General features: G+C 64.8%; 32 protein-coding genes. 13 read left to right on the forward strand and 19 right to left on the reverse strand.

Annotated features, from left to right (window positions below):
• The coding region (locus F6X61_RS27140; RefSeq protein WP_218575549.1) for a hypothetical protein at positions 1-223 on the reverse strand (223 nt) is incomplete at its 3' end.
• On the opposite strand from F6X61_RS27140, the gene F6X61_RS22390 reads away from it, so the two are divergent.
• A complete protein-coding gene (locus tag F6X61_RS22390; protein ID WP_153788586.1) occupies positions 222-605 on the forward strand; it encodes a hypothetical protein in 384 nt (127 codons plus the stop codon). The genes F6X61_RS27140 and F6X61_RS22390 overlap by 2 nt on opposite strands.
• A gap of 64 nt (positions 606-669) precedes the next feature.
• Here the strand turns inward: F6X61_RS22390 and F6X61_RS22395 are convergent, their stop codons facing one another.
• Complete coding sequence (locus tag F6X61_RS22395) at positions 670-1,926, reverse strand: NADH:flavin oxidoreductase/NADH oxidase family protein (RefSeq protein WP_153788587.1); 1,257 nt, start codon at positions 1,924-1,926, stop codon at positions 670-672.
• Positions 1,927-2,032: 106 nt separating this feature from the next.
• On the opposite strand from F6X61_RS22395, the gene F6X61_RS22400 reads away from it, so the two are divergent.
• The gene (locus F6X61_RS22400) at positions 2,033-2,473 is read left to right on the forward strand and encodes a MerR family transcriptional regulator (RefSeq protein ID WP_153788588.1); all 441 of its coding nucleotides are present in this window, start codon (positions 2,033-2,035) and stop codon (positions 2,471-2,473) included.
• 121 nt (positions 2,474-2,594) lie between these two features.
• Entirely contained in the window at positions 2,595-3,512 is a 918-nt protein-coding gene (locus F6X61_RS22405; protein ID WP_153788589.1) for an acetoacetate decarboxylase, read from the forward strand.
• Here F6X61_RS22405 and F6X61_RS22410 read toward each other — a convergent pair.
• Positions 3,500-3,892 carry a hypothetical protein gene (locus tag F6X61_RS22410; RefSeq protein WP_153788590.1) on the reverse strand — a complete coding sequence of 131 codons (393 nt, stop codon included), beginning with the start codon at positions 3,890-3,892 and terminating at the stop codon, positions 3,500-3,502. The genes F6X61_RS22405 and F6X61_RS22410 overlap by 13 nt on opposite strands.
• A 187-nt stretch (positions 3,893-4,079) precedes the next feature.
• Here F6X61_RS22410 and F6X61_RS22415 point away from each other — a divergent pair, with 187 nt between their 5' ends.
• The 5 genes from F6X61_RS22415 to F6X61_RS22435 all read left to right on the forward strand — a co-directional run bounded on the left by F6X61_RS22415 (position 4,080) and on the right by F6X61_RS22435 (position 9,901).
• On the forward strand, positions 4,080-4,973 hold the full coding sequence (locus F6X61_RS22415) for a LysR substrate-binding domain-containing protein (RefSeq protein ID WP_153788591.1): 894 nt from the start codon (positions 4,080-4,082) through the stop codon (positions 4,971-4,973).
• 152 nt (positions 4,974-5,125) lie between these two features.
• Positions 5,126-5,830, forward strand: coding sequence for an SDR family oxidoreductase (locus F6X61_RS22420; protein WP_153788592.1), 705 nt, complete (start codon positions 5,126-5,128; stop codon positions 5,828-5,830).
• 78 nt (positions 5,831-5,908) lie between these two features.
• Positions 5,909-6,412, forward strand: coding sequence for a sigma-70 family RNA polymerase sigma factor (locus F6X61_RS22425; protein WP_153788593.1), 504 nt, complete (start codon positions 5,909-5,911; stop codon positions 6,410-6,412).
• Entirely contained in the window at positions 6,409-7,371 is a 963-nt protein-coding gene (locus tag F6X61_RS22430) for a DUF4880 domain-containing protein (protein WP_153788594.1), read from the forward strand. The genes F6X61_RS22425 and F6X61_RS22430 overlap by 4 nt, the downstream gene beginning before the upstream one ends.
• Before the next feature lie 121 nt (positions 7,372-7,492).
• Positions 7,493-9,901: a TonB-dependent receptor gene (locus tag F6X61_RS22435; protein ID WP_153788595.1), complete on the forward strand. Its 2,409-nt coding sequence runs from the start codon at positions 7,493-7,495 to the stop codon at positions 9,899-9,901.
• A 3-nt stretch (positions 9,902-9,904) separates the two neighbouring features.
• Here F6X61_RS22435 and F6X61_RS22440 read toward each other — a convergent pair whose 3' ends face one another.
• Positions 9,905-10,768: a sensor domain-containing diguanylate cyclase gene (locus tag F6X61_RS22440; RefSeq protein WP_153788596.1), complete on the reverse strand. Its 864-nt coding sequence runs from the start codon at positions 10,766-10,768 to the stop codon at positions 9,905-9,907.
• Positions 10,769-11,014: 246 nt separating this feature from the next.
• Complete coding sequence (locus F6X61_RS22445; RefSeq protein ID WP_153788597.1) at positions 11,015-11,443, reverse strand: molybdopterin-binding protein; 429 nt, start codon at positions 11,441-11,443, stop codon at positions 11,015-11,017.
• A 483-nt stretch (positions 11,444-11,926) separates the two neighbouring features.
• On the opposite strand from F6X61_RS22445, the gene F6X61_RS22450 reads away from it, so the two are divergent.
• Positions 11,927-13,285, forward strand: coding sequence for an 8-oxoguanine deaminase (locus tag F6X61_RS22450; protein ID WP_153788598.1), 1,359 nt, complete (start codon positions 11,927-11,929; stop codon positions 13,283-13,285).
• Positions 13,286-13,437: 152 nt separating this feature from the next.
• Here the strand turns inward: F6X61_RS22450 and F6X61_RS22455 are convergent, their stop codons facing one another.
• From F6X61_RS22455 to F6X61_RS22465, 3 genes are read right to left on the reverse strand one after another with little or no spacing between them, the layout of a single operon-like run.
• Positions 13,438-14,766, reverse strand: a complete 1,329-nt coding sequence (locus F6X61_RS22455) for a TolC family outer membrane protein (RefSeq protein WP_153788599.1) — start codon at positions 14,764-14,766, stop codon at positions 13,438-13,440.
• Between the two features lies 1 nt (position 14,767).
• Positions 14,768-16,102 carry an HlyD family type I secretion periplasmic adaptor subunit gene (locus F6X61_RS22460; RefSeq protein ID WP_256671405.1) on the reverse strand — a complete coding sequence of 445 codons (1,335 nt, stop codon included), beginning with the start codon at positions 16,100-16,102 and terminating at the stop codon, positions 14,768-14,770.
• A gap of 12 nt (positions 16,103-16,114) precedes the next feature.
• On the reverse strand, positions 16,115-17,857 hold the full coding sequence (locus F6X61_RS22465) for a type I secretion system permease/ATPase (protein WP_153788601.1): 1,743 nt from the start codon (positions 17,855-17,857) through the stop codon (positions 16,115-16,117).
• 652 nt (positions 17,858-18,509) lie between these two features.
• On the opposite strand from F6X61_RS22465, the gene F6X61_RS22470 reads away from it, so the two are divergent.
• On the forward strand, positions 18,510-29,336 hold the full coding sequence (locus F6X61_RS22470; RefSeq protein WP_153788602.1) for a peroxidase family protein: 10,827 nt from the start codon (positions 18,510-18,512) through the stop codon (positions 29,334-29,336).
• A 182-nt stretch (positions 29,337-29,518) separates the two neighbouring features.
• Here the strand turns inward: F6X61_RS22470 and F6X61_RS22480 are convergent, their stop codons facing one another.
• Positions 29,519-29,872 carry a hypothetical protein gene (locus F6X61_RS22480; RefSeq protein ID WP_153788603.1) on the reverse strand — a complete coding sequence of 118 codons (354 nt, stop codon included), beginning with the start codon at positions 29,870-29,872 and terminating at the stop codon, positions 29,519-29,521.
• A gap of 233 nt (positions 29,873-30,105) precedes the next feature.
• Positions 30,106-30,561 (reverse strand): VOC family protein, encoded by a 456-nt coding sequence (locus F6X61_RS22485; RefSeq protein WP_153788604.1) that lies wholly within the window; start codon positions 30,559-30,561, stop codon positions 30,106-30,108.
• 666 nt (positions 30,562-31,227) lie between these two features.
• Here F6X61_RS22485 and F6X61_RS22490 point away from each other — a divergent pair.
• Together F6X61_RS22490 and F6X61_RS22495 are read left to right on the forward strand one after the other, a co-directional pair.
• Positions 31,228-32,565: a DUF1254 domain-containing protein gene (locus F6X61_RS22490; protein ID WP_256671406.1), complete on the forward strand. Its 1,338-nt coding sequence runs from the start codon at positions 31,228-31,230 to the stop codon at positions 32,563-32,565.
• A 42-nt stretch (positions 32,566-32,607) separates the two neighbouring features.
• Positions 32,608-34,095 carry a DUF1254 domain-containing protein gene (locus tag F6X61_RS22495; RefSeq protein ID WP_153788606.1) on the forward strand — a complete coding sequence of 496 codons (1,488 nt, stop codon included), beginning with the start codon at positions 32,608-32,610 and terminating at the stop codon, positions 34,093-34,095.
• Positions 34,096-34,480: 385 nt separating this feature from the next.
• On the opposite strand, the gene F6X61_RS22500 is transcribed toward F6X61_RS22495, so the two are convergent.
• The 6 genes from F6X61_RS22500 to F6X61_RS22525 all read right to left on the reverse strand — a co-directional run bounded on the left by F6X61_RS22500 (position 34,481) and on the right by F6X61_RS22525 (position 42,483).
• Entirely contained in the window at positions 34,481-37,132 is a 2,652-nt protein-coding gene (locus F6X61_RS22500) for an excinuclease ABC subunit UvrA (RefSeq protein WP_153788607.1), read from the reverse strand.
• A 92-nt stretch (positions 37,133-37,224) separates the two neighbouring features.
• Complete coding sequence (locus tag F6X61_RS22505; RefSeq protein WP_153788608.1) at positions 37,225-38,532, reverse strand: NAD(P)/FAD-dependent oxidoreductase; 1,308 nt, start codon at positions 38,530-38,532, stop codon at positions 37,225-37,227.
• A gap of 18 nt (positions 38,533-38,550) precedes the next feature.
• A complete protein-coding gene (gene fghA / locus F6X61_RS22510) occupies positions 38,551-39,381 on the reverse strand; it encodes an S-formylglutathione hydrolase (RefSeq protein ID WP_153788609.1) in 831 nt (276 codons plus the stop codon).
• 58 nt (positions 39,382-39,439) lie between these two features.
• Positions 39,440-40,774 (reverse strand): DUF3422 family protein, encoded by a 1,335-nt coding sequence (locus F6X61_RS22515; protein WP_153788617.1) that lies wholly within the window; start codon positions 40,772-40,774, stop codon positions 39,440-39,442.
• A gap of 157 nt (positions 40,775-40,931) precedes the next feature.
• Complete coding sequence (locus F6X61_RS22520; RefSeq protein ID WP_153788610.1) at positions 40,932-41,330, reverse strand: VOC family protein; 399 nt, start codon at positions 41,328-41,330, stop codon at positions 40,932-40,934.
• A 43-nt stretch (positions 41,331-41,373) separates the two neighbouring features.
• Complete coding sequence (locus tag F6X61_RS22525; protein WP_153788611.1) at positions 41,374-42,483, reverse strand: S-(hydroxymethyl)glutathione dehydrogenase/class III alcohol dehydrogenase; 1,110 nt, start codon at positions 42,481-42,483, stop codon at positions 41,374-41,376.
• A gap of 158 nt (positions 42,484-42,641) precedes the next feature.
• Here F6X61_RS22525 and F6X61_RS22530 point away from each other — a divergent pair, with 158 nt between their 5' ends.
• Positions 42,642-43,547, forward strand: coding sequence for a LysR family transcriptional regulator (locus tag F6X61_RS22530; RefSeq protein WP_153788612.1), 906 nt, complete (start codon positions 42,642-42,644; stop codon positions 43,545-43,547).
• Between the two features lie 53 nt (positions 43,548-43,600).
• Here F6X61_RS22530 and F6X61_RS22535 read toward each other — a convergent pair whose 3' ends face one another.
• The 3 genes from F6X61_RS22535 to F6X61_RS22545 form a co-directional block, all read right to left on the reverse strand.
• Positions 43,601-44,299 carry an anti-sigma factor domain-containing protein gene (locus F6X61_RS22535; protein WP_153788613.1) on the reverse strand — a complete coding sequence of 233 codons (699 nt, stop codon included), beginning with the start codon at positions 44,297-44,299 and terminating at the stop codon, positions 43,601-43,603.
• The gene (locus F6X61_RS22540; RefSeq protein WP_153788614.1) at positions 44,296-44,844 is read right to left on the reverse strand and encodes a sigma-70 family RNA polymerase sigma factor; all 549 of its coding nucleotides are present in this window, start codon (positions 44,842-44,844) and stop codon (positions 44,296-44,298) included. The genes F6X61_RS22535 and F6X61_RS22540 overlap by 4 nt, the downstream gene beginning before the upstream one ends.
• A 103-nt stretch (positions 44,845-44,947) precedes the next feature.
• Complete coding sequence (locus F6X61_RS22545; protein WP_153788615.1) at positions 44,948-45,475, reverse strand: DUF3455 domain-containing protein; 528 nt, start codon at positions 45,473-45,475, stop codon at positions 44,948-44,950.
• Positions 45,476-45,998: the final 523 nt, after the last annotated feature.

A 45,998-nucleotide genomic window follows, 5' to 3' on the forward strand; every position in this document is an offset into this window, starting at 1 on the left:
CACCGGCACAGCCGGTGCCATCCACCGCGGCGCCTGCTTCGCGGCGGTTCGGCGTCCCGATAAACCCGCTCCCACAGAGTGCGCGTCGCGCCAACGGGTCCCTTTTTCCAGCGTCTGCTTCGGGTCGATAACGGCCATTCAAGGCCCACATACCCGAACCTTCAGGTAGAACATACATCGCCGCCTCGAGTAAGGTGATCGTTTCTGAAATGGATTTCGCCATGAAAGACACACGCCAGTCGCAAGCTGATTTTCTCCAGATCGAAGCACGACTGAACAACCGTCGATTCTCGGTAGCCAGCAACACCCAAGGGTTATCGGGCGCCGGCACGGTCTTCCATTATTCAGTCGCCGCTGGCGCCATCAACAGCACTTATCAAGGCGGACGGATCCGTGCAGGTCACCAGGTAGGCCGCGTGACAGGCCCCGATACCATCGAGCTGCTGTTTCAGTGCTTGACGACCGAGGGCGAGCTTCTTGCCGGCTGGTCCCGGGGTACGGTGGGTGTTGATCAAGCAGGCCGCACGACCCTGCACTTTGTTTGGGGTTGGTTATCTGGCGCCACTGGAGGGGGTGAGTCCCATTACGTCGAACTGATCGGGTAATACAACGCCGACCCGTCTGGCTCGTGTTCGCTCTGCGCGTCAGGATGCAGCCCCGGTCCAGGACTCAAACCGCACCCGAGCAACCCTCGCGCTTGCCCGTCTCGCGCATCCACCGCCGATACTGCCGCGTGCGCAGCGCATTGGCCAATTGCTGCAACACCAGCGCCCGCAACGGCGACACCTGCGGATCCGGCGCTCGCCCAAGGCTCAGCCGACGCAGCTGGAACTTGACCACCGCCATGTTGGCCAACGACGCCAGCGCCTTGTTCTTCCAGCTGATCGGCCGCAGTTGCGGCGCCGGGTCGACGCCACGCCGCCAGTCCTTAGGCAGGCTTGGGGCGATGGCCAGGGCCGAGCCGATGCCGACCATCTCTACGCCACTGGCCACCACCTGTTCGGCGACCGGCAGGCGGCGTATGCCGCCGGTGACCATCAGCGGCATTTGCGCGACCTGGCGAATGTCGCGGGCGAAGTCGAGGAAGTAGGCCTCGCGGGCGAGGGTGCGGCCGTCGCGGGCGTCGCCCTGCATGGCCGGGGCTTCGTAGCTGCCGCCGGACAGCTCGATCAGGTCGACGCCCTGGCCGTTGAGCAGCGCGACCACCTGGCGTGCGTCGTCGGCGCTGAAACCGCCGCGCTGGAAGTCGGCGGAGTTGAGCTTGACCGCTACCGCGAAGCCGGGCGAGACCACCTTGCGCACGGCTTTCACCACCTCCAGCAACAGCCGTGCGCGGTTTTCCAGCGGGCCGCCCCATTCGTCGGTGCGGGTGTTGCTCAACGGGGAGAGGAACTGGCTGAGCAGGTAGCCGTGGGCGGCGTGGATTTCGACGCCAGTGAAACCGGCTTGTTCGGCCAACTGCGCGGTCCGGGCGAAGCGGGCGATCACCTCGGCGATGATGGGCGCGGTCATCGCCCGTGGGGTGGCGAAGTGCTTGGACATGCTGCCCAGCGCCAATGGCACGGCCGAGGGTGCCCAGGTCTGCTGGCCGAGGTTGGCCTGCATCTGCCGGCCGGGGTGGTTGATCTGCAACCAGAACTGCGCGCCTCGCGAGCGACCGATCCGCGCCCAGCGTTTGAACGGTTCCAGTTGCCCGTCGTGCTCCAGCACCACACCGCCCGGGCCGGTCATGGCGCGGCTGTCGATCATCACGTTGCCGCTGATCAGCAGGCCGGCGCCACCGTCGGCCCAGGCCTGGTACAGGCGCATCAGGCGCTCGGAAGGGGCCTGGTCGGTCTGCGCCATGTTCTCTTCCATGGCGGCCTTGGCGATACGGTTCGGCACCAGCGAACCATTGGGCAGGGTGAGCGGAGTGAACACATTCATTGCATGGGCCTCGAGGGGGAGTGGCCCGACCTTAAGCTTAAAGGCAACTTTAAGGTCAACAGTTTTTGTGGGATAACTCCAGTAAACGTATTCAGCGAGGTGAATGATGAAAATCGGTGAGCTGGCCAAGCGCAGCGGCCTGGCGGCGTCGCGTATCCGCTTCTACGAGGCCAGCGGGCTGATCAAGGCGGTCGAGCGCCGGGCCAATGGCTACCGTGACTATGGGCCGCAAGCGCTGTGGATCCTGGAGATCATCACCGGTGCCCAACGCGCGGGCTTTTCACTGGAAGAGATTCGCCACCTGCTGCCGGTGGGGCCCAATGCCTGGCAGAAGGACGGCCTGCTCGACGGCCTCAAGCGCAAGGTGGCCGAGATCGAAGCCATGCAGCAGCGCCTGGCGCAGAACAGGGCGCAGCTGCTGATCGCCATCGACAGCATCGAGAACCGGCCCGAGGGCATGCCCTGCGACGACAACACCCAGCGGGTGCTGGAGCGCCTGCGCGAGGAAAGCGCAGGTGCGGCCAAGGCTCACCGGGTCGTGGAGTGAGCCTTGGATGAACGCTTGACCTTCAAGTTGAGTTGAACCTTAGAGTGATTGACGCGGGCTGATCATGGGCACGCCCCCTCGGCTGCCCGGCGGGTCAATCTTCGAGAAAGGTCAAGCAGATATGGACAGGCGCTACACCCAGGTCGAGTTCGGCACGCAGCAGGTCGAGGTGCTGGAAGGAGGGTACTACGACCGCTTCCGGATGAACCCCGACCTCGACCAGGTGGCGCGCGACCCGGCCGCCGGAGACATCGCGTATTTCCGGCGCATCCCCAAGCAACTGGTGCAGTCCCGGGTCGGGCTGGTCTGGGCGCCGAATTTCTACTACCGCTCGGCCAGCATCCAGCTGTTGTACCTGGCCCCACTCGGGCGCCTGCGGGCAAGCCTACCGGAGGTCCTCGAACCCTTGAGCCCGTTGCCCGGGTACGGCTTGGTGGCGCTCAACTTCTTTTCCTATGGCGTGTGCGACAACGATCCTTACGACGAAGTGTCCGTGGCCATCGTCGTCCGCCGCCCCGGCGCCCGGGGGCCCCAGGTGCTGGAGTTGCTGGATGCGATGCGTCGGCGCAGCTTCTTCGCCCATGTGCTGGCGCTGCCGGTCAACACCGAGATCGCCCGGGTGCGTGGAGTGCTGGGCTATCAGTTGCCCAAGTGGCGCGCGCCGATCGAGGTGGATATCGGCGCCCGCGTGCAGGCGCGGATCGCCGCAACCGACGGCAGGCCGGACCTGAGCCTGCAAGCGCCGTTGCCCGCGCTGAGCACGGTGGCGTCGCAATCGAGGATGGGCACCACGACCATGGTTCATCAGGTCGACGGGCAATGGCAGCAGACCCAGGTGCTGACCAATCCGCTGTCCTATGCCCAGCGCCTGCTGCCCCGGGGCGTGAAACTGGTGCGCCATGGCGGCCCGTTGAGCCAGTTGCTCGACGGGCTGGGGGCGTCGACCCTGGTGCGCTTGGATGTGATCAAGGAGGCGCAGGTGGTGCTGCACCTGCCCGCGCCTTTGGATGGGCTGGAGCAGGCCAGTCAGCGGCGATAGTAACGGCGGTCATCGTAGTAGCGATCGTGCCGGGCGCGGTCGTGATAACGCTCCCAGTTGTGCCGCCGTTCCATTTCGCGGCGGTATTGTTCACGGCGCCACTGTTCTTTGCGCCATTGCTCGCGGCGCCAGTCTTCGCGGCGGTCATGCCAGCGGTCATCACGGTAGTAGCGGTCGTCATGGGCCAGCAGCGTTGCCGGCTGCTCGGCGACCGTGCTGGCCAGGCTCGGCCAGGGGTTGGCGGGGGCCGGGGCCTGGGGCGCCGCCACTTCGGCAGCGGGCACGGGGTTGGACGTCTTCATCGGCGAAGCGTTCGCCGAGCCCACTGCCACAAGGGCGAACAGGCCAAGGAGCAGCATGCGTGGGGTAGGTAGTTTCATGGGTGAAGACAGCCTCTGAAAGACAGTAGAAGGTGTGGCCAGCCGCCCGCGTTAGCGTTTCGCTTCGGGCTTGTGCAGATAGACCGGCAAAAAAGAAAAAGTTCTGGGGCCGGGCGCTTTTATAGCCATGGCTGGAAACCCTTGGCACACTGGAGCGCACTCTGCAGCCAATAGAATCCCTACCGCCATGTCAGCCGCATTCCCCTCGCTGCCCTCACTCAATGCCCTGCGCATGTTCGAGGTGGTCGCCCGCCACCTGAATTTCCGCCTCGCCGCCGAGGAACTGGGTGTCACTCAGGCGGCGGTGGCCCAGCAGATTCGCGGCCTGGAGGCCAGCCTGAACATCCGCCTGTTCGAGCGCCTGCCCCGCGGCCTGGGCCTGACCGACGCCGGGCGCGCCTACAGCACCAGCGTGCGCGGCGCATTGGCGATGATCGACGAGGCGACCCGGCTGCTGCGCCCTCAACCTTCGCAACTCACGGTCAGCGTGACACCGACTTTTGCGGCGAAATGGCTGATCCCCAGGCTCGGCGATTTCGCCGAAAGCAACCCCGACATCGACCTGCGCCTGCTGGCAACCGATCGGCTGTCGCACTTCCACACCGATGGCGTCGACCTGGCCGTGCGCTACGGCCAGCCGCCGTTCGGTGCGGGGCTCAACGCCGAGTTGCTGATGGCGCAGCGCCTGGTGGCGGTGGCCAGCCCGCAGTTGCTGGCAGAAAAAGGTGCACCGGACACCTTTGCGGCGCTGCAGGGGTTTGTCGCGTTGCACGACGCCCATGACTTCTGGCCCGCGTTCACGGCGGCGCTGTTCCCCGGGCAGGGGCCGGGGGCGGCGCGCAACCTGCGCTTCAACCAGACCTCGCTGGCGATCGAGGCGGCCGCAGGCGGGCAGGGCATCGCGCTGGCCAGCCACGCTTTCGTCAAGGGCGATATTGCCGCCGGCAGGCTGGTCCAGGTGTTCCCTCAGCAGCTGCAGCTGGACAATGCGTTCTACCTGGTATGGCCGCGCAAGGCGCAGCAGCCTGCTGCACTGGCAGTGGTCAAGACTTGGCTCAAAGAGCAAGTAGGCGATAGTTGAGCTACTGGCTTTCGAAGGCCTGGCTGTCTCCCTCAAAAGCTGCGCGGCTGCTAGGGTGAGTGAGTACCTGTAGGAGCGGCGAAGTGGTCTGCACGGGCCCTGCAGCCTGGCACCCTCGAACCATCATGTTCTTGTTCAATGCTGGAGGCAGCATGTCAGTACAGAAAGTGGCAATCATCACCGCCGGCGGCAGCGGCATGGGCGCAGCCGCGGCCCGGCGCCTGGCCGCCGACGGCTTCAAGGTCGGCATCCTGTCGTCGTCAGGCAAGGGCGAGGCGCTGGCCAATGAGCTGGGCGGTATCGGCGTGACTGGCAGCAACCAGTCCGTCGAAGACCTGCAACGCCTGGTAGACGCGGTCATGGCCAAGTGGGGCCGGGTGGATGTGCTGGTCAACAGCGCCGGCCACGGCCCCCGCGCGCCGATCCTGGCAATCAGCGACGAAGACTGGCACAAGGGCATGGAAGTGTACCTGCTCAACGTGATCCGCCCGGCGCGGCTGGTGACGCCGATCATGCAGCGCCAGCAGGGCGGGGTGATCATCAATATTTCCACCGCCTGGGCCTTCGAACCCAGCGACATGTTCCCCACCTCGGCGGTGTTCCGCTCGGGGCTGGCGGCGTTCAGCAAGGTCTTCGCCGACACCTACGCAGCCGACAACGTACGCATCAACAATGTGCTGCCGGGCTGGATCGACAGCCTGACGAAAACCGAGCAGCGCCGCGACATGGTGCCGATGAAACGCTACGGCACCAGCGAGGAGATCGCCGCCACCATCGCCTTCCTGGCCAGTGACGGCGCAGCCTACATCACCGGGCAGAACATCAAGGTCGATGGTGGTTTGACCCGCAGCGTGTGAAACACGCGTCTGGATGCAAATGAATGATAAGTATTACCATGTGCGACTTTCATTCATTTGCCGCCGGAGATCCGCGCCATGAACCCAGCCAACCGCCATGTCGTCGGCGATCTCTACCTGCGGCACCACAGCTGGGTAGTGAGCGTGCTGCGCAACCGGTTGGGTAACCGCGAACAGGCGCTGGACCTGGCCCAGGACACCTTCGTCAGGTTGTTGCGCAGCGAGCTGCCGACGCAGTTGCGCGAGCCTCGCGCCTATTTGGCGACCATCGCCGGGCGCCTGTGCCTGCAGCACTTTCGCCGCCAGGCGCTGGAGCGCGCCTACCTGGACAGCCTGGCGCTGCTGGAACCGCAGCATCAGCCCTCGGAGGAAACCCGCCTGCTGGTGCTCGAAGCACTGGATGCGGTAGGGCAGGTGCTCGATGGCCTGGGCAGCCGCGTGCGCGAGGTGTTCCTGCTGTCGCAACTCGACGGCCTGACCTACGCGCAGATCGCCGAGCGCCAAGGATTGACCGTCAATGTAGTGCAGAAAGCCATGCTCAAGGCCTATCGGCACTGCTACGCGTCGGTCTACGGCGAATGAAGCCGCAGCAGGCAGATACGCAACGGCTGGACCCGGCCGTGGTCGAGCAGGCCATGCTGTGGATGGTGCGCCTGCAGTCGGGGGCCAGCAGCGAGGCCGAGCGGCTGGCCTGCCAGCGTTGGCGCCAGGCGAGCGCGGCCCACGAACTGGCCTGGCAGCGCCTGGATGGCCTGGGCCAGGGCCTGCGTAGCGGTACGCAGGGCGTGCCGGCGGCGCGCAGCCTGCTGCAGGCGCGCAGCCGGGTGTCGCGGCGGGCCGTGCTCGGCGGGCTGGCCGGTGCCGGGGTGCTGCTTGCCAGCGGCTATGGCGTGCATCAGCGCAGCGTGCTGCCGACGCTGCTCAGCGACTACGGCACCGCCACCGGCGAGCGGCGCAGCTGGCGCCTGGCCGCGGGGCTGACTGTCCAGCTTGATACGGGCAGTGCACTGGATGGCGATCAGGTGGCCGGCCAGCAGGTGCTGACCCTCAACCGTGGGCGGGTGCTGCTGGAAGCAGGGCAGGCTGTCGGCATCAGCGTGCGTGCGGGGCAGGCGCGGATCCTGCCGGGCGTGGGAGCGCGGCTGGTGGTTCAACAGCAGGTGGCCGCCACCTTGGTGCAGGTGCTCGACGGCAGGGCGCTGGTGGAAGACGGGCAGGGTGTGCGTGCCGGGCTGGAAGGCGGCTGGCAGCAGCTGTTCACGGCAACCGGCGCTGGCAGCGTGACGCCACTGCCGGTGGGCACAGCGGCCTGGACCCAAGGGCAGCTGGTGGCCGAGCGCATGGCGCTGGGTAGTCTGTTGGCCGAGCTGGACCGCTATCGCAAAGGGGTATTGCGCTGCGATCCGCAGGTGGCCGGGTTGCAAGTCAGTGGCACGTTTTCGCTGGACCAGCCGGAGGCCAGCCTGGACCTGCTGGCCGAGGTGTTGCCGGTGCGGGTGCAGCGGGTGCTGGGCTATTGGGCCACGGTAGTGCCGGCCTGAATTTCACAGTGCAAAAAATATTGCCCATACCCGGCAGGTTTTCGTTTCTCGCGCATCAGTACAGGCAAACGCGCTGAATTTGCAGCGCATCGCCCACGCCTGTCTGCCAAGGATTGTCTCGATGCTGTGTCGCCTTACCCCTCTCGCAAGCCCGCTGTTGCTCGGCCTGGCCGTGGCCGCGTGGCATCTTTCCGCCCAGGCCGATGAGCGCCGTTTCGATATCGCCCCTGGCAGCCTCGACAGCGTGCTCGGGCAGTTCGGCCAGCAGGCCGGGGTGATGGTCGCCGTCGACTCCCAGGCCTCCCGGGGCGTGCAGAGCCCCGGCCTGCGTGGCCAGTTCGCGGTCGAGCAGGGCCTGGCCATGCTGCTGGTCGGCACCGGGCTGCAGCCGGTGCAGGTCAGCAGCGACCGTTACCGGCTGATCCCCCGGGCAGCCGACAGCGGTGTCATGGAACTCGGCGCCACCAGCGTCAACGCCACCGGGCTCGGTGCGACCACCGAGGGCACCGGTTCCTACACCACCGGGGTGACCAGCACCGCCACCAAGATGAACCTGTCGATCCGCGAGACCCCGCAGAGCATCAGCGTGATCACCCGCCAGTTCATGGACGACCAGCAGCTCACCAGCATGGCCGACGTGCTCAAGCAGACCCCGGGCATCACCATGTCCCAGGATGGCGGCGAGCGCTTCAACATCTACTCGCGCGGCAGCGGCCTGAACACCTACCAGTTCGACGGCATCACCACCTACCAGGAAAACCAGACCCGCACCATGCCCAGTACCCTGCTGGACATGGCGATCTACGACCGGGTCGAGGTGGTGCGCGGCGCCACCGGCCTGATGACCGGCGCCGGCGATCCCAGCGGTGTGGTCAACGTGGTGCGCAAGCGCCCGACCCGGGACTTCCAGGCCTATGTGCAGGGTGGCCTGGGCTCATGGAACTATCGGCGCCTGGAGGCCGATGTGTCCGGCCCGCTGACCAGCGAAGGCGACCTGCGTGGGCGCCTGGTAGCGGCCAAGCAGACCAATCACACCTTCATGGACTGGTACCAGCAGGACAAGGACATCGCCTACGGCGCGCTGGAAGCCGACCTTACCGACACCACCCTGCTGCGGGTCAGCATCGACCACCAGCGCTATCGACCCACCGGCGCCCAGGGTGTGCCGCTGATCTACAACAACGGCACGCCGACCGACTTCTCCCGCTCCACCAGCTCCGGTGCGCGGTGGAACCTGGACCGCTTCGAGACCACCAACTACACCATCGGCCTCGAGCAGCAACTGGCCGGCGACTGGCAGCTGAAAGTCGGCACCACCTACATGGATGTCGACCGCTACGCGTTGTCGGGTGCCTATTACAGCTCCTCGAACAACTCCAACATCAGGCCTGACGGCACCGCCAAGATCGACCAGAGCGACGCCACCGCCACCCAGCGCCAGCGCGCGATCGATGCCACCTTGCAAGGGCCGTTCGAACTGTTCGGGCAGACCCACGAACTGATCTTCGGCGCCAACTACTTCGACTACGTCAATCGCCATCACTCCGAGGGCACCGATGACGCGATCGTCGACTTCAACAACTGGGGCAACGAACTGCCCAAGCCGAACACCGACTTGTTCACGCCGGTGCTGGACTACGATGTCGACACCCGCCAGAGCGGCTACTTCACTGCCGCGCGTTTCAACCTGAGCGACAGCCTGCACCTGATCCTCGGCTCCCGGGTCAGCAACTACCGCTATCACTACTACCTGCGCAGCCTGCCCAACGGCGCCCCCAGCGCCTACAGCATGACCGAGCGCGGCGTGGTCACGCCCTACGCCGGGCTGGTCTACGACCTCACCCCCGAGCAGTCGGTGTACGTCAGCTACACCGACATCTTCAAGCCGCAGTCCGCCCGCGACCGCGACGGCAAGTACCTGGAGCCGGTGGTGGGGAAAAACTACGAGACGGGATGGAAGGGCGAGTTCTATGACGGGCGCCTGAACAGCAGCGTGTCGCTTTACCTGGTCGAGCGCGACAACGTCGCCGAGCTCGATGGCGGCGCCAAGGTGCCGGGCACTCGCGACCAGGAAGACGCCTACCGCGCCGTCAGCGGCGCCAAGACCAAGGGCATCGACATGGAGCTGGCCGGCGAGTTGGCCACGGGCTGGAACGTGCAGGCTGGCTACAGCCATTCGCGCACCGAGGACGCCGATGGCCAGCGGCTGACCAGTCAGCTGCCGATGGACACCTTCCGGTTGTGGAACACCTACCAGCTGCAGGGAGACTGGCAGCGCCTGACCCTGGGCGGCGGGGTCAACTGGAACTCCAGCAACTCGGTGTATTTTTCCCGGTACAGCACCCGCATCACCCAGGACGACTACGCCGTGGTCAACCTGATGGCTCGCTACCGCTTCAATGAGCACCTGAGCAGCACGCTGAACCTCAACAACCTGTTCGACGAGAAGTACTACACCGGCTTCTCCGGCAGCTGGGGGCACTACGGCGCGCCACGCAACGTGATGATGAACCTGCGCTACGACTTCTGACCCTCAACCCGCCGCCCGGCGCCGCCGTTTCTGCTGGTACATGTCGTCGTCGGCGCGGCTGAGCAGGGTGTCGGCGTCCTCACCGTCATCGGGGTAGCAGGCTACGCCGATGCTGCAGCTGGGCATGCCGATAGCGCCGAACTCAGGGCCCAGTGGCTCGGCCATGACGGCGAGGATCTGGGCGATCTGCTCGGCAACCGCCGCGGCCGACGAGATATCCGGCAGCAATATCGTGAACTCGTCGCCGCCCATGCGCGCCACCGTGTCGGTGGCCGCCACGCAGGCTTCCAGGCGCCGGGCAATGGTGCACAGCACGCGGTCGCCCGCCGCATGCCCGTGGACATCGTTGATGCCCTTGAAGTCGTTGATATCCAGGAACAGCAGCGCCAGTGGGCGCTGCTGGTGCTTTGCACTGTGTAGCGCCGCAGCCAGGCGGTCGTTGAACAGCGAGCGGTTGCACAGTCGGGTCAGCGGGTCGTGATGGGCGAGAAAGCGCAGCTCCTGCTCGGCCTGGGTCAGGGCGGTCACGTTGCGCGCCACGCCGATCCGCGCACCCACCTCGTCGGACCAGAACGCCGCCCACAGGATGTGCACCACCGCACCGTCCTTGCGGATGTAACGGTTACGGAAGTCGAAATGGGCGTGGCCGTTCATGATGCGGATGATCGAGGCGCGGGTCGCCTCCAGGTCATCCGGGTGCATGTAGCGGGTGATCGGGGTGCCGGTGAGTTCGTCGGCGCGGTAGCCCAGCAATGCTTCGCAGGCATTGCTGACGAACACGATGGTATTGTCCCGGTCGACCACGAACACGGTGTCCAGCATCAGGTGGATCAGCTTGGGGTAGAGCGCTTGCAGGTCAACGGGCATGGGGCTGGGAGTCCGCTACGGTGGGCTCGATCGTGGCCTGATCGCGAAGGGCGGCGGCGAGTGGCCCGGTCGGCAGCGGGGCAGGGCCAGGCAACGGTTCGCGGCGCCGGCCAGCATACACAGTGGCGGGTGGCTGTCACCAGTAGCGGCGGACGAAATGGACGGGCGTGCAGCAGCGCCTGTCGTGTATGGGCAGGTGATGTAGCGGGCAGGCCAGGGCGCCGAGCGGTGCCCTGGCCGGGATCATCAGGCCGGTACGCCGAGGATGATGTGCGAGGCCTTGATGACGGCGGTCGCATTGACGCCTGGGGCCAGGCCCAGCTCCTGCACGGCATCGCGGGTGACGATGGCGTGAACCTGGGTACCGCCGGCGAGTTCGAGGGTCACTTCGGCGTTGACCGAACCGTCGGTGACTTTCACCACCTTGCCATTCAGGCAGTTGCGGGCGGACAGGCGAATGTCGCTGGCCTCGGTCATCAGCATCACCCAGGGTGCCTTGACCAGGGCGATGGCCTCGGCGCCTGGCTTGAGCCCCAGGCTGTTGACGCTCTCGACGGTGACCACTGCCACCAGGGTTTCGCCACCGGCCAACTCGAGGCTGACCTCGCTGTTGACGGCGCCGGGGCGCACATCACGGACCTTGCCTTTGAACACGTTGCGGGCACTGACTTTCATGACTTGCTCCTTGATGATGAAAAATCTGACTGCAGTGTCAGGATTTCGCTATGTAGTTTCCAGCATAGCGACGCAGCGAGAGCTTTTTGTATACAGAAACCGTCAGTTCTGCTTACATTGTCCGGCGCCTACGACAGCGGCAATCGCCGGTGCGTATTGCGACGGTTACCCATCATGCAACACCCAACGCTGCTCGAACCCTACGAGCCTCTTGCGCGAATCCCGCTCAACGCTGATGCATGCTTCAGCGCCGCCACGAGCGACGGACGCGCTGCCATACCCTTCACGCCGCAAACCCGTGCATGCCTGTCAGGGCCCTTGGCCCATGCCTTGGCACGTGCGGATTCAGCCGCGGCACGGTATCGCCTGCCGTTCATCGCGACACTGCCTGCGCAGCTGCACTGAACGCTCCATACAGGTCGCCCGACGGCGGCCTGTGCAAACATCATGTTGAATGCGACCCCTTGCGGGAGAGGAACCCCCATGCCCAAGACAATGCTGGTCAAGAACGCCGAGCTGCTGGTGACGATGGACGGCGAACGCCGGGAAATCAAGCGCGGCGGCCTGTACATCGAAGACAACATCATCAAGCAGGTCGGCCCCAGCGACAGCCTGCCGCAAACCGCCGATGTGGTGCTGGACATGGCCGGCAAGGTGGTCATCCCCGGCCTGGTCAACACCCACCACCACATGTACCAGAGCCTCACCCGCGTGGTGCCGGCCGCCCAGGACGGCGAGCTGTTCAACTGGCTGACCAATCTGTACCCGATCTGGGCGCGGCTGACTCCGGAAATGATCGCGGTGTCGACCCAGACCGCCATGGCCGAGCTGATCCTGTCGGGCTGCACCACCTCCAGCGATCACCTCTATATCTACCCCAACGGCTGCAAGCTCGACGACAGCATCCACGCCGCCGAGGAAATCGGCATGCGCTTCCACGCCGCGCGCGGCAGCATGAGCGTCGGCCGCAGCCAGGGCGGCCTGCCGCCGGATTCGGTGGTGGAGAAAGAGAGCGACATCCTCAAGGAGTCCCAGCGCCTGATAGAGGACTACCACGACGCCAGCCACGGTTCGATGCGCCGCGTGGTGGTGGCGCCGTGCTCGCCGTTCTCGGTGAGCCGTGACCTGATGCGCGAAGCCGCGGTGCTGGCGCGCGAGTACGGTGTGTCGCTGCACACCCACCTGGCCGAAAACGTCAACGACATCGCCTACAGCCGCGAGAAGTTCGGCATGACCCCCGCCGAATACGCCGAAGACCTCGGCTGGGTCGGCCACGATGTCTGGCACGCCCACTGCGTGCAGCTCGACCAGCACGGCATCGAACTGTTCGCCCGCACCGGCACCGGTGTGGCCCACTGCCCCTGCTCGAACATGCGCCTGGCCTCGGGCATCGCGCCGATCCGCAAGATGCGCGACCACGGCGTGCCGGTGGGCCTGGGGGTGGACGGCTCGGCCTCCAACGACGGCGCGAGCATGATCGGCGAAGTGCGCCAGGCGCTGCTGTTGCAGCGGGTCGGTTTCGGCCCTGACGCCATGACCGCGCGCGAGGCCCTGGAAATCGCCACCCTGGGCGGCGCCAAGGTGCTCAACCGTAACGACATCGGCGCCCTGGCCCCGGGCATGGTCGCCGACTTCGTCGCCTTCAGCCTCGGCCACGTGGCCTACGCAGGCGCCTTGCACGACCCGCTGGCGGCCCTGGTGTTCTGCACCCCGACCCACGTCGACACCAGCGTGATCAATGGCCGGGTGGTGGTGCAGGACGGCCGTATCACCACCGTGGATCTGCCTCTGGTGCTGGAGCGTCACAACCAGCTGGCGTGGCAGTTGGTCAGCGGCGAGTGATCTGCCAGGCGCCGACGTGCAGCGTTACCACATAGACTGCCGGGGCCGCTGCGCGACCCTTTCGCGGCACAAGGCCGCTCCTACAAGAGACCGCGATCCCCTGTAGGAGCGGCCTTGTGCCGCGATAGGGCCGCAAAGCGGCCCCAGCTCTATCACTTGCTCACCAACAACTCCGGCCCCAGGTAATCGTTGATCTGATCGATATCATCATCCCCCAGGCTCCCCACCGACGAGGCCAGGCGCAGGCGCGACATCAGGTAGCGCAACTTGGCCTCGAACAGGTCATGCCTGGCCACGAACAACAGCTCCTCGGCATTGAGCACATCCGAGTTGGTGCTGGTGCCGCCCTCCTTGAAGCCCTTGCGGGTCGACAGCAATGAGCGCTCGTTGGACACCACGGCTTTTTCCAGCGCGCGAATGCGCAGGGCGCCGCTCTGCACACCGCGAAACTCCCGGGTGGTGCCGGTGATGACTTCCTGGCGGGTGGCGTCAAGTTCGTCCTGGGCCTTGGCGCTGTTGGCGCTGGCCTGGCGGCTGAGGGCGCTGACACCGCCGCCGCTGTACAACGGGATGTTGATTTCCAGGCCGATCGAGCTGTAGTGGTTGCGCTGGTTCAGCTCCGACAGCGACTGGCTTTCGCCGGCGGTGTAGCCGGCGACGAAGTCCAGGGTCGGCCAGTGGCCGGCCTTGGCCCGTTTCACTTCTTCTTCGGCGATCTCCTGGCTGTGGCGGCGTGCATGAATCAGCGGGCTGTCGGCCTGGGCCTTGACCAGCCAATCCTGCAAGTTGCCTGGCAGCAGCGGTGGGGTGGCGAAGCCCGGTTGCAAGGTGGTCAGCGATTCAGGGGTTTCACCGATGTACTCGGCGAGCTGGCGGCGGGCGTTGACCAGGTTGTCCTGCGCTTCGATCAGCTCGGCCTCGGCCAGGTCGCGGCGCGCGGCCGACTCGTCGATGTCGGTGATGGTGCCGTCGCCCAGTTCCATGCGCCGTTTCGCTGAGGCCAATTGCTCTTCGAAGGCGCTCAGCTTGGCGTGGGCCAGGCTGATGGTCTCGCTGGCCAGTAGCACGTTGAAGTAACTCTCGGCCAGGCGTACCGCAGCGTCCTGGCTCTTGGCATCGAATACCGCCACGCTGTAGTCGGCGCGTTGCTGGCCCTGGCGGTACTCGGCCATCTTCTGCTTGTTGAACAGCGGCTGGCGCAGGCGCAGGTTGGCGCCGGTGGAGTCGTAGTCGAGGTCGTTGTTGATGCCGTTCTGGCGCTGGTTGCCGTTGACCTTGTTGGTGTAGGCCGAGGCGTTGATCTGCGGTAGCAGGCCGGCTCGGCCGATGGCTCGGTTCTCGGCGCCGGCCTCTTGTTCATGCACGGCTGCGCGGTACACCGGGCCCTGGTACTGCAGCAGGTCCCAGGCTTGCTTGAGGTCCATGGCGCCGGCGGGCAGGGCCAGGCCCAGCAGGCACAGGCACAGGCAATGACGGTTCATATCATTGCTCCTTGAAGGCGCTGTCGACGCGCTCGATCATCGGCTTGAGCAGGTAGCTCAGCAGGTTGCGTTCGCCGGTCTTGATGGTGACGCTGGCGGGCATGCCGGGGCGGATATGGTTGCTGCCCAGCAGGGCCATGCCGGCCTGGGTCACCTCCACCTGGGCCAGGTAGAACGGCTGCTTGCTCTCTTCGTCCATCAGCCGGTCGGCCGAGACGGTCTTGACCCGCCCGGGGATGTTGGGGGTCTGGGCATGGTTGAAGGCCGGGAAGGACAGGTCCACCGCAAGCCCCGGGACCATCTTGTCGATGGCCTGCACCGGGATCATCGCGTCCACCTGCAGCGGCTCGTCGAGCGGCACCACCTCCATGATCTTGGCGCCGGGCTGGATGATCCCGCCGACCGTGGCGATGCTCAGGGCCTGGACCATGCCGTCGATCGGCGAGCGGATCACCGTGTGCGCCACTTCATAATCCAGCGCGCGCAGGCGGTCGGCCAGGGTGGTGCTCTCCTTGGCGGTGTCGGTCAGCTGCGATTGCACCTCTTTGCGGTAGTCGTGCTGGCGCTGCAGGATGCGCAGGCGGATCTCGCTGGTCTGGCTGCGCACTCGGGCGATGTTGTTGAGGTTCTCGGCCTGGCCGGCGGACAGGTCGGCATGGCTGCGTTCCAGTTCCAGCAGGCGGTTGCGCGGCACATAGCCTTCGGCGGCGAGGGTGCGGGTGCCGTGCAGTTCCTGGTCGAGGAAGCCGATCTGCGAGGCGCGCGCGCCATACACCTGCTGCAGGCCCTTGAGCTGCACCGCCGAGGCCGTGAGGTTCTCTTCGAGGATGTCGATCTCGCCGGCCAGGCCCGCGCGGCGGGTATCGAGCAGGTGTTCCTGCAAGTCCATCGCTGCCAGCAGGCGGTGGTCGCCGGCGAAGCGGGCAAGCAGGTCGGGGTCGTAGGTCACTGTGTCCTGGCCGTCACGCTCGGCCTCCAGGCGGTTCTCCACGGTCTTGCTGACGATGTACTGGGCGCTGACCGCGCCTTGTTCGGCCACGGCGCGCAGGGCATCCAGACGCACCAGTTCCTGGCCTTTCTTCACCACGTCGCCTTCGCGCACCAGGATCGCTTCCACGGTGCCGCCGGTCAGGTGTTGTACCGCCTTGCGGTTGCTGGTGACCTTGACCGTGCCGGTGGCCACCACGCCGGCATCCAGCGGCGCCAGCCACGACCACATCAAAAAACCGCCAAAGCCGGCGAGCATCAACCACAGGCCGCAGCGGGCGGGGCGGGTGACGTTCATGTCGATGCCGTGGTCGAGGGCGTTCCCGGTGGTTTCAGTGGGCATGTTCATCTGCATGATCTGTCACTCCCGTGCCTTGACCGAGGCCAGTGGGGTCGGTGCCGTCGCGCCTGCCGGTATCACGCTGGCCTTGCGCAGTGCGGCGAACACTTCGTCGCGGCTGCCGAGCATTTGCACGGTGCCGTCGCGCAGCATCAGCACCTTGTCGACGGCGCACAGCACATTGGGCCGGTGCGAGACCAGGATCACCGTCGCGCCCCGCGCCTTGAGCTCGGCCATGGCGTCCACCAGGGCCTTTTCGCCGAGGTCGTCGAGGTTGGCGTTGGGCTCGTCCAGCACGATCAGGCTGGGCTCGCCGTACAGCGCGCGGGCCAGGGCGATGCGTTGCTTCTGGCCACCGGACAGCGGGCTGCCGTCATTGCCCAGGCGGGTGTCGTAGCCCTGGGGCAGGCGCAGGATCATCTCGTGCACGCCGCTGATCTTGGCGGCGCGGATCACCGCGTCACTGTCCACCTCGCCAAAGCGCGCGATGTTGTCGGCGATGCTGCCTTCAAACAGCTCCACATCCTGGGGCAGGTAGCCGAGCCAGGGGCCCAGCTCGGCCTTGTTCCAGGTGAACAGGTCGGCGCCGTCCAGGCGCACCTTGCCAGCCTGGGTCGGCCATACGCCGACCAGCAGGCGGGCGAGGGTGGACTTGCCCGAGGCGGACGGGCCGATGATGCCCAGGCTTTCACCCGGTGTAAGGCTGAAGCTCACCCCGCGCAGGATGGTGTTGCCGGTGCCGGGGGCGCCGGCAAACACGTTCTCCACCGCGAGCATGCCCAGCGGGCGCTGCAGCGACATGCTCGGCGGCCGCTTTGGATAGTCGTGCAACAGCGTGTTGAGCCGGCCCCAGGCCAGGCGGCAAGCGAGCAGTTGCTTCCACGAGGCGATCACCTGTTCCACCGGGGCCAGGGCGCGGCCGGTGAGGATCGAGCAGGCGATCATCATTCCCGGGGTGATCTTGCCTTCGATCGCCAGCAGCGCGCCGCTGCCGAGGATCAGCGACTGCAGGGTGATGCGCACGAAGCGTCCGGTGCTGCTGATCAGCGCGGCGCGGTCGGAGGCCAGGGTCTGCATCTGCAGGATGCGCAGGTGGCCCTTGAACCAGCGCTGGCTGATGGCCGGCAGCATGCCCATGGCCTCGATCACCTCGGCGTTGCGCAGGTTGTTGTTGGCGTAGTTGGCCGACGACAGCGCCGCCTGGTTGGCTTCGGCCAGCGGCTGGTGGGTGGCCTTTTCGGTGAGCCAGGCCAGGCCTACCAGGATCATCGAACCGATCAGCGTGACCAGCCCCAGCAGCGGATGGATCAGGTAGGCGACCAGCAGGTAGATCGGCGTCCAGGGCGCGTCGAAGAAGGCGAATAGGCCATTGCCGGTGAGGAACTGACGCAGCTGCGCCAGGTCCTGCAGGGCCTGGCCGGGGCTGCCGCCGGCGCGGCTGAGATTGCGCTCGAAGGCGGCGCTGAAGGTGCGTCGGTTGAGTGCCATGTCCAGGCAGTTGCCCACCCGGATCAGCACCCGGGTGCGCAGCATCTCCAGGGTGGACATCAGCAGGAACAGGCCCACCACAAGCACCGTCAGCATGGCCAGGGTGGTGACGTTGCGGCTCACCAGTGCACGGTCGTAGACCTGCAGCATGTACACGGCAGGTGTCAACATCATGACGTTTATCACTCCGCTGAAACCTGCCAGCGAATAGAAACTGCGTCGCATTTGAAACAGTGCGTCGGCGAGCTCAGTGCGGGTGGATGTGTGCTTGGGCATGAGGCCTCCCTCCAGAAAACCGGGTGCTCTTGCGGCAGCCCAGGTAGCAGTAGGTGTGGAAGCTGATTGGCACGCAGGCTGGTCGCTCTTTTGGCGGGTAATCCGAACTCGCTGCAGTACCCCACAAGCAGGAGCGTAGGTTGTGAGAAATATTTTGTAATACGTTTTTGCTCTATGGATTCCTCGCAATTTTCATTAAAAACAGCCAGTTGAGAATGATTAGCGGGATCCAATCTTTTTTATCGACGTAATATTGACAATTTTTTTGCCTACAACTTTAGTCTTAGTCAGTTCGTCGGAACTTTGCCCGAAGCCCTGTTGTCGCCACGGCACCGCGAGCCCCCGCTGACATTCCTGTGGGAGCAGAACATGACCAGCCCTCTGTTCTTGTACCGAGTGAATGGGCTCTACAGGACGTTATCCCCCACCTCTCGTGGTCACGGCCCACCCAGGGCCTGGGTTCGTCGCGCCTGAGCGCCCGACGCACCTGAACCTGCGCGAACTCCAGGCACGTAGCCCGCCAGGCGGGTAACGGTTTTGCGCGCCCCGTTTCGCCACAAGAAAACGCTGCAAACCGTGCACGCCCATGAACGGGCGCGACGGGCGCCTGCGCCCCGCGCTCGCCCCCCATACCGATCGAGGTCAACCGAAAATGGCCAATTTCAGCAAGTCCGACCTGGAGTTCATCCTCAAGCAGATCTTCATCGCCGAAGCCCATGCCAGCGGCGCCAGCCTTATCGAGCTGCTGCCCAACAGCCAGGTGCCGTTCGGCCTGCGTACCGTCGATGGCAGCTACAACAATCTGGTGGCCGGGCAGAGCGAGTTCGGTGCCGCCGACAATTCCTTCCTGCGCCTGCTCGATGCCCAGTACCGCGCGGCCTACGCCGCCAGCGGCACGGTGGTCGACGCACAGCCGCGCACCATCAGCAACCTGATCGTCGACCAGACCGCGCACAACCCGGCGGCGGTCGAGGCCAATGGCGGCGCCGCGCCGGTGATCAGCCCCGGCGTGGACGGTGTGTTCGGCACCGCCGACGACAAAGAAGTGTTCTTCATCCCCAACGAGTCGCCGGATGCCGGCCTGACCGCCGGCTTCAACTCCTGGATGACGTTCTTCGGCCAGTTCTTCGACCACGGCCTGGACCTGGTCACCAAAACCAGCAGCGCCGTGGTGTTCATACCGCTGCAGCCCGACGACCCGTTGTACGTGCCGGGCGGGCAGACCAACTTCATGGTGCTGCCGCGCGCGGTGCACACCGCCGGCGCCGATGGCGTGCTCGGCACCGCCGACGATGGCCAGCTCAACACCACCTCGCCGTTCGTCGATCAGAGCCAGACCTACAGCTCGCACCCCTCGCACCAGGTATTCCTGCGCGAATACACCCTCGATGCCGGCGGCGACCCGGTGGCCACCGGCCGCTTGATCACCAACCGCGATCTGGGCGCCGACGGCAAGTTCGGCACCGCCGACGATGGCAGTGGCGAGAACGGCGGCATGGCCACCTGGGCGGTGGTCAAGGCCCAGGCCCGCGACATCCTCGGCATCGACCTGACCGACGCCAACGTGCACAACGTGCCGCTGCTGGCCACCGATGCCTATGGCAACTTCATCAAGGGCCCCAACGGCATGCCGCAGGTGGTGATCCGTATCGGCAATGGCGCCGACGGCATCGCGGGCACCGCCGATGACGTGACCCAACTGGTAGAGGGCAACCGCGCCGCGCCGATCAGCCTGGCCAACGCGGTGAGCACCGGCCATGGCTTCCTTGATGACATCGCCCACAATGCCGAGCCGGTCTCGGTCGGTGGCGTGCTGCAGGCCGATGCCGACAACAGCATCGGCAACGCCCAGACCCCAGGCCCGGGCGGCAGCAACCTGACCTACGACAACGAACTGCTCGACGCCCACTACATCGCCGGCGACGGTCGCGCCAACGAGAACATCGGCCTGACCGCCGTGCACCATGTGTTCCACTCCGAGCACAACCGCCTGGTGCAGCAATCCAAGGACACCATCCTCGCCTCGGCTGACCTGGCCTTCCTCAATGAGTGGCTGGTGGATGATGTGGCCGCACTGCCGACCACGGCCGCCGAGGTCGCCGCCCTGGTATGGGATGGCGAGCGGCTGTTCCAGGCCGCCAAGTTCGGCACCGAAATGCAGTACCAGCACCTGGTGTTCGAGGAATTCGCCCGCACCATCCAGCCGCAGGTGGACGAGTTCCTCGCCCCCAACGGTTACGACACCTCGATCAACCCGGCGATCCTCGCCGAGTTCGCCCACGTGGTGTACCGCTTCGGCCACTCGATGCTGACCGAGACCGTCGACCGCTTCGACCCCGCGTTCAACCCGGTTCTCAGCGACCCGAACAATCCCGACCAGCAATTGGGCCTGATTGCCGCCTTCCTCAACCCGCTGGCCTTCGCCGGCAGCGGCGCCACCGCCGACGAAGCGGCCGGGGCGATCATCCGCGGCGTGACCCGCCAACTGGGCAACGAGATCGACGAATTCGTCACCGAGGCGCTGCGCAACAACTTGCTGGGCCTGCCGCTGGACCTGCCGGCGCTGAACCTGGCCCGTGGCCGTGACACCGGCATCCCCAGCCTCAACCAGGCGCGCCGCGAGTTCTACCATTCCACCGGCGACAGCCAGCTCAAGCCGTACATCAGCTGGGTCGACTTCGCCGAGCATCTCAAGCACCCGGCCTCGCTGGTCAACTTCATCGCCGCCTATGGCAGCCACAGCAGCATCACCTCGGCGACCACCCTCGAAGACAAACGCGCCGCCGCCCTGGCGCTGGTGTTCGGCGGCACGGGTGCACCGGGCGACCGCCTGGACTTCCTCAACGGCACCGGGGATTGGGCCAACGTCACCCTGGCCGGCAAGGACGGCGTGATGAACACCGCCGACGACGTCAGTGGCGTGACCATCACCGGCGTCGACAGCATCGACTTCTGGGTTGGCGGCCTGGCCGAGCAGAAAATGCCGTTCGGCGGCATGCTCGGCTCAAGCTTCAACTTCGTCTTCGAAACCCAGCTCGAAGCGCTGCAGAACGGCGACCGTTTCTATTACCTGTCGCGCACCGCGGGCCTGAACTTCGGCACCGAGCTTGAGAACAACTCGTTCGCCAAGCTGATCATGCTCAACACCGATGTCACCCACCTGTCCAACACGGTGTTCCTCACCCCGACCTTCACCCTGGAGGTCAACCAGGCCAACCAGTACACCGGCCTGGGCGCAGACGGCCGTGCCGACCCCACTGGCGGGCTGATGATCAACGGCGTGGAGATCGTGCCGCTGGTGATCCGTGACAACCCCGACACCGTGGGTGGCGACAGCAACTTCCTGCACTACACCGGTGAAGACCACGTGGTGCTCGGCGGCACTGCCGGCGACGACATCATCATTTCCGGCGAGGGCGACGACACCCTGTATGGCGACGGCGGCAACGACCGCCTCGAAGGCGGTGCCGGCAACGATGCGGTGCTGGGTGGCGCGGGCGACGACATCATCACCGACTCGTTCGGCGACAACCGCCTGGAAGGCAACGCTGGCAACGACGTGATCATTGCCGGCAGCATGCTGGCCGCCGGCAACCTGATCCTCGGCGGCGACGGCCAGGACTTCATCGTCACCACCGAAGACATCACCACCACCTTCGGCGGCCAGGGCGACGACTTCATCCTCGGCGCCAAGACCAACCTGCCGCCCACCGGCAACGAAGGCGACGACTGGATCGAGAAGGGCACCCAGGACGGCGCGCCGGGCGACAACTTCGCACCGCTGCTCACCGATGACGTGGTCGGCAACGACATCTTCGTCGGCGGTGGCGGCTTCGATGAAATGATCGGCGAGGGCGGCGACGACATCTTTGTCGGCAGCGATGCCCAGGACAAGATGGACGGCATGTCCGGTTTCGACTGGATCACCTACAAGAACGACCAGGTGGGCGTCACCGCCGACCTGAGCCTGGCCGCGCTGGCCCAGCCCCATGGCAACGCACCGAACCAGAACGCCGGGGTGTTCAACCCGGTCGGCGCCTCGCCGGCCTCGATCCTCGATCGCTTCGCCGAAGTGGAGGGGTTGTCCGGCTCCAATTTCGCCGACGTGCTCAAGGGCGATGACGTGGATGCGGTGACCATCCTCAACCACGGCGGCGCCACCGGCGGTGCCTTGACCAATGTCCAGCTGATCCGCGGGCTGCAGCAGTTCCTGGCCGATGCCGGGCTGCCGACCACAGGTTTTGCCACCGGCAACATCATCCTCGGTGGTAACGGCAGTGACCTGATCGAAGGCCGTGGCGGCGATGACCTGATCGACGGCGACAAGTGGATCAACGTGCGCATCGCGGTGTATGCCCCGGGCGATGTCAACCACACCGGCCCCGAGATCGCCAGCTTCGACAGCATGGTCGACATGATCCCGTTCATGCTCGACCGCACCTACAACCCCGGCCAGCTCAAGGCGGTGCGCGAGATCCTGCCCGGTACCTCCACCGGTGGCGCGGCCTATGACACCGCGATCTACCAGGGTGTGCAGGCCGACTACACGGTGACCCGTGACACCCGTGGCACCGCCGATGTCTCGGACGACGTGTGGACGGTGACCGACAGCGATGTTGGCCGTGACGGCACCGATACCCTGCTGCATATCGAGCGCCTGCAATTCGCCGACGGCCAGCAGATCCTGGTGCCCGGCGGCAACGCCCAGCCCACCGGCCAGCCAACGCTCACCGACAGCAACGGCGGGGCGATCACCGTGGGCGACATGCTCACCGTCAGCGTGGCGGGGGTGCGCGATGGCGACAACGTCAGCGCCGGCAACCCGCTGGGTACGCTCGCCAACAGTTCGGTGTCCTACTACTGGCAGTTCGAGGCCGACCCGGGCAGCGGCGTGTTCCAGGACATCATCCTGCTGCCGGCCGGCGATCTGGCATTCCAGAGCGCCGACGGCACGGCGTTCAAGGTCTCGCCGGACCTGGCCGGCCTGTCGCTGCGGGTCAAGGCGATCTACCAGGACGCCCACGGCACCACCGAAATCCTGTTCTCCCAGCCCACCACAGTGGTAGAGCCCGGCGCGCCGGTGGTGCCCACGGCACCAACCCCGGTGGTGGATGCCAGCGATGGCGGCGCCGGTCTGCACATGGTGCGCTCGGACCTCAACTTCATCCTCGCCCAGATCAAGATCGCCGAGGCGGACGCGGCGGGGCAGGACATCCTCTCGTTGATCCCCAACATCCGCGCGCCGCTAGGCCTGCGTGCGGTCGATGGTTCGAACAACAACCTGATGAACCTCAACGGCAACAACCACACCGAATACGGTGCCGCCGACAACGTGTTCCCACGCCTGAGCGACCCCGTGTTCAATTCGGCCGAAGGCGCCCCGGCCGGCTTCTTTGGCCCCGGTTCCCCGGCCAGCCCTGCGACCTCCTACCAGCAGACCAGCGGCAACGTGTTCGACTCGCAGCCGCGCACCATCAGCAACCTGATCGTCGACCAGACCTCGAACAACCCGGCCGCCTATGCCACCGCCTATGACCCCGGTGCCAACGGTCACCTCGACTTCGGCGCGCCAGGCAGTGACGACGTGCTCAAGGATGGCGTGCGCATCGTTGCCAGCCCCGGCCTGGATGGCCAGTTCGGCACCAATGACGACCACGACGTATACCTGTTCGAGAACACCGCGCCGGATGCCGGCCTGTCCGCGCCGTTCAACGCCTGGATGACCTTCTTCGGGCAGTTCTTCGACCACGGCCTGGACCTGGTGACCAAGGGCGGCTCGGGCACCATCTTCATCCCGCTGCAACCGGACGACCCGCTGTACGTGCCGGGCGGGCACTCCAACTTCATGGTGCTGACCCGCGCCACCAACCTGCCCGGCGCCGACGGCGTGCTGGGCACTGCCGACGATGTCCACGAACACACCAACACCACCACGCCGTTCGTCGACCAGAACCAGACCTACAGCTCGCACCCGTCGCACCAGGTGTTCCTGCGCGGCTACCAGCTGACCGACCACGGCCCGATCGCCACCGGCCGCCTGATCACCAACCGTGACCTGGGCGCCGACGGCAAGTACGGCACCGGCGACGACAGCGAGATCGGCGGCATGGCCACCTGGAAAGTGGTCAAGGCCCAGGCCAACGATGTGCTGGGTATCCACCTCACCGACGCCGACGTGGACAACGTGCCGCTGCTGGCCACCGACGCCTACGGCAACTTCATCAAGGGGCCCAACGGCTACCCGATGGTGGTGATGAAGGGCGTGGACGGCCTGGGCGGTACTGCCGACGACGTGCTGGTCGAAGGCAACCCACTGGCGCCGATCGACCTGACCAATGCCGTGCGCACCGGCCACCAGTTCCTGGCCGATATCGCCCACAACGCCGTGCCGGTGTTCAGCGGTGGCGTGCTGGCGCCGGACGCCGGCGATGCGATAGGCAACGCCGTGCCGTTCAACCCGCAGACCGGTGCCAACACCGCCTACGACAACGAACTGCTCGACGCCCACTACATCGCCGGTGACGGCCGGGTCAACGAGAACATCGGCCTGACCGCGGTGCATGCGATCTTCCACTCCGAGCACAACCGGCTGGTGGCGCAGACCAAGGACACCGTGCTCGACTCCCACGATGTGGCCTTCCTCAACGAGTGGTTGCTCGACCCGGTGGCGGCGTTGCCCGTCACCCAGGCCGAGATCGACGCGCTGGTATGGAACGGCGAGCGGTTGTTCCAGGCCGCCAAGTTCGGCACCGAGATGCAGTACCAGCACCTGGTGTTCGAGGAGTTCGCCCGCACCATCCAGCCGCGGGTCGACCTGTTCTTCGCCCCGACCCAGGTGTATGACGTCGACCTCGATGCCTCGATCGTCGCCGAGTTCGCGCACACCGTGTACCGCTTTGGCCACTCGATGCTGACCGAAACCGTTGACCGCTTCGACATCGACTTTAACGTGATCGGCGACCCGGCCAGCGCCAACCCCGACCAGCAGATGGGCCTGATCGCAGCGTTCCTCAACCCGCTGGCCTATGCCGCCAGTGGCGTGACGCCCGAGGAGGCGACCAGTGCCATCGTGCGCGGGGTGACCCGCCAGGCCGGCAACGAGATCGACGAGTTCGTCACCGAGGCGCTGCGCAACAACCTGCTGGGCCTGCCGCTGGACCTGCCGGCGATCAACATTGCCCGTGGCCGCGATGTCGGCATCCCGTCGCTCAACGCCCTGCGTCGCGACATCTATGGCCAGACCGGCGACACCCAGCTCAAGCCGTACACCAGCTGGGTCGACCTGGTGCAGCACCTCAAGCACCCGGAATCGCTGATCAACTTCATCGCCGCCTACGGCACCCACGCCAGCATCACCTCGGCGACCACCCTCGAGGGCAAGCGTGACGCCGCCCTGGCCCTGGTGTTCGGTGGCGATGGTGCGCCCAGCGACCGCCTGGACTTCCTCAATGGCAGCGGCGCATGGGCCAACGTGACCAAGGCCGGCAAGGATGGCCTGCTGGGCACCGCCGACGACCTCAAGGGGGTGACCATCACCGGGGTGGATGCCATCGACCTGTGGATCGGCGGCCTGGCCGAAGCGAAGACGCCGTTCGGCGGCATGCTCGGCAGCACCTTCAACTTCGTGTTCGAGAACCAGCTGGAGAAACTGCAGGACGGTGACCGCTTCTATTACCTGGAACGCACCGCCGGCCTGTCGATGAACGCCGAGCTGGAAAGCAACTCGTTCGCCAAGCTGATCATGGCCAACACCTCGGCCACCCACCTGCCGGGCCTGGTGTTCTCCGACCCTGGCTTCTACCTGGAAGTGGACCGCTCCAAGCAGTACAACGACGGCCTGGGCAACGCCGACCCGCTGGACGACAGCGGTCATCAGGTGGTGTTCCGCGACAACCCGCTGACCGCTGGCCCTGACGGCAACTACATCCGCTACACCGGTGACGAGCACATCGTGCTCGGTGGCACCAACGGCGATGACATCCTCATCGCCAGCGAGGGTGACGACACGGTGTGGGGCGATGCCGGCAACGACCGCATCGACGGTGGTGACGGCAACGACCAGCTGCGCGGTGGTGCCGGCGACGACATCATCAGCGACACCGGCGGCGACGATAACATCCAGGGCGGCGACGGCAACGATGTGCTGCACGGCGGCAACGGCATCAACCTGATCATCGGCGGCTTCGGCAACGACTTCATCGTCACCGGTGAGGATGCCAGCGAAGCCATCGGTGGCCAGGGCAACGACTTCATCCTGGGCAGCAAGGCCAACGAGCAGGACATGGGCAACGAAGGCGACGACTGGATCGAGAAGGGCACCTCGGACGGTGCGCCCGGCGACAACTTCGACCCGCTCGGCAACGACCCGATCATCGGCAACGACGTGTTCATCGGCGGTAACGAGAACGACAAGTTCAACGGTGAAGGCGGCGATGACATCATGGTCGGCAGCCTCGGCTTCGGCGACCGCTACATCGGCGGCTCCGGCTATGACTGGGCGACCTTCAAGGACCTGGCCCAGGGCGTCTCCATCGACTACAGCGACCGCTTCTTCGATGTGCCGCTGGTACCGGGCTCGGGCGCATCGGCGCTGGTGCGCTTCGACATCATGGAAGGCCTGTCGGGCTCGGCCCATGGCGACTTCCTGCGCGGCGACAACGAGGATGCCACCTCGCTGCCCACCGCCGGGGCCACTGGCAGCGTGCTGACCAACATCGGCCTGATCAACGGCCTGGTCGACCTGCTGGCGGCCGGCGCGACCTTCTTCGATGGCGGCAACATCATCCTGGGCGGCAGCGGCAGCGACCTCATCGAAGGGCGCGGCGGCGACGACATCCTCGACGGTGACAAGTGGCTGAACGTGCGCATCAGCGTGCGCGCCAACCATGACGGAACCGGCCCGGAAATCGCCACCTTCGACAGCATGGAACCGATGGTGCCGCTGATGCTCAACGGCACCTACAACCCCGGGCAGCTGGTGATCGTGCGGGAGATCCTCAGTGGCGACAACAGCTACGACACCGCGGTGTTCAGCGGCATCGCCACCGACTACCGCATCAGCATCGAGGGCGACACGGTCATCGTCACCGATACCGTGGTGGGCCGTGACGGCGTGGACCGCCTGACCGGCATCGAACGCCTGCAGTTTGCCGACAGCGCCCAGGCCTCGGGTGTGGGGACCGCTGTCAACAATGGCCCGTCGGGCCACCTGGCGATCCTCGATGACGCCAGCGGCGCGCGGGCCGATGCCCCGGTGGCCGGGCAGTTGCTGCGGGTGAGCAACCGTGGCGTGCACGACGCCGACAACGTCGGCGCAGGCAACGCCAGCGGCGCGGTGACCGGGCCTGTGGCCTACTACTGGCAGGTCGAGACCATCCCCGGCACCGGTGTGTATGAAGACATCACCTTTGTCGCCGCCGGTGAAGCGTCACGGGCGACCGGCAGCACCTACCGGGTGGCGGACGATGTGGCGGGGCTCAACATCCGCGTGCGGGCGGTGTACCAGGACGCCAAGGGCACACTGGAAATCGTCGACTCCTCGGCCAACAGCGCCCCCAGCGCAGGGCCGACCGTGACCGGGCTGGCGGCGCAGAACCAGGTGCTCACCGCCAACCTGGCGGCCATCGTCGACGCTGACGGCCTGAGCAACCCGCAGTTCAGCGTGCAGTGGCAGTCGAACGTGGGCGTGGGCTGGGTGAACATCCCGGGTGCCACCGGCACCAGCTTCACCCTTGGCCAGGCCCAGGTCGGCCAGCAGATACGCGTGCTGGTGAACTACGTGGATGACTTCGGCGTGGCCGAGGTGGCTACCTCCGACCCGACGCTGCCGGTGCTCAACGTCAACGACGCGCCAACCGGCGCGGTGCTGATCAGCGACACCACACCGGACCAGGGCCAGACCCTGACCGCGCTGACCGGCAGCATCGCCGACCTCGACGGCCTGGGCGCCTTCAGCTTCCAGTGGCAGCAGGGGCTGGGCGGCAACTTCAACGACATTGCCGGCGCCACGTCGGCCAGCTTCACCCCGGGCCTGGCCCAGGGCAATCAGCAACTGCGGGTGATCGTGCGCTACACCGACGGCTTCGGTAAACAGGAGGTGGTGACCTCGGCGGCCACGGCGGCGGTGGCGGTGATACCGGGTATCGTGCTGCAAGGCACCAACGCGGCCAACACCCTCAACGGCACGGTGGGCAACGATGTGCTGCTGGGCCTGGGCGGTAACGACACGCTCAATGGCCTGGCCGGGTTCGACCAGCTGTTCGGCGGCGTCGGTAACGACACGCTCAACGGCGGCGACGGTGACGACGTGCTCAATGGCGAGGACGGCAACGATGTCCTCAACGGCGGGCTGGGCGCCGACACCATGAACGGCGGTGCCGGCAACGACACCTTCGTGGTCGACAACCTCGGCGACAGCGTCTCCGAAGTGGCCGGCGGCGGTGTCGACCTGGTGCAGACCAGCCTGGCCAGCTACCTGTTGGGCAACGAGCTCGAGAACCTGACCTACACCGGCAGCGCCAACTTCACCGGTACCGGCAACGCGCTGGCCAACACCATCACCGGCAGCAGCGGCAACGACACGCTCAATGGCGGTGCCGGTGATGACCGGCTGGTGGGCGGCGCCGGCAACGATACCTATGTAATCGATGCCGGCAACGATGTGGTGGTCGAGGCCGCCGGCGGCGGTATCGATACCGTGCGCACCTCGCTGGCCAGCTACGCGCTGACCGCCAACGTCGAGAACCTGACCTACACCGGCGCGGGCAACTTCACAGGCTTGGGCAACGACCTCGCCAACGTCATCACCGGCGGTGCCGGCAACGACACCCTCAGTGGTGCCGGTGGCGACGATACCCTCAACGGCAACGCCGGCAACGACACGCTCAATGGCGATGCCGGCAACGACCAGCTGTTCGGCGGCCTGGGCAACGACACCCTCAATGGCGGTGGCAACAATGACAGCCTCGATGGCGGTGACGGCGACGATGCGCTCAACGGCGGCAATGGTGACGACATCCTGCTGGGCGGGTTGGGCAACGACAACCTCGATGGCGGTGTCGGCGTCGATCAGCTTGACGGCGGTGCGGGTAACGACACCGTGCTCGGTGGTGGCGGCAACGACACCTTGCTGGGCGGGGCCGGCGATGACTTCATCGATGGCGGCGCGGGCAACGACACGGTCACCGGCGGGGCGGGCAACGACTCGCTGGTGGCGCTCGACGGCAACGATGTCTTCGTGTTTGCCGCAGGCTTCGGCGCCGACCAGGTGTTCGGCTTCGATGCTGCCCCGGCGGGCGGCCAGGACCGGCTGGACATCTCGGCGATGAACATCACGGCGGCGACCTTTGCCGCCAACGTGACCATCGCCGATGTGGGGGCCGATACCCTGGTCAGCTTTGCCGGTGCTACCGACACCATTCGCCTGGTGGGGGTGGGGGATGCGACCAGTGTGACGGCGGCGGATTTCCTGCTGACGTGATGTGCGCAATGAGTTGAAGCAGCAGAAGGGGCAAGGACGCCCTCCTGCTTCATGTGTGGGTGTTCGGTAAGGCCATTTGAACGAAGCCGGCCAGGTCACATAGTGTCTGTTCGATACCCAACCTCTCGTCGAGCGGTAAGTCGCGGTAGCGAGCCACCGACGAGCGCCAATGAAGCTGGGGGTCATCCGCCTTTCTTGAGCGGTTCCTGATGCCCGCAGATAGAGCAATAGACGAGTTTTCCGCTGGCGGCGCTCAAGCGATCAATCGCCATCTTCCCTAAAGCTGACGCTGCAGCGGTGGCGGCGACCATCGCAAGTTTACCGAGGACACCACCACCTGAGTTGCTTGCCGCTTTCGCCGCGAGGGCTGTTACGCCAACGGCACCGGCAGTGGTGGAGGCTGCTGTCGCGGCAGCAGCGGCAGTTGCGGTCGTCGCTACAACTGCGCCGGTGAAGTGCGTCTTGGACAGTTTGGCCAGCTCGCGTTGGGTGACGATCCGGGCGCTGGGGGCTTTGCACTGGTTGCAACGAATCATATTTCCACTCCCTGATGAATTGAGTTGCTGCCTGCTCGCGGCTGGTTAGGGTACATCCTGGTCAGCATGTCCTTTGAGCCCGCTTACGCATTGTATTCAAGTACCGTGGATGCTTTCACCCCTTGTATAGGGTATGGGCCGGCACGGACGGAAGACTTGAGACATGCCTCGGCCTCCGAGGCCGCTTAATAGCCGTTTGCGGACGACCGGGCGAGTTGGCTGGCGGGCTCGTGTCAGTCAAATGCCCCCTCGATGAACGCCTCCAACGCCTGCGCCTCGATGATCTCGATCGAAAAATGCCCAAAGCGCTTAGGCAACCAGATGATCCGCGCCCCGGCCGGCGATTGCAGGTCACCGCGTGCCAGCGGCTGGCCATTCTCGTTCTCTGGCTGCACACCATTGGCCACCAACTGGTCATAGGCCACTTCGATGTCCGGCGTCGAGTAGCAATGGCGGTAGATCATGCCTTCGCCGTGCTCGTCCAGGAGCACCTTGAGATTGCCCGCCAGCGGTTGCACCAGCATGAAGCGCTCCTGGCCCATGCGGGCGATGGCGTAGCGCACGTGCAGGCCGCCGCGTTCCCACACCTGGGTGGTGGAAATCTCGGCGTCGAGGATCTGTTGGTAGTAGGCGCAGGCCGCTTCGAGCTGGTTGACCAGTACATCCACGTGGCTGAACGTGAGTTGCATCGTGACACTCCCCTGGCTGAGGGGCTGGAGCATAACTCAGCTGATGTGCCCAATGGCGGACCAGGTATGCGCCCAATGGAATCCGGCCTATGTCGGGTGGTGGCCGCAAACCTCGCGGTATCTCGTTCGGTGTGCTACCCAGCGCTGCCGGTGAGGCTGGCAGTAATTCTGTGGGAGCGGCGGTGCGCCGATGCGACTTGCCCCGCGAAGAGGGCGGCCCATGAAAAGGAGTAGCCTGGCACGGGCTAGGCCCGTGTTCGCGGGGCAAGCCCGCTCCCACGAAGGCCAGCGTTGGGCTCACCGGCAGCTTTGGGTCGAAAGCTGTCAATCACGACCGGCGGCTTTTGACTCAGAGCGGGGTAGCTATCTGCGCGAGCTTTTGGCTGTTTTCCACGCCGTGGCAGGCCACTTGCAGGATCACCGTCTAGACTTCGAGACGGTTTGGAGAGCGATACGCTGAGTGTGGAATAGGCCATGCCGTTCGCCGAAGTTCGCTGATTCGTCTCCTTGGGTCCCTCACCTGCAAGGACGTCGACTATGCGAACGGCACAAACAGGCTTCAGCGCAGCCATCCTGGCCTTGTCACTCAGTGCTCCACTTGCCCAAGCCGCCGAACAACCCCAGCCAAGCGCGCCTGCGCTCACCCAGCCCAGCACGGATGCGCTCATGCATCCGGCGTACGTGAAAACCATCGCGCGCATGGCCTATCTCTGGGGCTGGCCGATGGTCAACATGATCAACCGCCACGAGCGCATCACCAAGGCGCCTCACCCGGGGCTGCTGGGCGGCATCCTGCCAGCGGCGCCGCGCGGCCAGCTGGGCATGCTGCACGATTACATCACTCCTGCCGAAACCTTTGTCACCTGCCCCAACCAGGATGTGGTGTACGGCCTTGGCTTCTTCTCCCTGGACGACGAGCCCGTGATCGCCCAGGTGCCGGACTTCGGCGAGCGCTTCTGGGTCTATGCCATGTACGACCAGCGCACCGATCAGTTCGGCGAACTCGGCAAGCCCTATGCCAGCAAGCCCGGTTTCTACCTGCTGGTGGGCCCGAACTGGAAAGGCGAGAAACCCGACGGGGTAGAAGCCATCATCCGCAGCCCCACGGCGTTGGCCAACACCATCCCTCGGGTGTTCATGGACGACACGGATGCCGACCGTGCGGCTATCCAGCAACAGCTCAATCAGATCGTCTTCTACCCGCTCAAAGACTTTGACGGCAAGATGAAGACCATCGACTGGAAGAAAACCCCTGACATCCCGGTACCCAATGCCGACAGCGCAAGCCAAGGCGAAACCAAATGGGTCATCCCGGAGAAATTCTTCGATCAGTTCCCGCAAGTGCTGGACACCGTTGCGCCACTGCCCGGGGAGGAAGCGCTTTACGCCCAGTTCCGGCAACTCATGGCAATCGCCGCAAAAGACCCGGCCATCAAGAAACTAATGGTCGAAGAGGCCAAGCTGGCCGACAAGGAACTGATCGCGCCGTTCTTCCAGTGGAAACACAACGGCCGCCCAGCGGGCAATGGCTGGAACCGCTCGACCAACAATGCCCAATGGGGCGTGGACTATTTCAATCGCACCGGCACCTCCAAGTCGAACATGTTCGACAACCGCCCCAATGAAACCCAGTACTACTACACCGACTTCGATGGCAATGGCGCTCAACTCAATGGCGCCCACAGCTACGAAGTCACCTTCGCCAAAGGCGAGGAGCCACCAGTGCAGGGCTTCTGGTCGCTGACGTTGTACAACCAGCACCACCTGTTCAGCGCCAATGCGCTCCATCGTTACTCGCTGGGTACCAAGAACAAAGACCTCAAACGCAATGCCGATGGCTCGCTGACGGTCTACATAGGCCCGGTATCCCCCGGCAAGGACAAAGAGAACAACTGGCTGCCATCACCTAAAGAGTCCATCTCGCTGTATATCCGGGCCTACTGGGGCAAAGAGCCGATCCTGGATGCGAGCTGGAAGCCGCCGGTGATCAAGAAGATCAAGTAAGCCTCGCGTTGCGATTATTGTCATTGCACAGGAGATTGTTCGATGAGCTCCATTCGACGGGTATTTACGCTGTCCTCCCTGGCTGCTGCGCTGGCAATCCTGCCGATGGCGCAGGCGGCGGACCAGGCACCGGCTTCGCCGCTGATCAAACAGATCAACAACGGCAACTGGCTTGAGCCCAAAGAAGCCGAAAGCCTGCGCGATGAGCTGTATTACCAGCGTGCCATCTACGCCTACATGACCATGCTGCCGGCACTTAACACCATTGGCATGAAAGACGGCTCGGAGAAAGCCTTCGGCGCCGGCTACAACGTGTTGCCGATCTGGAAGCAACGCATGGACGCGCGGACCATGGTGCCCACGCCCAACGCCGACGTGATCTACTCGATGAGCTACCTGGACCTGAAGCAGACTGGCCCGCTGGTGGTAAAAGCGCCTGGCAATGTCATCGGCATGTTCACCGATTTCTTCCAGCGCACGCTGACCGATGTCGGCGCCATCGGCCCCGACCGCGCACGCGGCGGCCTCTATCTGCTGCTGCCGCCGGACTACAACGGGCCCGTGCCGGGCGGCTACTTCCCGGTCAAGTCACGCACCTACAACGTTTTCCTGTTTTTCCGCACCGTCATGGCCAAAGGCGACGGCAAGCCTGACCCGGCGCCGGCGGTCGCCAATGCCGAAACCACGCGGGTCTACCCGTTGTTCACCGTGGAGAAAGACGTCAAGCCGATGCAGTTCCCCGACGCCAGCGGCAAGGCGCTGAACATGATGTACCCGGTCGACAACACGTACTGGACCAAGCTAAAGGCCTTCGTCGACTATGAGCCGGTCGAAGCCATCGACCCTGAGTTGCGCGGTGTGCTGGCATCGATCGGCATCATCAAGGGCGAACCCTTCAAGCCCACCGCCAGGCAGGACGAACTACTGAAGAAGGCTGTCGAAACCGCACCCAAGATGATCCTGGCCAATCGCCAACTGGGCCGCGAAGACAAGCGCAACCTCTATTACTCGGACCGCCAATACGAAAACACCTGGGCCGGCGGCACCAACGACTGGATGCAGGACAGTTACCTGGACGTCAACCAGCGCGCCAACTTCTTCCAGTTCGCCTATTCTTCGGCACCGGCCATGGTGATGCACACTACCGGGGCCGGTTCGAAGTACCCCTTCACCGGGCGCGACAAGGACGGCAAGTTCCTCGAAGGCGGCAGTACCTACAAACTGCGCCTGCCACCGAATCCGCCCGCTGCGTTGTTCTGGGCCGTGACGGCGTACAACATCACCGACGGCACGATGCCCGAAACCAAGCAACTGCTGCCCTCCACCAATGGCTACTACGACATTCCCAAGCAGGCGGATGGTTCGCTGGAGATCTGGTTCGGCCCCGAAAAACCGGCAGAAGTGGCTGACGCAGCCTTCATCCAGACCATACCGGGGCGTAACTTCCTCGTGGCCTTGCGTTTGTATGGGACTGAGGACGCCTTCTACGACCAGACATGGAAGCCGGATGATGTGGTGAAGGTCAGGTAAGACGATTTCTGATCGCCACAACCAGGAGCTGTGTGTCGAAAGTAGCCATTCACGACGGGCAGCTAACGACCCGAAGCAGACGCTGGAAAAAGGGACCCGTTGGCGTGACGCGCACTCTGTGGGAGCGGGTTTACCCGCGAAGCAGGCGCCGCGGTGGATGGCACCGGCTGTGCCGGTGTTCGCGGGTAAACCCGCTCCCACAAAGATTGTTTTTGGGCTCAATGACAGCTTCGGGTCGTTAGCTGCCCGTCGTGAATGGCTGCTTTCGACCCATAGCTGCCCTTCATCACGGGCAGCAAGTCATCAGCCGATAGATACGCAGCTCCTGCTCACAGTTGTCTCGGAGGTCAGAAGGCCTCCATGAAGGCCTGGCCACTTCAACAGGCTACTGGCCGAGCGCCAATTCCTGCGCAAGAAAGGGTGCGGTTCGGCTATCTGCCATTCGAGCCACCTGCTGAGGGGAACCCGCCGCCACGATGCTGCCGCCGGCAGCGCCCGCGCCAGGCCCCACGTCGATCACCCAGTCGGCCTGGGCCACCGCGCGCATGTCGTGCTCGATCATCACCACGGTGTTGCCGGCATCGACCAGGCGCTGCAACTGCACCAGCAGCCGGTCGGCATCCGCCGCATGCAGCCCGGTGGTCGGCTCGTCGAGCACGTACAGGCTGCGGCCGCGCTGGCTGCGCTGAAGCTCGGTTGCCAGCTTGATGCGCTGCGCCTCACCACCGGAAAGTTCCGTGGCCGGCTGCCCCAGGCGCAGGTAGCCCAACCCGATATCACGCAGCAATTGGAGGGGCCGAGCCACGGCGTCTTCACCTGCAAAGAATTCGCTGGCCTCGTCCACGGTCATCTGCAGCACCGCGGCGATGTTGCGTCCATTCCATTGCACCTCCAGCGTCGCGTCGTTGTAGCGTGCACCATGGCACGTCGGGCACGGCGCATACACACTGGGCATGAACAGCAGCTCCACGCTGACGAAGCCCTCACCTTCGCAGGTCTCGCAGCGCCCCTTGGCCACGTTGAACGAGAAACGTCCGGCGTCATATCGGCGGCGACGTGCATCGGGCGTGGCGGCGAACAGCTTGCGCACGTGGTCGAACAGGCCGGTGTAGGTGGCCAGGTTGGACCGGGGCGTGCGCCCGATCGGCTTCTGATCCACCTGCACCAGGCGCTGCACGGCGTCCACGTCACCGGCCAGATGACCACCGGTTGCCTCGATCACTGCCGGCCCTTCGCTGGTGGCGCTTTGGGCAGCATCGTCTTCAGGCTCGTGGCCCAGGTGCAGCAGCACCAGCTCCGGCAGGGCCTGCGCGACAAGGCTGGACTTGCCAGAGCCGGAGATGCCGGTGACCGCCGTCAGCACGCCCAGCGGAATACGCGCATCCACGCCACGCAGGTTATGCCGGTGGATGCCGTGCAACTGCAGCCAGCCGGTCGCTTCGCGTGCTCGGCTCCCCGGCGTGGGGGTTTCGTCGAACAGGTAGCGTGCAGTGTGCGACTCGGCAATCTTGCGCAGGCCATCCGGCTCGCCGCTGTAGAGCACGCGACCGCCACGCTCCCCGGCATCCGGCCCGACATCGACGAGCCATTGCGCGCGGCGCATCAGGGCCAGGTCGTGCTCCACCACGAACACCGAATTGCCGGCGTCGCGCAGCCGGTCGAGTGCGTCATACAGGGCCTGGCTGTCGGAGGGGTGCAGCCCCGCCGAGGGCTCGTCGAGCACGTACACGACGCCGAACAGCAGGGAACTCAATTGTGTGGCCAGTCGCAGGCGTTGCAGTTCGCCGGCCGAAAGCGTCGGTGTGGCGCGGTCCAGCGTCAGGTATCCAAGCCCCAGGCCGCGCAGTTGGCGCAGGCGTGCCATCACTCCAGCGGCCAGGCGCTGCGCGGCGAGACGCTTTTCTTCCGACAGCGCGTTGGTGCGGCGCACGTCGGGCGAAACTGCATGGACGGCGCGGCCGGAAGCCGCGCGTTCGGCACGGTCGCGCCGGGTCGTTTGCTTGTCCGTATCCGCCCCCGCGGCATGGGCGCGGAAATCGCCCTGGGCAATGGGGTCGAGCAGGGCAGCCAACTGGTCCAGCGGCATCTGCATGAAGGCGCCGATGTCCACGCCGGCGAAGGTTACCGACAGCGCCTCGGGCTTGAGCCGCTTGCCGTGGCAGGCGGGGCACGGCTTGCCTTCCATGAAGCGGGACACGCGCTTTCTCATCAGCGCGCTCTGGGTATTGGCAAAGGTGTGCAGCACATAGCGTCGGGCGCCGGTGAAAGTGCCCATGTAGCTCGGCTCCATCTTGCGCTTGAGCGCGGCGCGGGTTTCGGCAGGCGTGAAGCCGGCGTACACCGGCACCGTCGGTGTTTCCTCGGTGAACAGAATCCAGTCGCGGTCCTTCTTCGGCAGGTCCTGCCACGGCCGGTCAACGTCGTAGCCCATGCTGACCAGGATGTCGCGCAGGTTCTGCCCTTGCCAGGCGGGGGGCCAGGAGGCGATCGCCCGCTCGCGGATGCTCAAGGAGGGATCGGGCACCATGATGGCCTCGGTCACCTCGTACACATGGCCCAAGCCGTGGCAGGTCGGGCACGCCCCCTGCGGCGTATTGGGTGAAAAGTCCTCGGCGTACAGCATCGGCTGGTTGGCCGGGTAGGCGCCGGCACGCGAATACATCATCCGCACCAGGCTGGAGAGGGTGGTCACACTGCCCACGGAGGAACGCGTGTTGCTGGAGCCTCGCTGCTGCTGCAGCGCCACCGCCGGCGGCAGGCCATCGATCGCATCGACGTCCGGCACGCCGACCTGGTCGATCAGTCGACGCGCATAGGGGGCCACCGACTCGAAGTAGCGCCGCTGTGCCTCGGCATAGATAGTGCCAAAGGCAAGCGAGGACTTCCCGGAGCCGGAGACACCCGAGAACACCACCAGCGCGTTGCGCGGGATGGAAACGTCCACCTCTTTGAGGTTGTTCTCGCGTGCACCGCGCACCTGCACGAGGCCGCTGGCTGCGGCGGTACAAGAGGATTCACCGAAAGAAGCGTCTGGCATGTTCGTGTCCTGTGGTTCGTGAGGTGGCGATGGACCGATTTCGCGGCAGGTCGGTCAAGCGTCCGGGCTTGCCCACCTCGAATGCGAGACGCTCAATCAAGTGAGCCAGCTTTATCCAGCGCCTTGGGCGCTTTGTCGGTAATCGCAGGCATGATGATGCGAGAGCCACGATAGCCGATGCTGTGGTTCCATACCCAGCTCAACGCGACACTGAGACGATTTCGCGTGCCGATCAGAAAGTAGATATGCGCGAGTTTCCAGATCCACCACGCAAAGGCACCACGCAGTTTCACCCGCCCCATGTCAATGACTGCCAGGCTGCGGCCGATGGTGGCCAGGTTCCCCTGATGCCGGTACTTGAAAGGCCCGTCGGCAGGCTTGCCCTGCAAACGCCGGCCAATGAGGTTGGCGACGTACTTCCCTTGCTGTTTGGCTGCCGGGGCGATACCCGGTACGGGCTTGCCATCGGCCATGGTGCACGAGGCGGTATCACCAATGACGAAGACCTCCGGGTGACCGGCCACCGTCAGGTCGGGTTCAACGACCACTCGACCAGCACGATCGGACGCGGCACCCAACCAGCGAGCCGCCGGAGACGCCTGGACGCCGGCGGCCCAGACGATGGTCTTGGCCGAAAGGCGCTGGCCGCCATGCACCACGCCGTCAGCCGAGCATTCGGTGACCGGCGAACCCAGCACAACCTCGACCCCGAGCTTTTCGAGCGCCCGGCGCGTATAGGCCGACAGATCCTCCGGGAAGACGGACAACAGGCGCGGGCCCGCCTCGATCAGCACAACACGCGATGTGCTCGGGTCGATTGAGCGAAAGTCACGGGTCAGCGTGTCGCGTGCAAGCTCGGCGATAGTTCCGGCCAATTCAACCCCGGTGGGTCCACCACCGATGATGACGAACGTCTGCAGCGCGGCACGCTGCTGTGGGTCGCTGGTGCGCTCTGCCTCCTCGAAGGCCGCGAGGATTCGGCCCCGAATGGTCGTGGCATCTTCCAGCGTTTTCAAACCCGGTGCGAAAGCCCCCCATTCGTCGTGTCCGAAGTAGGCATGGGTGGCACCTGTCGCGAGCACGAGTGTGTCGTAGGTTTGCCGCGATCCATTGTTGAGAATGACCTGGCGCGCGTTCTGGTCGATACCTTCCACTTCCGCCATCAAGGTGTTCACTTCCGGGCGATTGCGAAACAGATGGCGAATAGGCCAGGCGATCTCCGATGTCGAGAGTGACGCCCCTGCAACCTGGTAGAGCAAGGGTTGGAACAGGTGATGATTGCGTCGATCGATGATCGTCACATCGACCTCGGCGCCCGCAAGCCGGTTGGCAACCTCGATCCCGCCGAAGCCCGCTCCGATGATGACGACGTGATGTCGGTTTTCAGAGGTCTTTTTCATGACCTGGTCTCCTCTGTGTCAGCGTTTCAGCGCCGATGCGTGGTGTGCCATATGCTCGCCAATGAAACTGGCAATGAAGTAGTAGCTGTGGTCATGGCCTGGGCGCAGATTCAACCTGAGCGGGTGCCCTGTCTCGTCGCAGGCTTTGCGCAGCAGGTCGGGCTGAAGCTGGCTGTCCAGGAACTCGTCGGCCAAGCCCTGATCCACCAGCAACGGCAAACGCTCCTGCACAGTGCGAATCAGTTCCACGGTGTCGTATTGCTTCCAGGCTTCCCGATCGCTGCCCAGGTACGCCTCGAAGGCTTTTTGCCCCCAGGGAACCTGGGTCGGGGCGACGATGGGCGAGAAGGCCGAGACGCTTTGATAACGGCCCGGGTTGCGCAGGGCGATGACCAGGGCGCCATGCCCACCCATGGAGTGGCCGCTGATGCTCCGCTGCGCTGTCACGGGAAAGTGGGCCTCGATCAGCTCCGGCAGCTCCCGCACGACGTAGTCATACATCCGATAGTTCGCAGCCCAGGGTTGCTGCGTGGCATTGATGTAGAAACCCGCGCCCTGCCCAAGGTCATAGGCAGGATCGTCGGCGATGCCTTCGCCGCGAGGGCTGCTATCGGGCGCGACGACGGCAATGCCATGTTCGGCCGCGTAGCGCTGGACGGCGGACTTGGTGATGAAGTTCTGCTCGGTGCAGGTCAGGCCTGAAAGCCAGTACAGCACCGGCACCTTGCCGTGCTGCGCTTGCGCAGGCAGATAGACGCCGACTTTCATCGTGCAACCGAGTGTCGTGGAGGCGTGCTGATAGACGTCCTGCCAACCATCAAAGCTGGCGTGATGTTCGAGGCGTTCCATGTTGTTCTCCAATGTTCAAACGAACGGCACAGCGATCGCGTGCCAGGACGGCGGCTCGTCAGGAAGATTTCTGGTCCGCTGCCGTGTCGCCATGGGCGTGCCTGATCCTGCGCACCACCCACCAGATCGACAGCATCACCATGGGCACCAGAGCCGCCGTCACCGGCGCCACAACGTTGTGGATGATCGCGATGCCCTTGAGCAGATAGCCCAGAAGACTCACGACGTAATAAGAAATTGCCGCGACCGACAGGCCTTCGACGGTTTGCTGAAGGCGCAATTGCATCTTGGCCCGGTTGTTCATCGAAGCCAGCAGATCGCGGTTCTGGCGTTCGAGTTCGACGTCGACCCAGGAACGCAGCAACGCGATGGCCCGGGTAAGCTTGTCGGAGAGCTTGGCCTGGCGCTCCTTTACCGATTGGCATGTGCGCATGGCCGGAGCGATGCGACGCTGCAGGAAGTCCGCCCAGGTGCAGTACCCTGATACGGCCTCTTCCGAAAGCGCAGCCAGCCTTTCTTCGACTATCTCGTAGTAGGCACGGCTGGCGCCGAAGCGATAGAGATTCGCCGCAACGCCAGCTTCCAGCTCGGCAGCCAGGCCGGTCAGTTCGGAAAGCAGCACGTCGTTGTCGCGCCGTTCTGCCAGGCTCGTGCACATCTCTTCGGTGATTGCAGCAAGGCGCGACTCCATGCGTCGCAGCTTCGCTCCCATCGATCGTGCCAACGGCAGGGACAGCAACGCCAAGGTGCGGTAAGTCTCGACCTCCAGCAGGCGTTGAGCCAGTGCTCCCACCCGTGCTGGGGTCAAGTCGCGAGTAAGGACGAGGATCTGCGTCAGGCCATCTTCATCCTGTCGGAAATCGGTCAGGATGGCGGCAGAGCCGTTCTCCACCAGCGAGTAGCACAGGCTGGCAGGATCGAAGCGATTGGCTTCCTGCTCCGTTTCCGGCGTCCATGGCAGAAGTTTCAAACGGATGCCGGATATGACCGGGCCCGGAGCCACAAATCCATGCTTGAACGGATTTTCGCCGCACGGCGCTCCTGTTTCGCAATCCAGTGAAGCGCACCAGAGATAGGTCGAGAACTCGGTGTGCTTTTCGCAGTGCAGGCCTCCCTCATCCCATGTCACGCCGTGGAGCGGCGTAGCGTGGTCAGGTTCGCCAGTATTGAAACGATGAGACAACGTGCTCATCGCCATTTGATCCTTGGCCACGTCGCCTTCAGTCATGAAAGCGAGCTGCAGTATGCCGCGAGGGGCCTGAAGCAACAGATGCGGGCGCGCATGCACTTCGCCCACGGCTGCCGCACGATCGGCAAAGGCCGGCATGCCGTACACGGTGGTGGTCGGGGAGGGGTGTGCGGTCGTCGTAATGATGTGCGCCGGCTTTTTCATAACGACCTCATCTCTGATTGGTTGAAAACACACTTCAAGGCTTAAGCCCGCAGCCATGCGTTTCGCACATGGCTGCGGGCCGTTCTTCATCAGCTGGCACCGTCGCTGTACAGCGGCTTGTGCTGACCCGTTCAGAACGCCCTCAGCCTTGTTGCTTTCAGACGAAGGTGTACGAACAGACCTTGTTGCCCGCCGGATCACGCAGGTAGGCCGCATAGGCCCCCGGCAGGTGGCTACGTGCGCCAGGTTGCCCCTCGTCGGTGCCGCCTGCGGCAAGGCCGGCGGCGTGGAAGGCATCCACTTCGGCGGGAGTGGCGGCCGCAAAGCCGATCGTCATGCCGTTGCAGGAGGGCGCTTCACCATTGCCCGGGCGGGCGATGATGAAAGCCGGTTTTTCGCGACCGAACAGCACCCACCCATTGCCGAAAGGGCCGAGGTTGTTGATGCCGAGGGCACCCAGCGCGGCGTCGTAGAATGCGGCCGACTTCTGAACGTCGGCGGCACCGATGAAGACGTGCGAGAAGATGCCGTCGCCGGAGATGACAGGATTGGACATGGCTAATTTCCTTGATGGTTGGTGTTGAGTGGTTAGTGGGTGATCAGTAGTGGATCACTGTGCGAATCGACTTGCCTTCATGCATCAGGTCGAAGGCCTTGTTGATGTCTTCGAGACCCATGGTGTGGGTGACGAAGGGGGCGAGATCGATCTCGCCTTTCATGGCGTCTTCCACCATGCCCGGGAGTTGGGAGCGACCCTTGACACCGCCGAAGGCCGAGCCCTTCCAGGTCCGGCCGGTGACCAGCTGGAACGGACGGGTAGAGATTTCCTTGCCGGCACCGGCGACGCCGATGACGATCGATTGGCCCCAACCACGGTGGGCTGCTTCCAGGGCCGAACGCATCACGTTGACGTTACCGATGCACTCGAAGGTGTGATCGACACCCCAGCCGGTCATCTCGATGAGCACCTCGTGGATCGGCTTTTCGAAGTCCTTCGGGTTAAGGCACTCGGTGGCGCCGAAGGTACGAGCCAGTTCGAACTTCGCCGGATTGGTGTCGATGGCGATGATGCGACCTGCTTTGGCCTGGCGTGCACCCTGAATCGCCGCGAGACCGATGCCGCCGAGGCCGAAGATGGCCACCGAGTCGCCCGGCTGCACTTTGGCCGTGTTGTGAACGGCGCCGATGCCGGTGGTCACACCGCAACCCAGCAGGCAGACATGCTCGGGATTGGCGTCAGGGTTGATCTTGGCCAGCGAGACTTCGGCGACCACCGTGTATTCGCTGAAGGTCGAGCAGCCCATGTAGTGGTAAAGCGGCTGGCCGTTGTACGAGAAGCGGGTCGTGCCATCGGGCATCAAGCCCTTGCCCTGGGTGGCGCGAACCGCAACACACAGGTTGGTCTTGCCGGACTTGCAGAACAGGCACTCGCCGCATTCGGCGGTGTACAGCGGAATGACGTGATCGCCAGGTTTTACGCTGGTCACACCTTCACCCACCTCCACTACGATGCCCGCCCCCTCGTGACCCAGTACGACCGGGAACAGGCCTTCGGGGTCGTCGCCCGACAGGGTGAAGGCGTCGGTATGGCAAACGCCAGTATTGGTGATCCTGACGAGCACTTCGCCCTTGCGCGGCGGCTCGACGTCGATCTCAACGATTTCCAGCGGCTTTCCAGGCCCGAAGGCGACTGCGGCACGTGATTTCATGATGTCGTTTCCTCGTTAACTGGTTCAGGAGCGGAGCATTCCGCTGTGTTGTCAGTTTGGGAAACGGCAGGGATGTTGTATATGGAATTGTCGCGATTTTATAATTCCTAAATTTGGAATAATTAGCGTATGACGAAGCTGGCCAAGAGGCATGGGCAATGACCAAAGATATCGAACTGCTGCGCATATTCCGGGTGGCAGCCGAAAGCAGCAGTTTTCGCGACGCAGCCGTGCGCCTGGGGACTTCCCCGCAAGGCGTCACGCGAGCCATTCAGCAACTGGAGAGTCACTACGGCGAGGTGCTGTTCCATCGCAGCACGCGGCAGGTGCGCATTACCGCCTATGCCGAAGGCCTGCTGGAACAGGTGCGCCCTGTGCTGGAGCGGTTCGAGGATCTGTGGCGGCCGACTGTGGCCGACCAGCAGGATGTGCTGTCGGGCACGGTGCGCATCACCGCGCCGCACAGCCTGGGTACCAGAGCAGTTCTACCGGCGTTGGAGCGGGTTGCCGAGCGTCATCCCGGGATCACCCTGGATGTGCGCCTGTCCGACCGTATCAGCAATACGGTTGACGACGGGATCGACGTTGGCATCCGGGTCGGGTTCATGCGCGATAGCCGTTTCGTCGCGCGCAGGGCAGGCGACATGAGGCTGCCCATCGTTGCTGCGCCACGGCTTATCGAGAAAGTGGGTGCACCTGGCGATATCGATGCGCTGGCCGGCCTGCCGATCGCCGCAGCCCTGGACACCAACACCGGCCGCCCTTGGCCTTGGCATTTCAAAGCGGGACAGCAGTGGATACCCGCAGCTCCCACCCTTATCGCCGACAATGCCGACATGGAATTAGGCGCCGCATTGGCCGGGGTCGCCTTCGCCCAACTGGCGGACTACATGGCGGCTCCCTACATTGCCAGCGGGAAACTTGTGCAGGTGTTGCAAGACGAAGAGCCTCCGGCATGGGGCTTGTACGTTTATCGCCCTCAGCGTGGCCCCGTTCCGGGAAGGGTTCGAGTGGTGTTTGATGAAATGCTGGCGGCCGTTGGGGCGCTGCCAGCTTTGCGCTGACACGCCGCAAAGCGCTGTTGGACCTACGGCGTGGAAAGCGAGGCACTTTTTGCTCAAATCACTTTCACCGCACGGCCAATGAACTTCACCGGCCCCGTCGGCAGCCCGGTAGGCGAGCCGCCGGATTTCTCCAATGTCAGCTCGAACAACTGGTTGGCCTCCAGCGGTGGCAGGCTCTGCAGCGGAACACGATAGGGCTCTCCGGGCTTGACCAGGCCCAGTGAAACCGGTGCTTGCCACTGTTCGCCCTTGGTCCAGAACTGCAGGGCCATGCCTTCGGGGACAACATCCTGGCCAAGCGGGATCAGCTCGATCATGCGGCTGTCGCTGGTCTGCACCACCCAGCCGGCGGCCTGGCTGCTCGGCGCCACCAATACCACCACGAATTGAGTGGTGGGTGGGGGCGCAGTCAGCAAGGTAAACGCCAGGACCGCGCTTGTAGCCAGCGCCGCAGCACTCAGCCCTTGCCACAGGCCGAGGCGTCGCCACCCTTTGACGCGCTGTTGTACGGAGGGTGCGGCAAGCTCATTCAGGCTGCGCTGAATACGGCCCCACAGGCGGGCGCTCGGTGGCTGCGGCGCAGCCAGCGCGGTCAGCTCCAGCAAACGTGCCTCCCAGGCATCCACGGCGGCGCGCAAAGCCGGATCGTTGCCCAGGCGCTCGGTCACTGTGGCGTGTTGCTGTGGCGACAGGGTTCCCAGCACGAACTCGCCGGCGAGGCTGTGCAGTTCCTCGGCAGTATCCGGCTTCATTCCAGGCACTCCCGCAATGCCTTGAGGCTGCGCTTGATCCAGGCTTTGACGGTGCCCAATGGCGCCCCCAGCAGCCCGGCGATTTCGGCGTGGCTGCAGCCGTCCACATAGGCGTGCAGGATGCAACGCTGCGGTGCAGGCTGCAGTTTTTCGAGGCAACGGTAGATCTTCGCCGACCCTGACCAGAGGTCAGTGTCATTGAATCCCCCGTGCAATGTGGGCGTCGTATCCATATCGGCTTCGTCCAGCACGGTTTCACGGCGGGTATCGCGGATCGAATTTAGCGCCAGGTGGCGGGTGATGCTGTAGATCCAGCCGCGCGCCGAGCCGCGTGCCGGGTCGAAGCTGGCGGCGCGGGTCCAGATGCGGATAAAGGCATCGTGGACGATGTCTTCTGCGCTGGCGTCGTCGCGCGCGATGCGTCGGGCAACGCCCAGCAGGCGCGCGCCTTCGTAGTCGTAAAGCGCCTGCAGGGCGCGCCGGTCGCCCTGTGCGCAGGCCAGCAGGCAGCGGTGGAAGTCGAACGGGGCGACGGGCGAGTTCAACGTGTGCGGCTTCCTTGTGTCATGCAAGGTACCCCGGCCATCCAGCCGGGGGCTTGCCAACGAGCGTAGATGAACGATTGCAAGGTGTCTGCTCAAGTGCGTCTTACTTGGCTGTCCAGAACACATAGTCGGCCTGGTACTGGACGACCTGCTTGGCACCTTTGTTCTGCGCCGTGCAGTCGCTTGCCGGCGCCACGCCGCCGCGGGTGGCCAGGCGCTGGATGTAGCTGACGCCCTGCATGGCGCCTTTGCCTTCGGCCGGGTTGGCCTTGACCAGCTGATAGGGGATGGCGTCCTTTTCTGCGGGGGCCACCGCCAGCTGGGTACCGGTGACTTTCGATCCGTCCTTGGCCTGCCAGGTGGCGGGTGGGCCGTAGTAATCGCCCACCTGTTTGCCGGCACGGTCATTGAGCACGGCCTTGGGGCCGACGAAGGTCCATTCGGTCTGGCCGGGGGTATTGGCCTTGTCGCGGCACTCGTAGGTGATCTCGCCGACGCCGACGGTCTCGAGCAGGACGCGGTGGCCATCGGGGACCTTGACCGCATCTGGTAGCGCGGATTGGGCGTGAGCGGGTTGCAGCGCCAGGGCGAGGCTGCAGGCGAGCAGGCAGGCGGAGGGTTTGAGGCTCATGGGTCGTGCTCCTGACAGGTCATTTGGCTGGGCAGCCACAGGCCGCCCATAAGCAATACCCGCCAACGGGTGGACTGGATGCACTGGGTGGGAAAAATTGATTTCGCCCATCACGACCGGCAGCTGACGATCCAGAGCTGCCGGTGAGCCCAACAGTAGTTTTCGTAGGAGCGGGCTTGCCCCGCGAACACGGGCGTAGCCCGTGCCAGGCTATTGCTTTTCATGGGCCGGCCTCTTCGCGGGGCAAGTCGCATCGGCGCACCGCCGCTCCCACAGAATTATTGTCAGCCTCACCGGCAGCTTTGGGTCGAAAACTGCCGGTCGTGGATGACCGCTATCGACCCATTGCGGACGCTCACGAAAGGCTGATTTCAGCCAAAAGCGACGAGCGCAGATGGGCTTCAGTGCACGTGGTACTCACGCTATCTGCAATCTCGCTAGGCTTTGTATGAAAACCTTTGAAATGTCGCCAGCGCCTCTGGAGGCCGGATTTTACGTAGAGTTCTCGCCTTTTAGGCGAAGG

Origin of the sequence: Pseudomonas sp. EMN2 (assembly GCF_009650555.1) — a bacterium.
In the GTDB taxonomy this organism is placed as follows: Bacteria; Pseudomonadota; Gammaproteobacteria; order Pseudomonadales; family Pseudomonadaceae; genus Aquipseudomonas; species Aquipseudomonas sichuanensis.

What these genes read in the sequence shown, in the direction of transcription:
- F6X61_RS22390 (WP_153788586.1), top strand. Translation starts at nt 222, where the DNA reads ATGAAAGACACACGCCAGTCGCAAGCTGATTTTCTCCAGATCGAAGCA.
- F6X61_RS22395 (WP_153788587.1), bottom strand. Translation starts at nt 1,926, where the DNA reads ATGAATGTGTTCACTCCGCTCACCCTGCCCAATGGTTCGCTGGTGCCG.
- F6X61_RS22400 (WP_153788588.1), top strand. Translation starts at nt 2,033, where the DNA reads ATGAAAATCGGTGAGCTGGCCAAGCGCAGCGGCCTGGCGGCGTCGCGT.
- F6X61_RS22405 (WP_153788589.1), top strand. Translation starts at nt 2,595, where the DNA reads ATGGACAGGCGCTACACCCAGGTCGAGTTCGGCACGCAGCAGGTCGAG.
- F6X61_RS22410 (WP_153788590.1), bottom strand. Translation starts at nt 3,892, where the DNA reads ATGAAACTACCTACCCCACGCATGCTGCTCCTTGGCCTGTTCGCCCTT.
- F6X61_RS22415 (WP_153788591.1), top strand. Translation starts at nt 4,080, where the DNA reads ATGTCAGCCGCATTCCCCTCGCTGCCCTCACTCAATGCCCTGCGCATG.
- F6X61_RS22420 (WP_153788592.1), top strand. Translation starts at nt 5,126, where the DNA reads ATGTCAGTACAGAAAGTGGCAATCATCACCGCCGGCGGCAGCGGCATG.
- F6X61_RS22425 (WP_153788593.1), top strand. Translation starts at nt 5,909, where the DNA reads ATGAACCCAGCCAACCGCCATGTCGTCGGCGATCTCTACCTGCGGCAC.
- F6X61_RS22430 (WP_153788594.1), top strand. Translation starts at nt 6,409, where the DNA reads ATGAAGCCGCAGCAGGCAGATACGCAACGGCTGGACCCGGCCGTGGTC.
- F6X61_RS22435 (WP_153788595.1), top strand. Translation starts at nt 7,493, where the DNA reads ATGCTGTGTCGCCTTACCCCTCTCGCAAGCCCGCTGTTGCTCGGCCTG.
- F6X61_RS22440 (WP_153788596.1), bottom strand. Translation starts at nt 10,768, where the DNA reads ATGCCCGTTGACCTGCAAGCGCTCTACCCCAAGCTGATCCACCTGATG.
- F6X61_RS22445 (WP_153788597.1), bottom strand. Translation starts at nt 11,443, where the DNA reads ATGAAAGTCAGTGCCCGCAACGTGTTCAAAGGCAAGGTCCGTGATGTG.
- F6X61_RS22450 (WP_153788598.1), top strand. Translation starts at nt 11,927, where the DNA reads ATGCCCAAGACAATGCTGGTCAAGAACGCCGAGCTGCTGGTGACGATG.
- F6X61_RS22455 (WP_153788599.1), bottom strand. Translation starts at nt 14,766, where the DNA reads ATGAACCGTCATTGCCTGTGCCTGTGCCTGCTGGGCCTGGCCCTGCCC.
- F6X61_RS22460 (WP_256671405.1), bottom strand. Translation starts at nt 16,102, where the DNA reads ATGAACATGCCCACTGAAACCACCGGGAACGCCCTCGACCACGGCATC.
- F6X61_RS22465 (WP_153788601.1), bottom strand. Translation starts at nt 17,857, where the DNA reads ATGCCCAAGCACACATCCACCCGCACTGAGCTCGCCGACGCACTGTTT.
- F6X61_RS22470 (WP_153788602.1), top strand. Translation starts at nt 18,510, where the DNA reads ATGGCCAATTTCAGCAAGTCCGACCTGGAGTTCATCCTCAAGCAGATC.
- F6X61_RS22480 (WP_153788603.1), bottom strand. Translation starts at nt 29,872, where the DNA reads ATGATTCGTTGCAACCAGTGCAAAGCCCCCAGCGCCCGGATCGTCACC.
- F6X61_RS22485 (WP_153788604.1), bottom strand. Translation starts at nt 30,561, where the DNA reads ATGCAACTCACGTTCAGCCACGTGGATGTACTGGTCAACCAGCTCGAA.
- F6X61_RS22490 (WP_256671406.1), top strand. Translation starts at nt 31,228, where the DNA reads ATGCATCCGGCGTACGTGAAAACCATCGCGCGCATGGCCTATCTCTGG.
- F6X61_RS22495 (WP_153788606.1), top strand. Translation starts at nt 32,608, where the DNA reads ATGAGCTCCATTCGACGGGTATTTACGCTGTCCTCCCTGGCTGCTGCG.
- F6X61_RS22500 (WP_153788607.1), bottom strand. Translation starts at nt 37,132, where the DNA reads ATGCCAGACGCTTCTTTCGGTGAATCCTCTTGTACCGCCGCAGCCAGC.
- F6X61_RS22505 (WP_153788608.1), bottom strand. Translation starts at nt 38,532, where the DNA reads ATGAAAAAGACCTCTGAAAACCGACATCACGTCGTCATCATCGGAGCG.
- fghA (WP_153788609.1), bottom strand. Translation starts at nt 39,381, where the DNA reads ATGGAACGCCTCGAACATCACGCCAGCTTTGATGGTTGGCAGGACGTC.
- F6X61_RS22515 (WP_153788617.1), bottom strand. Translation starts at nt 40,774, where the DNA reads ATGAAAAAGCCGGCGCACATCATTACGACGACCGCACACCCCTCCCCG.
- F6X61_RS22520 (WP_153788610.1), bottom strand. Translation starts at nt 41,330, where the DNA reads ATGTCCAATCCTGTCATCTCCGGCGACGGCATCTTCTCGCACGTCTTC.
- F6X61_RS22525 (WP_153788611.1), bottom strand. Translation starts at nt 42,483, where the DNA reads ATGAAATCACGTGCCGCAGTCGCCTTCGGGCCTGGAAAGCCGCTGGAA.
- F6X61_RS22530 (WP_153788612.1), top strand. Translation starts at nt 42,642, where the DNA reads ATGACCAAAGATATCGAACTGCTGCGCATATTCCGGGTGGCAGCCGAA.
- F6X61_RS22535 (WP_153788613.1), bottom strand. Translation starts at nt 44,299, where the DNA reads ATGAAGCCGGATACTGCCGAGGAACTGCACAGCCTCGCCGGCGAGTTC.
- F6X61_RS22545 (WP_153788615.1), bottom strand. Translation starts at nt 45,475, where the DNA reads ATGAGCCTCAAACCCTCCGCCTGCCTGCTCGCCTGCAGCCTCGCCCTG.